The following is a 51,235-nucleotide window of genomic DNA, read 5'->3' on the forward strand; positions in this document are numbered from 1 at the left end:
CGATGGCGCTGAACGTGCCCGCCAACCGTTTGCGTCACAAGGCGCCGCGCGATTCGGGCGGCAGCTTCGGCGTGAAGCAGGCGGTATTTCCGTACGTGGTGCTGATGTGCCTCGCTTCGCGCAAGGCGGGCGCGCCGGTGAAATGGGTCGAGGACCGGCTCGAACATCTGAGCGCGGCGACCTCCGCGACTGCGCGTGTCTCGACGCTCGAAGCCGCCGTGGAAAGCGACGGCCGCATCACGGCGCTCTCCTACGATCAACTCGAAGATTGCGGCGGTTATCTGCGCGCGCCGGAACCGGCCACGTTCTATCGCATGCACGGCTGCCTGACCGGCGCATACGCCATCGACAACCTGCTGGTGCGCAACCGCGTCGTGCTGACCAACAAGACGCCGACGGGTCTGGTGCGCGGCTTCGGCGGTCCGCAGGTGTACTTCGCGCTCGAACGGCTGATGCAGCGCATCGCGCTCGAACTGAACCTCGATGTGCTCGACGTGTACCGCCGCAATTTCGTCGCCGCCGATGCGTTCCCGTATCGCGCCGCGGCGGGCGCGCTGCTCGACTCGGGCATCTATCCGGAAGCGCTGCGCCGCGCGCTGAGCGAAGGCGGGTATGACGAACTGCTTGCGCGTCGCACGGCGGCACGCAAGGAAGGGCGGCTGTACGGGATCGGCTTCGCGGCGATCGTCGAGCCGTCGGTGTCGAACATGGGCTACATCACGACTGTGATGCCCGCCGAGGCGCGCAAGAAAGCCGGGCCGAAGAGCGGCGCGATCGCGAGCGCGACCGTAAGCGTCGATCTGCTCGGCGGCGTGGTGGTGACGATTGCATCGACGCCCGCGGGCCAGGGGCATATGACGGTGTGCGCGCAAGTGGTCGCGGACGTGCTCGGCGTGTCGCCGGATGACGTCATTGTCAATGTCGAATTCGATACGCACAAGGACGCGTGGTCGGTGGCGGCGGGTAATTATTCCAGCCGCTTCGCCGGCGCGGTGGCGGGCACGGTGCATCTCGCGGCCGTGCGCGTGCGCGACAAGATCGCGCGCATCGTGTCGAAGCAGATGGGCTGCGCGCCCGACGACATCCGTTTTGAAGAAGGCAGGATCTTTGCAAAGGGCGCCGAGGATCGCGCGCAGCCGTTCGGCCGCGTCGCCGCCAATGCGCCGCATTGGGCGCCCGCGCTGTTGCCCGAAGGCGAAGAGCCCGGCTTGCGCGAGACGGTGTTCTGGAATCCGCCGAACATGGCCGCGCCGGATGAGAACGATCGCGTCAACACATCGGCCGCCTACGGTTTTGCTTTCGACATGTGCGGCGTCGAAGTGGATCACGCCACCGGCCGCGTGCGGATCGACCGCTACGTCACCGCGCACGATGCCGGCACGCTGCTGAACCCGGCGCTCGCCGACGGCCAGATTCGCGGCGCGTTCGCGCAAGGACTCGGCGCGGCGTTGATGGAGGAATTCCGCTACGGCGCGGACGGCAGCTTCCAGTCCGGCACGCTCGCCGACTATCTGATGCCGACCACCTGCGAGGTGCCCGATCCGGTGATCGTGCATCTGGAAACGCCGTCGCCGTTCACGCCGCTCGGCGCAAAAGGACTCGGCGAGGGCAACAACATGAGTACGCCGCCGTGCATCGCGAATGCGGTGGCGGACGCGCTCGGCGTCGACGATATCCGTTTGCCGCTGACGCCTTCGAAGGTCATGGCACTGATCGGCATCGACGATCCGGAGCCGTCGCGACCCGAGTTGCGTGAAGCGCCCGCCGCCAAACCGGCGACGCCGGGCGGCGGCAAGGCGCTCACCGCTCAGGGCAGCGTCGATTTGCCGGCGTCGCCGGAAGCGATTTTTGCCGTGCTGCTCGATCCGAACGCGCTCGCCAAAGTGATACCCGGTTGCCATGCGCTCGAAGCCGAAGGCACGAACCAGTATCGCGCGGACGTGACGGTCGGCGTCGGCATGATCAAGGCGCGTTTCGAAGCGAAGATCGGCTTGTCGGAGATCGACGCGCCGCGTCGGCTGCGTCTGGCGGGCGCGGGCATGTCGTCGCTCGGCAGCGCACGCGGCAGCGGCCTCGTCGAACTGACGCCGATCGAAACCGGCACGCGTCTTTCCTACGACTACGAAGCGCAAGTATCGGGCAAGGTCGCGGCAGTGGGCGGACGCATGCTCGAAGGCGCGGCCAAGGTCGTGTTGCGCCAACTGTTCGAATCGCTCGGCCGTCAGGCGGCGGGCAAACCAGTTCACACCGGCGGCTCATGGCTTTCGCGCCTGCTGGGCCGTTTCAGGAGACAGCCATGAAGCCCGCGCCGTTCGATTATCTGCGCGCCATGACGACGCAGCATGCGCTCGACGCCCTCGCGCAACACGGCGAGGACGCCCGCGTGCTGGCCGGCGGCCAATCGCTGATGGCGGTTCTGAACATGCGGCTCGCGCAGCCGCGCATGTTGATCGATATCTCGCGCACCGATGAGCTGAACTCGGTGCGTGTCGATCACAAGGCCGGCTTGCTGGCGGTGGGCGCGGCGGCGACGCAAGGCAGCGTCGAGTGGCGCGAATCGCTGCGCGACGAAGTGCCGTTGCTGGCGATGGCGTTCCCGCATATCTCGCACTTTCAGATCCGCAATCGCGGCACGGTGTGCGGCTCGATAGCGCATGCCGACCCGAGCGCGGAACTGCCGCTGGTACTCGCCGCGCTCGGCGGCGACGTGATGCTGCGCTCGAAAAAGAAACACCGCGTGGTGCCTGCCGGCGAGTTTTTCCAGGGCATGTTGATGACCGCGCGCGAGCCGGACGAACTGGTCGAAGCCGTGCGCTTTCCGCTGAAGCGGCCGGGCGAGCGCTATGGCTTTACGGAGTTCTCCGCGCGCCACGGCGACTTCGCGATGGCCGCGTGCGCGGCTGTCGTGACGAGCGATTCGATCCGCCTCGCGGTGGGTGGCGTCGCGGACCGGCCGGTGGTCGAGCAATGGCCGCGTCTGCGTGACGAGGATCTGCGCAGCGCACTGAACGATTTGAGCTGGAAACTGGGCGCACAGGACGACGCGCATATCAGCGCGGCGTATCGCCGGCATCTGGTCCGGCAACTGGGATGGCGCGTGATCGAGGAGGCGAAGTGAGCAACACATCGAACGGCAACGTCGTGCACGTGGTGCGGCAGGGCGAACGGCAATGCGTCACGCTGACGCTCAACGGCCGTGAACGCAGCGGCTATTGCGAGCCGCGCGAGCTGCTGTCGGATTTCATCCGTCACGAACTGGGCGCGACCGGCACGCACGTCGGCTGCGAGCACGGCGTGTGCGGCGCATGCACGGTACACGTGGACGGCGTGGCGGGACGCTCGTGCCTGATGCTGGCGGTGCAGGCCGATGGCCGCCGCATCGACACGGTGGAGGGACTCGCGCCCGACCTGAAGCTCGGCGATTTGCAGCAGGCGTTTCAGCGTCATCACGCGTTGCAGTGCGGTTTCTGTACGGCCGGGATACTGATGTCGTGCGCGGACTATCTGCAGCGCGTGCCCGATCCGAGCGAAGCCCAGGTGCGCGACATGCTCTCGGGCCATCTGTGCCGCTGTACGGGCTATACGCCGATCGTCGCCGCGGTGCTCGACGTGGCGGCACGGCGCCGGCAAGGCAACACGGCTAGCGAAACCGTGGAGGCCGCTCATGCTTGACCTCGGCCGAACTTTTTTGCAGAGCGTGGAACGCAGTCCCAACGCGCTCGCTCTCGTCGACGGTGAACTGGCGCTGACGTACGCGCAGTGGCATGGCCTCATCGTGAAGGTGGCCGAAGGTCTGCGCGGTCTGGGTCTCGCGCATGGCGACCGCTTGCTGGTGGTACTGCAAAACCGCTGGGAAATGGCGACCCTGCATTGGGCCTGCCAATTCGCGGGCGTGGTGATCGTGCCGCTGAACTGGCGCGCGAAACCCGATGAACTCGAGTACTGCGTAACCAATGCCGGTGTGAAGGCCATCGTGTACGAACCGGTCTGCGCCGATGCCGTGGCGCAAAGTCCCGCCGCGCAGCGCTTGCCGCGCATTGGTCTCGACGACGTGCAAGGCTGCACCGCGAGCTTCGACACACTGCTGGCGCAGGCCGCGCCGGACACGTCGAACGACGCGCAAACGCGCGCGGATGCCAACGACTACTCGCTGATCCTCTACACCTCGGGCACCACCGGCAAGGCCAAAGGCGTGCCGCGCCGTCATCGCCATGAACGCGCCGCGGCGCTCGCGCATGTCGCGCAGAACCAGTACGGCCACGGCGAACGCACGCTCGGCGTGATGCCGCTTTATCACACCATGGGCGTGCGCTCGCTGCTCTCCATGGCGCTCGTGGATGGCCTGTTCGTCTGCGTGCGCCGCTGGAATGCGCGCTTCGCGCTCGCTGCGATCGAGCAACACAAGCTCACCTGCCTCTATCTGGTGCCGACGCTGTACCACGATCTGCTGGCCGATCCGGCTTTCGCGTCGACGGATACATCGACGGTGAGCAAGCTCGGTTTCGCCGGCGCGCCGATGAACGACGGTCTGCTCAAGCGCCTCTCAGCGGCGTTCGAACCGGACCTATTCGTCAATCACTACGGCTCGTCCGAGGTCTACACCTTCAGCATCGATCAGGACGCCACACGCAAGCCGGGCAGTGCGGGGCGCGCGGGCATCAATACGCGCTTGCGCGTCGTCAGGCTCGACGCCCTCACGCCCGAGGACCTGGCGCAAGCGGGCGAGGAAGGCCAGATCATCGCCGACCTGCTCGGCGACGAAGCCTTCGAAGGTTACTGGAATCGCCCGGATGCGAACGCCAAATCGTTGCGTGAGGGCTGGTACTTCACGGGCGACACGGGTTTCTTCGACGCCGACGGCGACCTGTACGTCTCCGGCCGCGTCGACGACATGATCATCAGCGGCGGCGAGAACATCTCGCCGGTCGATATCGAGTCGGTGCTGTCGCTGCATCCCGCGGTCGACGAAGTCGCGGTGGCCGGCGTGAAGGACGAGCGCTGGGGACAGCGCGTGGTCGCCTTCGTGAAACGCCGCGAGTACGTCGACGCCGACGCGCTCGACGCGCACTGTCGCACGTCCGACCTCGTCAACTTCAAGCGTCCGCGCGAATACGTATTCGTGGACGACATACCGAAGTCGCCGGTCGGCAAGATTCTGCGCCGCAAGCTGTCCGCGGGCGAGTACGAGCCCGACACCCGCGGCGAAGCTATTGCATCTCACACACAAACTACCAAGGAGTAAACCCATGACCGAATTGACTCACCGCGGCCAGAGCCTGCTGCAGGATCTCGACGGCTTTTCCATCGAGATCGACGCGGAGCGCGAGCGTGCCGACATCGTCCTGCACCGGCCGCCGTTCAACGTGATTTCGATGCATGCGCGCGATCAGTTGCGCGCCGCCTTCGAGGCACTCGACGACGACCCGCGTGTGCGCGTGATCGTCGTGCGCGCCAAGGGGGAACACTTTTCGAGTGGCGGCGACATCAAGGGCTTTCTGGAAGCATCGCCGGAAACCGTGTCGAAGCTCGCCTGGAATATCGCGGCGCCCGCGCGTTGTTCGAAGCCGGTGATCGCGGCCAATCGCGGCTTCTGTTTCGGCGTGGGTTTCGAACTGTCGCTCGCGTGCGATTTCCGCATTGCCACCGACACCAGTTTCTACGCGCTGCCGGAACAGAAACTCGGGCAGATTCCGGGCTCCGGCGGCTCGGCGCGGTTGCAGCAGATGGTCGGCATCGGCCGCACCAAGGACATTGTGATGCGCTCGCGCCGCATTCCGGGCAAGCAGGCTTACGAGTGGGGCATCGCGGTCGAATGCGTGGCCGACTCGGAACTCGAGGCGACGACCGACGCGCTGGTGGATGAACTGCGCGCGTTCTCACCGCTCGCGCAACGCACCGCGAAGAAGCTGCTCAACGATACCGAGGACGCGCCGCTGTCGATCGCGATCGAACTCGAAGGTCACTGCTATAGCCGGTTGCGCGCCTCGGATGATTTCCGCGAAGGCGTGGAGGCGTTTCACGGTAAGCGCAAGCCGGTGTTTCGCGGCAGTTGAGGGGAACGTTGGGCAGCGGTGCAGGGGAAGACGGCTTTGCATGGGATCGGAGCAAGCGCTAAAGCGCTAACTCCGGTCGACAGCTTTGCATGGGACCGGAGTAAGCGCTAAAGCGCTAACTCCGGTCGACAAAGGAGACAGGTGCATGGAACGCTTCGATTACGTGATCGTCGGCGGCGGATCGGCAGGGTGCGTGCTCGCGCATCGTCTGTCGGCAGTCGCGTCGCTGCGCGTCGCGCTGATCGAAGCAGGCGCGGATACGCCGCCCGGCAAGGTGCCCGCGGCGATTCTCGACAGCTATCCGATGCCGGTTTTCTGCGGCGACAAATACATCTGGCCGGAATTGAAGGCAAGCGCCACGCGCACCGCCGCGCCTCGCGTCTACGAGCAGGGCCGGGTGATGGGCGGCGGGTCGAGCATCAACGTGCAGTCAGCCAATCGCGGCCTGCCGCGCGACTACGACGACTGGGCCGCCAACGGTGCGAGCGGCTGGGCATGGCAGGACGTACTGCCGTATTTCCGCAAACTCGAACGCGATGTAGATTTTCCGGCCGGTGAGTTGCACGGCAGAGATGGCCCGGTGCCGATCCGCCGCGTTCTGCCGGCGTATTGGCCGGCGTTCTGCGACGCCTTCGCCGACGGCATGCGAAAAAATGGTTTCGCGGCCTTGCAGGATCAGAACGCCGAGTTCGGCGACGGCTATTTTCCCGGCGCGTTTTCGAATCTCGACGACCGGCGCGTATCGACCGCAACGGCCTATCTGGACGAAGCGACGCGTCAGCGCCGCAATCTGCGCATCTATGCGGACTTGCGCGTCGAGTCGATCCTCATGGAAGGGCGTGTCGCGCGCGGCGTGGTCGCGGTAGAGCGCAGCGGCGCGCGCATCCGTTTCGACGCCAACGAAGTCATAGTGAGCGCGGGCGCGTTGCAATCTCCCGCGTTGCTGCTGCGCGCCGGCATCGGCGCGAAGGCGGAACTGGACGCGCTCGGCATCGAGTGCAGAGTCGATCTGCCGGGCGTGGGACGCAATCTCCAGGATCATCCGTCGCTCACGTTCTGTCATTTTCTCGAACGGCGTTTTCGCATGCCGCTCTCGCGCCGTCGCGCGAGCATGACGGCCGCGCGCTTTACCTCGGGCATAGCGGGCTGCGACGAGTCCGATCTGTATCTGTCGAGTGCGACGCGCGCCGCCTGGCATGCGCTCGGCAACCGGCTCGGCTTGTTTTTCCTCTGGTGCAACCGGCCTTATTCGCGCGGCCGCGTGCAACTCGTGTCCGCCGATCCAGCGGTGGCGCCGCGCGTCGATCTGAATCTGCTCGACGATCCGCGCGATCTCGCGCGCCTCGTCCACGGCGTGCGGATACTCGCGAAGATCGTCGCGGCGTCGGGTCTCGGCGACAACCCGCGCGACTTTTTTCCGGCTACGTTTTCACCGCGTGTGAAAGCGCTGAGCCGCGTCGGCAAGGGCAATGCGGCGCTGACGTCGCTGCTCGGCATGCTGCTCGATACGCCCGCGCCGTTGCGGCGGCTGCTGATCGAGCGTTTCTTCACGCGAGGCCAGCGCATGTCCGCGCTGCTGGCCGAGCCGGGCGCGCTCGAAGACTTTATCCGCGCGAATGTGTTCGGCGTCTGGCACGCCAGCGGTACTTGCCGGATGGGCGACGCGCACGACGCCACGGCGGTAACCGACACTTCGGGCCGTGTGCACGGCGCGCACGGCCTGCGGGTCGTCGACGCCTCGCTGATGCCGCGCCTGCCCTCGGCGAATACGAATATCCCGACCATCATGATGGCCGAAAAGATTGCCGACGCGATGCTCGCGCGGCGCGAGGCCAATGCTGGATCGAAGACGGCGCCGCTCACCGCGGCCTCGCCATAAGGTTTCTTAACACCACCAAGAGCACGCGCAAGAGAACGTGCCTACAAACGGGGACGATCGAGAGACGGCCCCGCTGATAGTCAAGGAGATGACGATGTCTGTAGCAGCGCAAAATGGCGCCGCCTTGCCCGCGGTAGACCAGCGGCAAGTGATGGGTGCGGTAATGGCCTCGTGCCTCGGCTGGGCACTGGATCTGTTCGATCTGTTCGTATTGCTATTCGTCGCGCCGGTGGTCGGGCGGCTGTTCTTTCCGTCCGAGCATGCGATGCTCTCGCTCGCTGCGGTGTATGCGTCGTTTGCCGTGACATTGCTGATGCGCCCGCTGGGTTCGGCATGGTTCGGCTCCTACGCGGACCGCCACGGACGCAAGGGCGCGATGATCATCGCGGTGGTCGGCGTGGGGCTTTCCACGGCCGCGTTCGGCCTGCTGCCGACCGTCGCGCAGGTGGGTCTCGTCGCGCCGATCCTGTTCCTCGTGCTGCGGCTCGTGCAGGGCGTGTTCGTGGGCGGCGTGGTGGCATCGACGCATACCATCGGCACCGAATCGGTCGCGCCGAAATACCGCGGCGCGGTGTCGGGGCTGATCGGCGGCGGCGGAGCGGGGCTCGGCGCGTTGCTCGCCTCGCTCACGTATCTCGCGATGTCGGCGCTATTCCCCGGCGCGGCGTTCGAGGTGTGGGGCTGGCGCTGCATGTTTTTCACCGGCATCATCAGTTCGGTGCTCGGACTGTTCGTTTTCAGCAGTCTCGAAGAGTCGCCGCTGTGGAAAAAGCTCGCCGCAGAAAAGGCCGCCAAGGCCGCGGCACAGAAGCACGACGCGCCGGTCGAAATCGTGCGCTCACCCGTGCGCACGCTGTTTTCCCGCGACTATCGGTCGATTCTGTTCGTCAACCTGTTGCTGACTATCGGCGGCGGCAGTGGCTATTACCTGACCTCCGGCTATCTGCCCACCTTCCTCAAGGTGGTCAGCCACGCGCCGAACGGCGCCGCGGCGGCGATCCTGCTGATCTGCAGCGTGGCGGTGGTGATCGCGTCGGTGGCGGCGGGGCATCTGAGCACTTTCATCGGCCGCAAGTCCACTTTCATCTGGCTCGGCCTTATCCGGCTCTTCGCGTTGCCCGCACTGTTCCTGCTGCTGCCCACGGCGCAAAGCGTCACCATGATCGGCGTGTATGCGGTGATTCTCAGCGCGCTCGGCAGCGCGGGCTATGCGCCGATCCTGATCTTCCTGAACGAACGGTTCCCGACCGCGATTCGAGCGACCGGCACCGGGCTTTCATGGAACATCGGCTTTGCCATTGGCGGGATGATGCCGACCGCCGTCTCGCTGGTGGCGAAAGACGCGAGCGAGTTGCCGATGACGCTGGCGATCTTCGTCGGGGCGATCAGCGTGATTTTCCTGATCGGCGCGTTCGTCGTGCCGGAAACGCGCGGGCGGCTCGAACAGGCCGCGGCGCGCGAGCCGGTTTAGCTCGGGGACGGGTCGGCGGGCGCGCCCGTCGTCACGCGCCGGATCTCTTCGCCGATGATCTCGATCAGCGCGTGCGCCGCGGGCCCGATCGGCCGTTTCGGATGGCTCACGCGGATGATGTGCCGCACGATCGGCGGCGACGTGATGGTGCGCGCGCACAGCACCCCCTCGTCGACTTTGCGCTGAACCACCACGCGCGGCAGGATTGTCGCGACGCTGCTCTGTTCGACGAACTGCACGATGGTGTTCAGCAGGTCGATCTCGAACTTCGGCTTGATGACCACGTCTTCGGCCAGCAGCGCTGCGTCCAGTACGCCGCGCAGGCCGTTGCGGCGGGTCGGCAGCACCAGCTCGATGCCGGCCAGTTGCGCGGGATCGACGGCCGGCGGCAGGTCGGGGCCGAGCGCGGCGCTCGTCACCAGCACCATCTCCTCGTCGACCAGCGGCACCACGTCGAGCGTGAGGCGCCCGCGCGGCTTGTTGATGATGGCTGCATCCAGCCGGCCCGCTTCGACCGCGTCGATCAACTGCGCGCTGAACCCGTCGGCGACCGACACTTCGACTTGCGGGAACATCGCGTTGAACCTGGCGAGCGACTCCGGCAGCACGCTTTCCGCCTCGGACGACACCATGCCGAGCGACACTCGCCCCGTCACGATCGCGTCCTGGCGGCTCAACTGGTCGCGCGCCCGCTCGATATCGCGCATGATCGGCGTGTACAGGCGGTACATCTGGCGCGCCGCGTCGGTCGGCGTCATGCCGTGCGGGCCGCGTTCGAAGAGTTTCTGGCGCAATTCGGTTTCGAGCTTCGAAATCTGCATGCTGAGCGCGGGCTGGACGATATTGAGCCGCTTCGCCGCGCGCGTGACGGAGCCGTCTTCGAACAGCGTGATGAAATACTGGATTTGCTTGAGGTCCATGAAACGCGGGAGCGGGTCGGAAACCGATGTAAAAAACGCGGGGAAACAGGGCGGGAAGGACCGGAAGCTCCGAGTTTAACCGTGCCGCGCCGCGCCTGCTTGCAAGCCCGCGGGGAAGCCCGCGCGGCGCGGCGTGCGCGTCGTCACGAACCTGTTTCCTTACACTGCTACAATCTCGTCTTTCTCGATCGACTGTGCGCTATGGGTTTCGAACAACTCGCTGAACTGAAGAAGCAATTGGCCGCGGCTCGCCGCGAGGCTGCGCCTGCCGCGAAGTCCGGCGCCAGGCCTGCTTCGAAGGACGCGTCCAAGCCGGCCAAGGACGCTTCCAAGCCCGCTGCCAAGGACGCCGCCAAGCCGGGCGCGAGGCCTGCCCGCAAGCCCGCGCCGCCGCACCGTGCCGCGCCCGCAGCCGCATCCGACGCCAAACCGGCGGTGGAAGCGAAGCCGGTGGACCCGGTGGTGAAATCGATCGGGCGGCTGCAGAAACGCTTCCCCATTGCTTTCCCCAAGAATCCGGCGCCCAAGCTGCCGCTCAAGGTCGGTATTTTCGAAGACCTCGTGGTGCATGCCAAGGAACTGTCGTTGAGCGAAGCCGAGTTGCGCGACGCCATCAAGACCTGGTGCCGTGGCAGCCGCTATTGGAAATGTCTCGTGGAAGGCGCGGCGCGCGTCGATCTGACGGGCGCCGAGGCGGGCAAGGTCACGGCGCAGGAAGCCGCCGGTGCGCAGCGTCTGCAGGCGCATCGCGCGGGCAGGAGCGCGGCGAAGGCGGCAGCCGCCGCGGCGAACGCAAATGCGGCCGGCGAGGCAGGCACGGAAGCGGGCGCTCAAGCCGCTGCCGAAACGCCGAATGCGCCAGCCGACACAGCCAGTGCGCCGGCCGAAGCCGCTGCGGGCTCGCAAGCCGGCGAAGCAGGCAATCCGCAGGCCGATTCGACGGCTACGCCGGTCGCCCACGAAGCGGCCGCCGAGCCGTCCGACTCGCCGGCCATCCGCGAAGCGTAAAACCCGCCACCCCGCCTAGGGGTGGCTGCCTTGCCGCGACGCAGCCGCCAGCCGGCTGCGCACGAAGCCGACGTGTTCGCGCAGTACATAGAACGCGTCGGCGTAAGCGAGCGGCATGCGCAGCCGATTCAACGAATCCTCGATCTGATCCAGTTCCACGAAGAGCCGCTTGCGCTCCTCGTCGGTCGAACCGATGAGCGCGCCGCGTTCAATCGCAATCAGCGAACCATAGTAGCGATAGATGCGCGAGCGCACCCGCCAGCGATACAGCGCCGGAATCAGGCGCATGGCCGGGAACAGCAGCACGGCCATCGGCAGCAGCAGAACCAGCGTACGGTCGCCGATGCTCGCCAGCCAGAACGGCAGCGTGCGGTACAAAAAGCTCTTGCCGGTCTTGTAGTAGCGCTGCGCGTCCTCGCTAATCTGATATTCACGCGCGACCGGACTCGGAAATTCTCCCGCCCGCTGCAACAGCCCCGGCATGCCGTGCACTTCCTGCGCCGCTTCGATCAGCAGATCGGAAATGGCCGGATGCAGCGTGGTGCGCGCCACCAGTTCGCCGGTCGGGCTGATCAGATGCACCGTTTCCGGCGGAATCCGGCGCTTCAGATCCAGCACGCCGGCCGGCAGATCGATCTGGTCCAGATAGGGAAAAAGACGCGTATAGGCGCCCGCTTCGTCGAAGTTCATCACCGACACGCCGGGCACCTTGAGCAGGCGCAGCATCAGGCCGCGCGTGGCCGAGTCGCCGTTCAGGATCGCCGCGTCCACATTGCCGGCCACCAGTTGGGTGGCGGCCTGCAGGCCGTCGCTCGGCACCAGCGTGGTGTCGCCGCCCGGCTCGATGCCGTTCGCTTCCAGCAGTTTCAGCGCGAGCAGGCGCGTGCCGCTGCCTTCGCGACCCACCGCGATGCGCTTGCCTTCCAGTTCAGAAAGCTGGCTCAAGCCCGTGCCGCGATAGAACACCACCACCGGAATATAAAAAACGCTGCCGAGCGACATCAGCGACGAGGTGTCGAGCCCGTCGGCCACGCCGCCTTGCACGAGCGCGACGTCGACGTGCTGCTTCGGGTCCAGCAGCCGTTGCAGATTCTGCACGGAGCCGTCGGACTCCAGCACGTTCAGCTTGATGCCGTTGCGGGCGAGAATTTTCCGGTACTGCTCGGCGGCGATGAAAAACGAGCTGTCGCGCGGGCCGGCGCTCAAGGTGATCGTCTTGGGCGGCGCCGGATCGATCAGCCAGACGACCAGCGTCACTGTCAAAATGATGGCCGCCGCCACGACGGCATAGAGCAGGGTATGGTCGCGCCACTCGGCATGCGGTTCTTCGCCGGGAAACTGCGGGGGACGCGGGCGCTGCGCTTTCATGGACACTCCATGCCGGGAGCCGGGATGATCGCATTGTCCACTGTCCGCGGCGGCCTTGCCGTCGGCAGTTTGCTCTATTGACCGTGGCATAATCCGCGACAGCTTCCCCATTGTGTCGCTGGGCGCATCGTGAGTCGTTTCTATCGGAACATCGGCAGTTGGCTGGGATTGTTCGCGATCCTGATGGCCACGCTCGCGCCGACGATCTCGCACACGCTCGCCGCTCGCGCCGATGAAGACGCCATGTCGGACGAGCATTGCGATATGCCGTCGATGGCGTCCATGGGGTCGATGGACTCCATGCGAAAGGACATGCCGGACGCGTCGTCGGTCGTGTCGGGCACGTCCGGTCAGGCCGCCGGCAAAGACTCCGGCCACACCGACCACACCGGCCACACCGCCATGTCCGACGGCGACGCCTGCGGTTATTGCAGCCTGCTCGCCCACATGCCGGCCGTGCCGAGCGTCGAGGCACTGTTCGTCGTTGCCGTCCGCGCTCTGCAGCACACCGTCGCGACCCGCTTCGAAAGCGTGCGCCGCGTCGAGCCCCTCACGTTCGCTCAACCTCGCGCCCCTCCGTTCGCATCCTGATTCGAGTCACCACGGCGCGATGCATCGACTGCATCGCGGCTGCCGCCGCACGTCCCTGTCGACTGTGCGCGCCGGCATTGTCACGACCCATGAAACAGGATGAATCATGCTTATCCCCTCGACGCCCCGCGCGCAGCCGCCGCGCTCGGCGGCGCTGCTCGCCACCATTGCCGCCATTGCCGGCGCCTTGCTGTGCGCGCCAACGCTCGCCGGCGCCCACGCCATTGCGGGCAACCGGGTTTTCCCAGCGACGCTGGCCGTCGACGACCCCGGCGTCGGCGACGAAGCCAACCTCCAGTTCGGCCATCAACGCGTGCCTGGCGAGAACGGCGACCAGAGCATCAACACCTTCGACTTCGAGTACGACAAGCTGATCACGTCGCGGCTCGCGGTGTCCGTCGACGGCACGTATGCGATGCAGAACAACCCGCGGGCGCGCGGCTTCGACAACTTCGGCGTCGGCTTGAAGTACCTGCTGTATGTCAGCGACGCGCACGAGTTCATGACCTCGATCGGCGTGAATGTCGAACTCGGCGGCACGGGCAGCCGCGCGATCGCGGATAACTTCTCGACCATCTCGCCCACCGTCTACGTCGGCAAGGGCATGGGCGATCTGCCCGATTCGCTCGCGTATCTGCGGCCGATCGCGATCACGGGCGAAGCGGGGCCGGCGCTGACCACCGGCGCGGGACAGCCGAACGCATTCAACTACGGGTTCACCGTGCAGTACAGCTTGCCGTATTTGCAGCAGCACGTGCGCGATGTCGGCCTGCCGCAACCGTTCGCCAATCTGATTCCGCTGGTGGAAATTCCATTGTCGCGCAGCCAGGGGCAGACGACCGGCACGGTCAATCCGGGCTTCATCTGGATCAACCGTTATGGACAGTTCGGCGTGGAGGCGCAAATCCCGATCAATCGCGCGAGCGGCTCGCATGTGGGCATCCTGGTCCAGGCGCATATCTTCTTCGACGATGTCGCGCCGACCACGATCGGCAAACCGCTGTTTCAGTAACGCAGGAGAGTGATGATGAATGACACGATGAAACATCCACGCTCGGGTGGCACGCGTGCCGTGGCGAAACTGGCGACGCTGTTCGCCGGCCTTGCATTGGCAAGCGCGGCTTTCGCGCATGTGTTCCCGCAGAAGCAGGAGCCGGGCGCGGGCGCAACGGTGACGTCACCCGCGCAGGTGCGCGTGATGTTCGACGGACCGCTCGAAGCGGCGTTCAGTTCGCTGACGGTGACCGACGCGAGCGGCAAGCAGGTCAACACGGAGAAGGCCACGGTCGACGAGCATCAGCGGGCCTTGATCACCGTGCCGTTGCCGGCGCTCGCGGCCGGTCACTACACGGTGCACTGGGTGGCCGTGGCGTCGGACGGACATCGCACCCATGGCGACTATGCGTTCAATGTGAAGTAGCTGAAGCGGTGATGCGCTGCGTCATCCATCGGGCGATGGCGCAGCGCGGTCTTGCGCGCGAAACGTCGCCGAAATCCGCGACCGGAGCGGTTGATGCAAGTGGCACTCCGCTTCGATCTGCTGCTTCGATTGCGCGCTCTGACTGCCACGCACACCACCTGTGCGTGATCAATGCGATGCCACGCGTTTGATGCGATGGAAGTTGCGATCGAAGTAGATCAGCCCGTCGCCATCGCTGCGCACGCTGATGCGTGTGGTCTTCACGAACATCACCGAGTGCGAGCCGACTTCCTTCAGGTCGACGATCTCGCCTTGCAGACTCGCCAGTGCGTCGCGCAGGACCGGCACGCCGTGCGAGCCTTCATCCCAGATCGGCCAGCCGAAGCGTTCTTCCATCGGCACCTGGGTCATGCCCGCGAAGTGGCGCGCGAGCAGTTCGTGCTCGCCGGGCAGCACGTTGACGCAAACCTGCCGGTTGCTCTGGAAGGTCGCATGCATCGCGCTCGACCGGTTCAGGCAGACGAGCAGTGTGGGGGGCGTATCCGTGACGGAGCACACGGCGCTCGCGGTCACGCCGCAACGTCCGTGCGGGCCGGCTGTCGTGATGACGTTCACGGCGGCACTGAGGTGCGCCATGGCTTGACGGAATTGCTGTTTGACGTCGATAAGAGCGTCGGCGTCGGGCATCGCGTGTTGGGTCGGCGTCATCGTTTGGATTCCTCGGGCAGGTGTCGAGTGATTGGATTCAAGCGTACTCAATCGCTATGCAGAAAAAAATCCGCGCGAGCGGCAGGCGGGCAGGCGTGTTTCCTGGTGCATCTAAAGCTTTCCCCAATGTGAGCTTGAGCGCTGGACGCATGCACCGCGATTAACGAGTCTTTCAGGGTAACTATCGCTTTGCAGCGCTTTTACCGCTGGTTATGATGGACCGGGTATTACGCTTCGAATCGCATCCACAACGACCACCATGTCCCAGCCCTCGCCATCCGCCACGCCCCTCGCACCGATCGTCTATATCGTCGATGACGACAGCGGCATGCGCACGTCGCTCGCGTGGCTGCTGGAATCGGTTGGCGTGAAGTCGGCGGGTTTCGCCAATGCGAGCGAGTTTCTCGGCGCATTCAATGCGGACGTGCCCGCCTGTCTCGTGCTCGACGTGCGCATGCCGGAGCAAAGCGGCTTCGACGTGCAAGCGGAATTGAATCGCCAGGGCGTCACGTTGCCGATTATTTTCGTGAGCGGCCACGGCGATATTCCGATGTCGGTGCGCGCGCTGCAAAATGGCGCGATCGATTTTGTCGAGAAACCGTATAACTCGCAGCAGATGCTCGACCGCGTGCAACGCGCATTGAAACTCGCGGCGCTTCGTCATGCGGCCGGCCAGAAGCAGCGCGAGTTGCGCAAGCGGATCGAGTCGCTGACCGCGCGTGAAAAAGAAGTGCTGCGTGGCGTGATCGACGGCAAAGGTAGCAAGCGCATCGCCAGCGATCTGTCGATCAGCGTGAAGACCGTCGACGTGCATCGCGCGAGCATCAAGGACAAGCTCGGCGCGGCGTCGATCGCGATGCTGGTGCGCGAGGTGATGGCGGTGTGGGATCAGGACGCGAGCGTGGGTGCCATTCCGCGTTGATGCATGCCGCGGTGGCGTTCGCGCGCAACCGCAACTGCATCAGCATCAGCATCAGCGCATGAAGAGTCCGCCGTTCACATCCCAGCACGCGCCATTCGCGAAGTAGGCATGTTCCGCGGCGAGCATCACGGCGACATCGGCGACATAGTCCGCGGAGCCCAGACGTCCCGCTGGAATGTTCGCGATCACCGCCTTCAGCTTGTCGGGCGCCACGCTCTCATGCACGATCGGCAGATCCATCGGTCCAGGCGAAATGGCGTTGACGGTCACGCCCGCCGCGCCGAGATCGCGCGCGAAGACCTTGGTGAGCGTGATTACACCGCCTTTCGCGGCCGCATAATGCGCGCCGGTTGCGGAGCCGCCGTTCTGTCCCGCGAGCGACGCGATATTGACGATACGACCCGCGCCCACGTCGGCGAAGTGCCGGCCGAACACCTGGCAGCCGAACAGCACGCTGCGCAAGTTGACGTTGATGACCTGATCGAATTGCTCGGCCGTTATATCCATCACGGAGACGACTTTGGAGGCCCCCGCGTTGTTTACCAACGCGTCGATACGCCCCCAGCGCTGCAGGATCGCGTCGCGCGCCGTAGTGAAGGCGGCTTTCGCGGTGACGTCGAGATTCAGCGCAAACGCAGTGGAACCGTCGGCGCTGAGATCACGCGCGAGCGCTTGCGCGGCATCGAACGCGATATCACCGATGGCGACCGCGTACCCCGCCGCGTGAAAGCGCGTGGCGATCGCGGCGCCCAGACCGCGCGCGGCGCCGGTGACAAGAACGACTCTCTTCTGCATTGCATCCACTCCACTTCGAAATAACGGCCGCTGTTCGAACCCGAGGCATCGCCCAAGCGAATCAAGCGGCGAGGGCGGCTTCGAAACGCGCCGCGATCGCGCACACCTGCTCGTCCTGGCCCTTGCGTCCGACGATCTGCAAACCTGCCTTGAGCGACGAGCCGCGGATCGGCAACGGCAAACTCAGCGCGGGATGGCCGCTCAGATTGAACGGCCGGATCAGCGACGACATGGCGATCACCGACGTGCCGCTGCGCGCCTGTTCAAGTGTGATTGGCAGAGCGGGCAGTGTGGGCAGAATCAGCACGTCGACGTTGTCGAGCGCGTAGTCGACCGCTGCGGTGAAGTCGCGGCGCACCTGTTCCGCCGCGTCGAGTTGCGCGGCGGTGGTGTTGGCCGCGGCGCGCAGGCGCGCGTCGAGATCCGCGCCGAGTTTGCCGCTTGCCACCAGATGGCCGAACGCGCGCGAGGTCTCGACGTTGATCACGGCGACGCCCGCGTCGAAGGCGGCGGCGAGACCTGCAAGCGTCAGCGTATGCGCGACACAACCCGCCTTGTCGGCCGCGCGCGTCACGGCGTCGAGGATTTCGGCCGTGGCCTCGGTCTCCACGATGCCGACCTTGCAAGCGCCTTGCCACGCGTGCGCGGCATTCGTATCGAAGTTAGCGGTGATGGCCTGCATCGCGGCAACGAGCGTGCGCATGTCGCGTGCAAACGGCCCGACACAATCTAAGGTGGACTCTCGCGGCGCCACGCCGAGCCGCGACACGCGCCCGAAGGTGGGCTTCAATCCGATCACGCCGCAGCATGCGGCGGGTCCGCGAATCGAGCCGCCGGTGTCGGTGCCGAGCGCGGCGTCGGCGAGTTTCAGACCGACTGCCGCCGCCGATCCGCTCGACGATCCGCCCGGGATACGCGCAGCGTCCTGCGGATTCTGCGGCGTGCCGGTGTAGTCGTTGATACCGGTCATGCCGAACGCCAGCTCATGCATGTTCGCCTTGCCGACAATGTGCCAGCCGGCGGAAAGCAAACGTTCGACGACTTCCGCATGCCGTTGCGCGGGCGGCGTATCGGCGAGCGCACGGCTCGCGGCGGTGGTGGCGTAACCGGCGATATCGATCGTGTCCTTGATCGCGATGCTCGGACCGGTGCCGCCTAACGACAGCGTCTGGATAAACTCGTTCATGGGTGCGGTTTCCTTGCATTGACTTGCCACGGCGCGTCGAACAGGCGCTCCGTGCGAAAGTGCGTGATGAGCCAGTTACGGCCGTTATCGGCAGGCGCGAAATCCACTTCGAGGCGCGCCGAGATCAGTTCGGCCGGCGCATCGACATAGCCCGAGGCCTGCAGCATGATCCAGCGGCCTTTCGCGCTCGCCTCCTGAACGTCGATGGTTTCCGACGTGAGGAAGTGCACGTTCACCGAGAAATGCGGTGAGGGCGGCAGGTAGCGTGTGAGCATCGCGAGAATTTCAGCGTGGCCAGTCAGGCGGCCAAACTTGCTCGCGTACTGTGGGCCGATGCCCTCCCAGATCGCGTCGGCGCGGAAGAGAGCGGCGAGCGTCTCGCCTTCGAGCACGCCGGACGGCACGTCGCATAGCGCCATATAGCGCGCCATTGTGCGGCGCACGGCCGATTCGGCTTCGAGCGCGGCAAGCCGTTCGGTCAAGGTGGCAAGCGTATCCTGGTTCGCGTTCATCGCATTGCGCTCCGTTACGCTCAAGCGGCATTGGCGTGTTGCGGCGGCACTTGCAGCGCGCGTCCGACCCGCGCTTCGATCTTGCCGTAGCGCCACAGGTTGTATTCACCCACCGGCGTGGTGCGATACAGATTGCACACGGCGACAGTCGTGTCGAAATCGCGCACGTCGGCCATGATGTAGAAGGTCCACGGCGAGTTGTCGGCATGGCCCACGGTGAGGCGGTCGTCGTCCATGATGCCGAGCACCTTGACGCCTTCCATCGACTCGATCGCGGCCAGCATCTTGCCGTAAGCCTGCCAGACTTCACCGATCTGTTCACGCGGCAGGTCGAAGAAATTCTGCGTGACGCCGCAGCAGAACAGAACACGCAGTGGCAGCGTTGAGGTATCGGACACGAGATGTTGCTCCTTGCAATCCTGGTTGTGCGGATAGTGATGGATCAGAAAATGGCTTACAGGTAGCCCGGAATCGGCGGCACGCCGACGAACACCGCGCCCGCGCCGTCATAGTTGCCTTCGCCGAGAAACGCGTGCTGGGTCACGACCATCGAATCGCGCATCAGGCGTTGCAACGGATGCGAGCGATAAATCGCCATCGTGCCGCCGAGCCGGTAAGCGCGTTGCACGACGTCGGCGCCTTCGCGGGCGATCTGCGTCGCCGAAAGACGCAGCAGGCTCACCTGATCCGCGGTGACGGGATTGCCGGCGAGGATCGATTGCCAGACCTGGTGAGTGGTGTCGTAGAAGAATGCGCGCGCCGAGCGCAATTGGGCCTCGGCTTTGGCGAGTTCGATGCGGTAGTACGCACGGTCGGCGAGTTGCGGCGCGCCTGTGGTTGTCTTGCGGCCGCCGGCCATGTGGTTGGCGACGTCGAGCGCGGCGCGGGCGAGGCCGAGGTTGACGACGGCGAGCACCTGCGCGGCGTAGGCGATGGTTGGGTAGCGATACAGCGGCTCGTCCACGCACGGTTCGCCGCCACGCACGAAGGTCCAGTCGTCCGCGACGAACTGGTCGGTGACGCGCAGGTCGTGACTGCCGGTGCCCTGCATCCCGACCACCTCCCAGTTCTCGACGATTTCCACCTGATGCGCACGGAACACGGCCGTGCGCGGTTTGCCGCCCGCACTAGGAGCACCGACACCAATGCCCACGCCGAGCCAGTCCGCGCCTTTGCAGCCGCTCGCGAATTTCCACGTGCCGTTCACACGCCAGCCGCCTTCAGCGGGCTGCGCAGGCTGCACCGGGAAGAGGCCGCCCGCGAACACCTGATCAGGACCGTCGGCATAGATTTCTGCTTGCGTATGCAACGGCAGCGCCGCCAGATAGACGTTGGCCGAGCCGAAGCTCGCGACCCAGGCCGCCGAACCGTCCGCGATCGCAATGCGCTCGATCATGTCGAGAAACAGGGCGGGCGCCAGCGCGTCGCCGCCGAACCGCCTCGGCGTGGCCGCGCGATACACACCCGCACGCTTGAGCTTCGCGATCACGTCACGCGGCACATGCGAAAGGCGATCAAATTCGTCGCGGCGCGCGGCGATCTCGGCGATTACTTCGTCGAGCGGCAGGCGGGCGGTATTCGACGTATTCGATGTATTCGACTGTTCGGCAGCAACGGCGGCGGTGGCGGACATGGTGGGGCTTCTCCTTGATTCGTTATTGACTGAAACGCATGACGTTGGGCCCGAAACGACGAGCCGCGCAGATTCAGACCAGTCTAGAAATGCAAAAAGAACGCTTCAATTGGGACGCGGGGCGCAGTTTTAGGTAATGCTCCGGGGTCGTCTAAAGAAATCTTCAGACGCGCACCACGCGCACTGGTGTTATGTTTCCGTCCATACGTAATCGAACCTGTATGCCGTACTCCCCGATGAATTTCCCCGCCGAAGAAGACTTCCACCGCCTGCTCGACGCGCTCACGCTGTGCGTGCTGCTGCACGACGCCGAAACCAAGGCGATCGTGTGGGCCAATCGCGCGGCCTGCGAGGCGCTTGGCTTCACGCTCGCCGAATTGCTGCCGCTCAAGGCGAAGGACATGACGCGGCCGGTTCCGAAATACCGCCGCGAGATCGGCGTCGGCGCGATGGACCGTTCGATTACCGAAGGCCCGCAGGTCTACGAGTGGTGTTACCGCCCGCGCACCGGTGCCGACATGTTGTCCGAGGCGATCGCCACTTACGTGCCGCTGCGCGAGCGCACGGTGGTGATGGTGCAGTTCCGCGACATCAGCGTCGAAGACACGCTCAAGCAAACGCTGCGCCGTTACGAATCGCGGTTGCGCGAATTCATGCAGGATCTTGGTGAAGGCGTAGCGGTGCTGACGCCCGCGGGCGAAGTGGAATTCGTCAGCGAATCCGGCCGCCGCGTGCTCGGCCTGGAAGAGGGCGCGCCGATGGGCGCCGTGCTCGACTATTGCAGCGAGCCGGACCGCGAGCGTCTGCTGGAACAGCTCGCGAACGCGCCGCGGATTCAGCCGTCGGCGCCGCAGCGTTACCGCATCACGCGGCGCGACGGCACGCCGCGCTGGCTGCGTATTACGTGCCGCCGTATCGAGATCGAAAACGACCTGAATGGAAGGCTGCTGCACTTTCGCGACGTGACGGACGAAGTCGCCGTGGAAGACGCGCGACGCAACGAAGCGCGTTTGCTCGAATATGCGGGACGTTACAACGCGATGGGGGAAATGGCGACCGCCATTGCTCATGAGCTGAGCCAGCCGCTTGCCGCCGTGCGCAACTTCATCGAAGGCGCAATCCGGCGGCTCGCGCAACCCGCTGCGATCGACGAAGCCGTATGGGGTTTGCGCAGCGCCGATCGTCAGGCTGAGCATGCTGCATTGATCATCAAGAGTGTGCGCGATTACATCGTCAAGCGCGAGCCGAGCGAGACGCATGCGGATCTGCGTGAGGTACTGGCCGACGTTGCGTACTTTATCGAGTTGCGCGCGCGCGAGGCGGGCGTGACGCTCACGATCGAGCAGGCGACGCAGCCGCTGCCCGTATACGTTGAGCGTGTATTGATCGGCCAGGTGGTATTGAATCTGGCCTTCAACGCGATTGAAGCGCTTGGAGAGGGGACAAACAAAAGCGTAACCCCGGAGAGCCGTGAGCTTCGCCTCGTCACGCACCTGCGCGGCAAATATGCGATTGCCCAGGTCATCGACAACGGCCCAGGCGTTCCCGCCGATGCTCACGGCCGTCTGTTCGACGGCTTCTCTTCGTCGAAAGCGGGCGGCAACGGCATCGGACTTTCGCTGTGCAAGAACATCGTCACGCGACACGGTGGCGAAATCTGGGCCAAACCGGCGCGGCACGGCGGGCTCGAATGCAGCTTCTCGCTGCCGCTCGCCGCCGCGCCGGCCGGTTGAGTGCAACAGATCAATCATGCGTGGTGCTGGTGTTGCGCGGAATCGTCACGAGCGTGAGCGCGGTAATCACGCCGAAGCCGATCAGCATCAGCGCGACCGGCCACGGCGCGCGCACTTGCGCATACAGCGCGGTCGCCACGAGCGGCGCGAGCCCGCCGGAAAACACCGAAGCGATTTCGTGGCCGAGCGCCATGCCCGAGTAACGCACCTCAGTGGGGAACAGTTCGCCCATCAACGCGGGTTGTGTGCCGATCATGGCCGCGTGGCAGAAGGGCAGGCCGAGCACCAGCGAGAGGAACACCAGCATCGGTTGATGCGTGTCGATCAGCCAGAAGGCGGGAAACGCGATCACCACCAGCCCGAGCGCGCCGATCATGTATACGGGCCGCCGTCCGATCACATCCGATAGACGCCCCCACAATACGATCGTCACGAGTTCGAGCAGCATGGCGGCCATCACGCCGCCGAGCATCACCGAAACCGGCACGCCGATCGTCTTGCCGTACACCAGCACGAACGACAGAAAGATATACGTTCCGCCGTTTTCGGCGACGCGCAGACCCATCGCTTGCAAGACCTGCTTCGGATGATTGCGCAGCACCGTCAGCACAGGCATGTGCTTCGGTTTGGCGGCGGTGAAGTCGCGGCTCTCCGGCAAGCGCCGGCGAATGTACACGCCGACGCCGAAGATCAGCACGCTGGCCAGAAACGGCACACGCCAGCCCCACGACATGAAGCTTTCCACCGGCAGGCGCTGCACCAGATAGAACGCGGCCGCCGACAACACGAAGCCACCCGCCACACCCAATTGGCTGAACGCCGCATAGTAGCCGCGACGATTGGCCGGCGCGCTCTCGCTGATCAGCAGCACGCCGCCGCCCCATTCGCCGCCTGACGCAATGCCCTGTACGACTCGCAAACACACGAGCGCAGCGGGCGCAAGAAAGCCGACTTGCGAGAATGTGGGCAACAGGCCGATGCCGAAGGTGGCCACGCCCATCATCATCAGCGTGATGACGAGCGCGCGCTTGCGGCCATGCCGGTCGCCGATATGGCCGAACACGACACCGCCCAGCGGCCGCGCGAGGAAACCGATCGCGAAGCCCGCGAAAGCGGCCAGCGTGCCGAGTAGCGGATCGCCGTGCAGCGGGAAGAACAATGGTCCGAAGATCAGCGCGGCGGCCGTGCCGTACAGAAAAAAGTCGTACCACTCGAGCGCATTGCCGAGCACGGAGGCGACAATGATCCGCCGCAAGGTTTGCGAGGTGGCCGGTGCCGTGGTTGCAGGTGGTGATCCGGCCGTGGGAGAAAGCGTGTCGTTTTGCATCTGCGTGCCCGTTGGTTCGCGTCGACTAAAAGGAAGAGCGCTAGCGCCCCAGTGATTTCGCGGTCTGCCCGCCGATGCCGAAATTGGTATTCGGAATGTCCTTGATCATCACGCGGGCGGCGTCGAGCGGCGTGTCGAGCACGTCCGCGCCGGTCCGGCTGAGCCCGGAGATCAGTGCTTCCTTCTGCGCGGGCGTGCGGCCCGCGATCAGGATCGCCACGATGGTCAGCAGCGGCGCCCGACCATTCGCGTTGCTCACGCCGCCCGAACCGAAATCGTGCGACGGCAGTTCACTCAGCAGAATCCGCACCGATTCAGCGGGCGCGCCGATTGCCTTCACGGTCGCCTGAGTGAGGCCCGCGATCAACTGCGCCTTGCGCGCGGGCCAGTGTCCATCCGGCAAATAAACTTCTAGTGTAGGCATGGCTGCACTCACGGTTTTTGAAGACCAGAAGACCAGAAGATCAGAGCAGAAAACCGATCGCGCTCAACGCTTCGGTCGAATCGATCAGACGGATCACCTTCTGCACGATGCGCGGCTCGCCGCTCGTGAAACTGATGCGATGCGTGAGGTCCGCCGCGAACAGCGTCGACTTGCCGCGTTTATAAGCGACGATGACCTGTGCCGAATTCACCGTGACTTCATCGCTGGCGTCGCTCGTGAGCGTGAAGCGCGACACGGTGCGAACGGTGCGGGCAGCGTCGGTGGCCGATGCCGAATAGCCGGACGTCATGCGTTGCACGCGTTTTTCGCGCATGTCCTGATCGTCGTACGCGTAGTTCAGCGTGGCGGCGAAGTCGGTGGTGTCGTGCTCGATCGGCACCACGTAGAAGCCGGCCGGGTCCCACAGCGTGAGCCACTCGCGATAGTCCTTGCGGTCCAGCAACTCGGCTTCGCGCCAGATGAGTTCGATTGCGCCGGCAAAAGTCTTCTGCGAAAACAGCGTGTTCCTGTCGTCCATCATGCCTGCTCCATCATCGTGCGCCATTGCGCGTACGCTTCGCGCATGCCGGTTTCGTCGGTGGCGTGCGCGGTCTTTTCGCCGTTCGGCGCGGTGCTCTCGCGATTCAGGCCTCGGTTGACGAGAATCGGCAGATCGGGGCCGGCATGCGAGCCGCGTTGCACGCGCTCCCATGCTTCGGCGTCGTCCGGGCTGCCGAAACCGAACGGGCCCTGGAAGTGTTCGTGAATGCGCAGGCGCACGCGGTTCGCTTCTTCGGGGCCGCCGTCCATGGCGAGCGCGACGTGACGGATCTCGGTCTCGTTCGCGGAAATGGGCCGCAGTACGCGGAAAAACGCCATCGACAACGCGAGGTTCGGAAACAGATTCAGGTTGAAGCCGACGCCCATCAGCGAGCGCACGATGCGGCGCACTTCCTCCGGCGTGTGGTCCTTCGCGAGCGAGGCGGCGAGTTCTTCGAAGCGCTCGGGAATCGGCGCACCGTCGTCCTTGTCGAGATCGACGATTTCGGGCACCAGCACGGCGAGGCTGTGACCGTTGCCGAGCGAGCGGCAAAAGGCCTGGTCGCTCGTCATGAAGCTGGTGATCGCGGCGGCGGTTTCGTCGTCGATCGATTTCATCCACGATTTGTGGACCACGGGGAAGTGATACAGGTCGGTGGTGTTCTCGAGCTGGATCTTCCAGTTGCCGTTAAAGCGGAAGCGGTGTTCGCCGTTGGCCTTGATCGGATAGCCCGCGCCTTGCTTCATGAACAGATCGATCCACGGCCTGGCGCCGCCGAGGAAATCTTCCAGCGGCTCGATCTCCTGATTGAAGCTCGCGAAGATCAGGCCTTGATAGATGCCCACGCGCAGACTGGCGAGCGGCAGTTCGGTCTTGTCGATCACGCCTTCGTAACCGTCGCCGTACGGCAGCGCGCGCAAGGCGCCGTCGAGGCCGTAGGTCCAGCTGTGATACGGGCACGTGAAGCCTTTCGCGTTGCCTTTGTGCTGTTCGCAGACGGTCGCGCCGCGATGACGGCAACGGTTCTGCAAGACGTTGACCGCGCCGCTCTTGTCGCGCACCACGATCACCGGCTGGCGGCCGATCGTGGTGGTGCGGAAGTCGCCCGGATTCGGCAGCTCGCTTTCGTGCGCGACCCAGATCCACGTCTTGTAGAAAATGCGCTCGAGTTCCGCTTCGAAGACAGCCGGGTCGTAGTACAGCGAAGGGGCCACGCGGTCGGACTGCGCGCGCTGATACAACGCGCCCGTATCGACGGTCTGATATGAGGATTCGCTCATGGCTCGTGTAGGTGGGGTGGTCGATGAAGGCAAGTTTCGTTGACTACTTGATATGCGTCAAATTGATCTAAAATGAAATATGAAATCAATCGCATGGATATCTCGATGAACTCGTTGGATCACGTCGACCTCAATTTGCTGCGCGTTTTTCAGGCGATCGTCGAAGAGCGCAGCCTGACTCGTGCGGGCGAGCGGCTGGCGCTCTCGCAGCCGGCCATCAGCTATTCGCTGGGGCGTTTGCGCACGCTGTTCGACGATCCGCTCTTCATCCGCACGCGCGCCGGCATGCAGCCCACACCCATCGCGCTGGAACTGTCGACCATCGTGTCCCGCGCGCTCGACACCGTGCGCGAAGCGCTGCGTTACGCGGAGCATTTCGACCCGGCGGTGAGCACGCGGACCTTCCGGCTGTCGCTATCAGATGCGGGCGAACTGGCCTATCTGCCGCCGATCTGCGAGGCGTTGCATCGGCAGGCGCCGCGTGTGAAGCTGCGTATCGAGCCGCTGCCGGTCGAGGAAATGGAAGATGCACTGCGCGCGAGCCGGCTCGATTTCGCCATCGGCAATCTGCCCACGCTGACCGCGCGCACGCGGCATCAGGCGCTGTTCGAAGAGACGTACGTGTGTATGACGAGGAAGCGGCGCGGCTTGCCGCGCACGAAAGAGCTGAGCCTGAAGGCGTTTCTGGATGCGTCGCACGTGCAGATCACGTCGGTCGAACACAGCCACCACGCGCTCGACGACGAATTCCGCGCGCAAGGCGTCGGGCGTCATATCGCGCTGGAACTACCGCATTTCGTGGCGTTGCCGAGTGTATTGGCCGTCACCGATCTGTTCGCTACGCTCCCGCGCCGCCTCGCGCATATTTTCAATCGCGACGGCGGTTTTCAGATCTATGATTTGCCCGTGACCTTACCGATTGCGGCGGTCACGATGCATTGGCACGAGCATTTCGATCAGGACGAGGGCAACGTGTGGCTGCGCAATCTGATGGCGGATATCGTGAGGCGCTTCGACGAGAAGTGAAGGCCAGGCTCTCAGTACTTCAGACCTTTTTGAACAGGTCTCGCGCGATCGAACACAGCAGCGTGGTGGTCGGCGATTCGTCCTGCAAGCGGCGGCTCATGATGATCGGCGACGCGACGTTGGCCGCCGGAATCGGCCGGTACACCACACCGTGCGCGCGCAAACCTTCCACGCTTTCCGGCACGAGGCACACGCCCACTTGCGCCGCCACCAGGCCCAACGCGGTCTGCAATTCGCGCACTTCATGAATCGCCTTCGGCTCCAACGCATGATCGTGCATGGCCGATAGCTGCTGATCGGCGTAGCTCGGCCGCGGCGTGCTCGGGTAGACGATCAAGGTTTCCTGCGCCAGCGCCGCCAGCGTCAGCGGCTTCTTTTGTCGGGCGAGCGGATGGTCTTGCGGCAATGCGGCGATCATTCTTTCTTCCAGAAGCACCTCGCGCGCGAGTTGCGCGTCGTCGAAACGCAGGCGGCCGAAGCCCACATCGATGCGCCCGCCCTTGAGCGCCCCGAGTTGTTCGATGGTGAACATTTCGATCAGCGACAGCTCGATATGGGGCGCGGCCTCGCGAAACGCGCGGATCACCGCGGGGAGCGCGCCATACAGAGTCGACGGCACGAAGCCGATCACCACGCGCTCAGCCAGTTGCGCGAGACGGCGCGTGAGCGGCGCGAGTTCGTCCGCTTCGTCGATGAGACGCCTGGCTTGCGCATAGAAAATCCGCCCGGCTTCGGTCAACCGCAGCGGCCGCGAGCCGCGCTCGAACAGCGCCAGGCCGACGCTTTCCTCGATCTGCTGGATCTGGCGGCTGAGCGGCGGCTGCGTCATGTGCAGACGTTGAGCCGCCCGCGTGATGTTCATTTCTTCGGCGACCGCGATGAAATAGCGGAGTTGGCGAAGTTCCATGCATACCCCTACGGTATGGAAGTAGTCGGAATCGGTGTTGGACTGCTTCGCGGGTTGTTTCTACTATTGGGGCTCCCGGTTCAGCAGTTCAGGAGAGCAACGAATGATAGCAACACCCGTGAAGATCGAGAGCGTGGAGACGATTCTCGTCGACGTACCGACGATCCGTCCGCACCGCCTCTCGGTCGCAACGATGAACTGCCAGACGCTGGTGCTGGTGCGCATCCGTTGCGCCGACGGGTTGGTCGGCGTGGGCGAGGGCACCACGATCGGCGGCCTCGCGTACGGCGAGGAAAGCCCGGAAAGTATCAAGGTCAATATCGACACCTATTTCGCGCCATTGCTCAAAGGCATGGACGCGACCCGTCCAGGCGCCGCGATGGCGAAACTGCGCGAATTGTTTCAGGGCAACCGCTTTGCGAAGTCCGCGCTGGAAACGGCGTTGTTCGATGCGCAGGCACAGCGCCTCGGCGTGCCGCTGTCGGAACTGTTCGGCGGCCGTGTGCGCGATTCCGTGGACGTGGCGTGGACGCTCGCGAGCGGCGACACGCAACGCGATATCGACGAAGCAGAGCAGGTGTACGAGACGAAGCGCCATCGCGTGTTCAAGCTGAAGATCGGCACGCGCGCCGTGGCCGAGGACGTGGCGCATGTCGTCGCGATCCAGAAAGCGGTGGAAGGACGCGGCGAAGTGCGCGTCGACGTGAACCAGGCGTGGAGCGAATCCGACGCGATCTGGGCCGCGCGGCGCTTTGCCGATGCGGGCGTGACGCTGATCGAGCAACCCATCGCGGCGGAGAATCGCGCGGGCCTCAAGCGTCTGACCGATTTCGCTCTCGTGCCGGTCATGGCCGACGAAGCGCTGCACGGGCCGGCCGATGCATTTGCGGTGGCCAGCGCGCGCGGCGCCAATGTGTTCGCCGTGAAGATCGCGCAATCAGGCGGCCTGGTGGGCGCCGCGCACGTGGCGGCCATTGCGTCGGCCGCGAACATCGATCTGTACGGCGGCACGATGCTCGAAGGCGCGGTCGGCACGATCGCTTCCGCGCAACTCTTCAGCACCTTTGGCGAGTTGAAGTGGGGCACGGAACTGTTCGGCCCCTTGCTGCTGACCGAGGAGATTCTCACCGAACCGCTGCGCTACGAGAATTTCGCGCTGCATTTGCCGCAAGGTCCGGGTCTCGGCATCACGCTCGACTGGGACAAGATCGACCACCTGCGACGCGATACGCGCAAAGGCGCCAGCGTCAGCACGAACTGAAGCATTGAAGCACTGAAGGCTCATCCGTTAGCCATCCAGAACATCAATCGAAGGAGATACCCCATGAACAAGCAAGCTATCGACGCGCTGCTCAATAAGATCAACGACAGCGCCACCAGCGAAGGCAATCCGCGCACCAGGCAGATCGTCAACCGGATCGTGCAGGATCTGTTCTATACGATCGAAGATCTCGACGTGCAGCCCGCCGAATTCTGGACCGCGCTGAATTATCTCGGCGACGCCGGCAAGAGCGGCGAACTCGGTTTGCTGGCCGCGGGTCTGGGTTTCGAGCATTTTCTCGATCTGCGTCTGGATGAAGCGGAGGCGAAGGCCGGCATCGAAGGCGGCACGCCGCGCACGATTGAAGGCCCGTTGTACGTGGCCGGTGCGCCGGTCTCCGACGGGCACGCGCGACTGGACGACGGCACCGATCCGGGCCAGACGCTGATCATGCGCGGCCGCGTGCTCGGCGAAGACGGCAAGCCGCTCGCTCACGCGCTCGTCGAAGTGTGGCACGCGAACCATCTGGGCAACTACTCGTACTTCGACAAATCGCAACCGGCCTTCAATCTGCGCCGCTCGATCCGTACCGACGCCGAAGGCAAATACAGCTTCCGCAGCGTCGTGCCGGTCGGCTATAGCGTGCCGCCGCAAGGGCAGACCCAACTGTTGCTCGATCAGCTCGGCCGGCATGGGCATCGTCCGGCGCATATTCACTTCTTCGTATCCGCGCCTGGATTCCGCAAGCTGACCACGCAGATCAACATCGACGGCGATCCGTATCTGTGGGACGACTTCGCCTTCGCCACGCGCGACGGTCTCGTGCCGGCGGTCAAGCAGGCTGAGGGCGCCGAAGGCAAACCGTATGGCGTGGACGGCAATTTCGCGCTGATCGATTTCGACTTCACGCTGTTCAAGGAGCGCGACAACCTGCCGGACGCTGAAGTGGAGCGTCTGCGCGCTGAAGCCTGATGCCGCTTTTGCAGGGCTGAAGCGGGGCGTTTGAGAGAAAAGGCCCGCACGTATCGCACGAATCTGTCGGCCCTGGTTGCGCGGCGCGATTGGCCGGGCCGCCAGGGCTTTTAAGTCACCGATCAGAGAGGAGAGCAAGCATGCTGTTTCACGTTGAGATGACCGTCCACCTTCCGGCCGATATGGATGCGGAACGCGCCGCGCGCCTGAAGGCCGATGAGAAAGCGATGTCGCAAAGGCTGCAACAGGAGGGCGTGTGGCGGCACCTGTGGCGCATTGCCGGCCGCTACGCGAATATCAGCGTGTTCGACGTGCAGAGCCCCGCGCATCTGCACGACGTGCTGAGCCAGTTGCCGCTGTTTCCGTATATGGATGTCGAAGTGCGCGCGCTGTGCCGGCATGCGTCGTCGATTCGCGACGACGACCGGTAATAGAAGGCGTTTGAGAAAGGTGCTGTCAATGCAGCACCTTGTTGATGCTTTAAAGATCCAGCACCAGCACCGGCGACGTAGCACGTGAAATGCAGCAGCAGATCACCTTGCCGCTCGCGCGTTCCGCTTTGCTCAGGCAATGGTCGCGATGCTCGGGCGTGCCGCTGACCACGTCGACCATGCACGTGCCGCACACCCCTTCGCCGCACGACGTATCCACCTCGATGCCGATCGACGCCAGTGCCGCGACAATGGTGGTGTCCTTGTCCACGCGCACGGTCGCGCCGCTGCTCGCGATCCGCACGTCGAAGGTATCGAGCGCGGCCGATTCGGCGCTCGTAGTTGACGGCGGCTCAGCAGCGAAGCGTTCGAGATGGATCGCTTCGGAGGCAAGGCGCGATTCGCCGATCGCCACCACGCGTTCCATGAAAGGTGCCGGCCCGCAGGTATAAACGTGCGTGCCTTCGCGCGCGTCCGCGAGACAATCGCCGAGCACCGCATCGAGTTGCTCGCGAGCGACGCCGAAGTGAAGCTTCACATAATCACTGAACGGCGCGCGTGAGAGCAGCGGCATAAACGCCGCGTGTTCCGCGCTGCGCGCGAAATAATGCAGCACGAAGCGCTGTTGTTGCTTGAGCAGACGATACGCCATGCTCAGCAGCGGTGTCACACCGATCCCCGCGGCGATCAGCACATGTTCCTCGGCGCCAGGCGCGAGTTGGAACAGATTGCGCGGCGCGCCGATGGTCAATTCGCTGCCGACCGCGACGTCCTCATGCAGCGAACGCGAGCCGCCGCGTGACGTGTCTTCACGCTTCACGGCGAACAGATGCGCGTCCCGCTGGTCCGGGTCGCCGCACAACGAATATTGCCGCGTGACGCCGGATGGTCCGGTCACGTCGATGTGCGCGCCGGGTTCGTAGTGATCGAACGGTTGCCCGTCCAGTCGCGAGACGCTGAACGAGCGCACGCCATGCGCTTCGTCGCGGACGCTATCGACACGCACGTTGAAGGTGGTTCTTTCCATGATCTTGCCGGCAAAAAGTGGCGGACGGCGCATGCATCGAACTGCATGCGGTTGTGCGTCAAGGATAAGAAACCGCGCTAAATCAAGCAAATCGATTAAAAATGGCAAGTTGGATAAACTGGACTGATAATAGTGCGGCGCGCGCATTCCAAACGGAACAGTCGGAACAAACGGCACATTCAGATTCCGGCCAGATGCCGCACTAGCGCCTTTTCCGGCCGCGCCATTGCGTTCAGATCGCGCATGCAGATCAGCAACTGGCGCGCGGCCCAGCTATCGGTCAGCTCGATCGTACGGATGCCGGGCGTGCCGCGATAGCGCTTCGCTGCGGTGGCCGGCACGATACCGAGGCCGGCGCCTTGTTCGACCATGCAGCAGATCGCGTCGAAGGTCCGTACGTGAGTGCGGAAGCTGAGCGGCTGGCCGGCCAGCAGCGCGCGCTCGCCGAGGTAGGCCTGCAATGCGCTGTCCGCGCTCAGCCCGATGAATTCCCGCTCCGCCACTTCCGCCAGCGTCGTGCGGCGCAGTGCGGCAAGCGGATCGTCGCGGCTCGCGATCAGCACGAGTTTGTCGATGGCGAAGGGGAAGGTCTGCAGCGCGCCGTGATCGACCGCATCGGAAATGATGCCGATTTCAGCCGTGCCGGTCAGCACCGCCTTGACCGTTTCGCTGCTTTGACGCTCCTTCAGGTCGATCTGCACGTTGGGATGATCGCGCAGAAACAGACCGATCGCGGAGGGCAGGAACTCGGTGATGGCCGCCGTGTTGGTCCACAGCCTGATGCACGCTTTGCGGCCTTCCTGATGCTCGCCCAGTTCACCCTGCATGCGTTCGATCTGCCCGAGCACGAGCCGCGCGTGATGCGCGAGCGTGTCGCCGGTCGGCGTGGTTTCGACACCGCGGCGGCCGCGTTCGAGCAACGGCATGCCGAGCGCGTCTTCCATGCCGCGCAGCCGCGCGCTTGCCGACGGCAGCGACATGTTCGTGCGCGCGGCGCCGTGGGTGATGCTGCCGGTTTCGAGGATGTGCAGAAACAGGCGAAGGTCGATGAGATCGAAGCGCATGGAAGACGGATCGTTATGGGGAAGCGGTGGGATTCAGCCAGGGTCGCAGCCTTAGCCGCAGCCTAAGTCACGCTAAGTATCTTACGCATTGTGGCCGGCCTTGCGGCGATTGAAAATTGCCGGCATCACTTCAATAACAGCCTTCCAATGATCTCTTCGTTTGCGACGCGTGCGGGCGTGGTCGCCGCGACTTTCGTGGTCGCCGGCTTCGTCAAGGGAGTGACCGGCATGGGACTGCCGACCGTCGCCATGGGCGTGCTCGGCACGCTGATGCTGCCGGCCCAGGCCGCCGCGATGCTGCTGTTGCCGTCCTTCGTGACGAATGTCTGGCAACTGTTCGCGGGGCCGAGCGTGCGGGCGCTGCTCAAACGCTTGTGGCCGATGCTGCTCGGCATTGTCGCCGGCACGGTCGCGGCCGCGTCGTTCATCGCGGGCGGGGGCGGCGAATGGGCCGTGGTCGGACTCGGCGCCGCGTTGACGCTGTACGCCGCAGCCGGTTTGCTGGCGTGGCGCGTGTCAGTGCCGGCGCGCCACGAGCGCTGGTTGTCGCCCGCGATCGGCGCGGTGACGGGCCTCGTCACCGGCGGCACTGGTGTGTTCGTCGTGCCGGCAGTACCGTATCTGCAAGGGCTGGCGTTGAAGAAAGAGGATCTGGTGCAGGCGCTCGGCTTGTCGTTCACGGTGTCGACCATCGCGCTGGCGATCGGCCTCACCAGAGAGCACGCGTTTGCCGCCGGCGATCTGGGCGAGTCGCTATTCGCCGTGGTGCCGGCGCTGTTCGGCATGTGGATCGGACAGCGCGTGCGCGGACGCATCGGCGCGGACACGTTCAGACGCTGGTTCTTTATCTGTCTGCTCGGGCTGGGTATTCAATTGATGGCACGAGCATTCGTTTAATCAGGCAATGGTGAAACGAGTGTGGAAGGAGCGATATCGTGTGGCACGTTATTCTGGATACGCTCGGCGCGCTGGCGGTGCTGGCCAGCGTGGCCGCGCAAATCATGCTGCTGCTTAAGTGCTGAATTCATGGCGTAGTTGTCCGCGTCATCGGCATTGGTGAACGCGGCGTTCCCCGTTGAAGCTGAGCCAATGCGCGTTCATCGAACTCGCGCTTGAAGAGCGTGCGGTTGATTCGGGCGGCCTTCGCGCTATTCGCGTCACCTGTCTTCCGATTGTTCGGCTCAACCGACGTATCTATTCGCCTTCAGCCGCTTTATCCGCGCGGCTGACGTGCCTACATTGTCACCAGTGTCAGCGCCAGTGCATTTCCACCGCAACCCGCGAATCTTCGCGATAGCGTCGGCGCCAATCCCATCTACAGGAATCGATCATGAGCAAACTCACAGGTAAGGTTGCAGTCGTAACCGGTGCATCGAAAGGTATCGGCGCGGCAATTGCCAAGGCTTTGGCCGCGCAAGGCGCTTCAGTGGTGGTGAACTATGCGTCGAGCAAGTCCGGCGCGGACAGCGTGGTCGAGGCGATCACCGCTGCCGGCGGCAAGGCCGTGGCCGTTGCGGGCGATGTGTCGAAAGCGGCGGACGCGCAAGGCATTATCGATACGGCCGTGGAAACGTATGGCCGTCTCGACATTCTCGTCAACAACTCCGGCGTGTACGAATTCGCGGCGATCGAAGAGATCACCGAAGAGCATTTTCATAAGCACTTCAACGTGAACGTGCTGGGTCTGCTGTTGACCACGCAGGCCGCGGTCAAGCACCTCGGCGAGGGTGCGAGCATCGTCAATATCAGTTCAGTGGTGAGCCGCATCACGCCGCCGGGCAGCGCGGTCTATACCGCTACCAAGGGCGCAGTCGACGGTATCACCGGCGTGCTTGCACGTGAGCTTGGCCCGCGCAAGATTCGCGTCAATTCGGTGAATCCGGGCATGGTCGCAACCGAAGGCACGCACGCCGGCGGCATCGTCGGCTCCGACCTGGAAACGTGGGCGTTAAGCACGACGCCGCTCGGCCGTATCGGCCAGCCGGACGATATCGCCGATGTGGTCGCCTTCCTCGCTTCCGACGACGCGCGCTGGCTGACCGGTGAAAGCCTGATTGCTAGTGGTGGCTCGCGTTAAGCGGTTCGATGTGAAGGGATCAAGCGTGGCCGCAGAGCGCCACGCCATATTGCAGCACGAGGAAGAAAAGCCGCCCGCAGGCATCGCCTGCCGGGCGGCTTGTCCTCTCATTCAGCCGGAGCAGCGTGAACTGGCTTATCGTTTCACGCCGCTGGCGCGCTTGTGGCCGCAGCCGGTTTCACCAGGTCCACCGCGAACAACGCGTCCAGCAGATTCGACCCCGGCCGCTCGGCGAGCCGCGTCAGCGATTCGGTCATCTGCACCCGGCAGTCCTGCAGTGGAATCATCCTGATCCGCCGCGATTCGTTGAATTCCGCGCGCGCGATGACCCCAACCCCCATGCCTTGCGCGACTGCTTCTTCGAGCGCTTCGCGGCCGTCCACGTACATCACCGGTTCCACTTGCAGCGATTCGCGCACCAGTTCGATCTCCAGCAACTGCTGCGTGACGGATTGCGACTCGCGGAAGATCATCGGCTGCTGCACCAGTTCGGCGTAGCTTAGCTTGCGTTTCTTCGCCACCGGATAGCTCGCCGGCACCATCGCGACCAGCGGATCGCGCCGCAATACGCGCGCCTCCAGCCGGCTGTGCACTTGCGGCGCGGCAGTAATGGCCGCGTCGACGGCGCTGGAGAGCACGCGCTGCATGCAATCCGCGGCGTTCGCAATAGACAGCGTCACGACGATGCCCGGATGCAGCTTGCGAAACGCGCTGATCAGCGCGACCGCCAGGTCGGGCGCGTCCGCGGCCAGCGACAGCGAGCCGGATTCCAGCCCGCCCGCCGATTCGAGCAATTGCCGCGCGTCACGCTCGCAACTGAGCATCTGCCGCGTCACGCTGAAAAGGCGCAGGCCGAGTTCGGTGGTCTCGACGCCGCGCGGCCCGCGCTCGAACAGTTTGACGCCGTAATCCTGCTCGAGCCGCCGCACGTGATCCGACACGGCCGGCTGCGTGAGCGAGAGTGCCTGCGCCGCTTTGGAGAACCCGCCATGTTCCGCGACCGCATGAAATGCCCGCAATTGCGCGTATTGCACGTGTGCCTCCCTGAGCTATAAGTTATTGCGATACCTACATCAATTATATCGATTTTACCGATACCGCGCGTTTCTGTACTGTGTGCGTACCGAACCAGCGATATCGGAGATTCCGACATGAACAGCGTGATCGACCGTTCCCCAGCCGTGAACGCCGCAGGACCTTCCGCAGTAACGTGCGCGGCGCCGGCCAAAGGCGAGCCGTATCTGTTGACGCCCGGCCCGCTCACCACGGCGTTCTCGACCAAGGAAGCGATGCTGCGGGACTGGGGTTCGTGGGACGGCGATTTCCGCGCCATGACGGCGCTGCTGCGCAGCAGCCTGCTGGAGATTGCCGGAGACACAGCGGGAGAATACGACTGCGTGCCGCTGCAAGGCAGCGGCAGCTATTGCGTCGAAGCGATGCTCGGCAGTCTGATTCCGCGCGACGGCCACGCGCTCGTGCTGGCCAACGGCGCGTACGGCAAGCGCATCGCGACCACGCTCGGTTATCTCGGCCGCGCCTTTACGCTGCTCGACAAAGGCGACTACCTGCCGCCGCGCGGCGCGGAAGTGGAGCGCATGCTGGACGCCGAGCCACGCATCACGCACGTGGTCGCCGTGCATTGCGAAACCAGCTCGGGGATTCTGAACCCGCTCGCGGAAATCGCCGCCGCCACCGCGAAGAAGGGCCGCAAGCTGCTGATCGATTCGATGAGCGCCTTCGGCGCGGTGCCGCTCGACGTGCGCGAGATTGCCTGCGAGGCCTTCGTGTCGTCAGCGAATAAATGTATCGAGGGCGTGCCGGGCTTCGGATTCGTGATCGCCCGCAAGGGCGCGTTGCAGGAAGCGAAGGGACGCAGTCACTCGCTCGCGCTCGACGTCCATGATCAATGGGACGTGATGAACCGCACCGGCCAGTGGCGTTTCACGCCGCCCACGCACACCGTGGCCGCGTTTATCGAGGCGCTGCGGTTGCACAAGATGGAAGGCGGCCAGCCCGGACGGCTCGCGCGCTACGCGAATAATCGCGACGTGCTGGTGGCCGGCATGCACGACCTTGGCTTCGAGCCGCTGTTGAATGCGCGCTGGCGCTCGCCGATCATCGTGACGTTCTTCTCGCCGGCGCATGCGTCGTTCAAATTCGAGCGCTTCTACGAATTGATGAAGCAGCAGGGTTTCATCATCTATCCGGGCAAATTGACGGTGGCGGACAGCTTCCGGATCGGCTGCATCGGTCAGGTGGACGAGCACGTGATGCGCCGCGTCGTGGCGGCGTGCGGCAACGCGCTCGAATCGATGGGCGTCGAACAGGCCGCCCCGCCGGCGGCTGCGCTCGAAGAGCGCAAGAGATTGGCCGACGCGGCCTGAAGCACACAGCTCGGGCACATCGCGCGAGCTTTGGGAATTCCATGGGATCGAAGTAAATGAAACACGTAAAAGCAGTGATTTTCGATTGGGCCGGCACAGTGGTCGATTACGGTTCACTGGCCCCGATGGGCGCCTTCGTCGAGACCTTCGAACAGTTCGGCGTGCCGATCACGATCGATGAAGCGCGCGGTCCGATGGGCATGGCCAAGCGTCCGCATATCGCGGCGCTGATGGCGTTGCCGCGCGTCGCGCAGGCTTGGGCCGACAAGTACGGCCACGCGCCGGGCGAAGCGGATATCGACGCCGTGTACGACGTGTTCGTACCGAAGAACATCGCCGTGGCGGCGAGCTACAGCTCGGTGATTCCGGGCGTGGCTGACGTGGCGAGCGCGCTGCGCAGCGACGACATCCGGATCGGCACGACCACCGGCTATACGCGCGAGATCATGGCCGAAATCGTGCCGGGCGCGGCCGCGCAGGGGTTCTCGCCGGACAGCATCGTGTGCACCGGCGATACGCCGGAAGGCCGGCCGTCGCCGTACATGATCTACAAGACGTTGCCGGAACTGGGCGTGTGGCGCGCGAAGGATGCGATCAAGGTGGACGACACCGAAGTCGGCATCGAAGAGGGCATCAACGGCGGCACGTGGGCGGTCGGCGTCGCGGTGAGCGGCAACGCGTTCGGCATGGCCGAAGACGACGTCAAGGCGCTGGCGCCCGATGAGTTCGCATGGCGTCGCAAGGCGGCAATCGAGAAGCTGCAGGCGGCGGGCGCGCACTATGTGATCGACAGCGTCGCGGATCTGATGCCGGTGGTGTATGACATCGAGGCGCGTTTGGCGCGAGGCGAGCGGCCTTGACGAGGTGAGGGCGCGAGAAGCCTCTCTATTCCGGCACAATCACTCGAAGAACCCCACCGCCAGATCGATAAACTCGCGGATCTTGCGCGGTACGAACTCCCGGCTCGGATACACGAGCGACACCGCCACGTCACCGTTGAGCACGGCGTGATCTTCAAGGATCCGCACCAGCGTGCCCGCGCGCAATTCGTCGTCGACCATCTCGAGCGGCAGTAGCGCGATGCCCATCGCGCCGAGCGCTGCCTGTTTCTGCATGATCATGCTGTTGACGGTGAACGACGCATCGAGCGCGATGCTGTCTTCGCCGCCTTCGCCGTTGTCGAACACCCAGGTCTGCGGGCTCGTGTCGAGCGGTGCGGTGATTACGCGGTGCCGCGTAAGATCGGCAGGCGTTTTTGGATGGCCGGCCTGCGCGAGGTAAGCCGCCGACGCCACCGGCACCGCGTGCGAGTTGATCAGCCGGCGCACCACCAGCGACTCCGAGCGGATCATATGCTCGGTCACGATCCCCACGTCGAAGCCGCCTTCGAGCAGATCGACGCGTTTCTCCGTCAACGTGACGCGCAGATTCACACGCGGAAACTTCGCCTGATACTCGGCGAACAGCGGCGTGAGGCGAAATAACGAAAAGCTGCCCAGCGCGACGATGCGCAGATCGCCGGCGACTTCTTTCGACGCGGTGGTTGCGCGCGATTCCACTTCTTCGAGTTCGGTCATCAGGAGGCGGCAGCCGTCGGCATATTCGGCGCCGGTTTCGGTCAGCACGACCTTACGCGTGGTGCGCTGGAACAGGCGAATGCCGAGGTGCTTTTCAAGGCTCGACACGTGGCGCGTGACCACCGAGGTCGAGACGCCGAGTTGCTCGGCGGCCTGCGCGAAGCTGCCCGCGTCGGCGACCTTGACGAACGCCTGCATGGCCTGAAAGAGATTGATCATGTGAATGCGAAATACGCGCGGCGAGAGCGGGTGCAAATGTCTGTTGAAAAGGACGCGCTGCCCGTTTCTTGAGCAGACGCAAGCGGTGTGAGACCGGCGGGTGAATTGTACGTCCTGGCGCCAAGCGTCGATCCGCGCCGCCATGCCTGGCTTTGCGCGCCGACAAGCTTCGCGGCTGCTCAAGTTTCACGTGATTGTGCCGTTGACACGAGCTAATCACATTCTGGAACCCAGCCGTGCAACTCGCCTTCAGTAACGACCGTCTGTCCAGCCGCATGCAGTTCGATTCGTCCTGCGCCGGTGAACCCGAGGTGGAGTCGTCGGTCATTGAATGGCTGTTGCACGACGATCAGGTGATGCGCGAATGCTTCACCCACGCGGCGGAAATTCTCAAGAGCGTGACCGGCGCGGCGATCACCGCGATCACGCTGCTCGATGAGGAATACCAGCATTACCGCGCCGAGGTCGGCATGGCGATGCCGCTCGTCACGCGAGCCCGCTCGCTCGCCGACTATGCGGTGCGCGACGAGGAGTTGTTCGTCATCGAGGATGCGCACGACGACACGCGTTTCGGCGAATGCATGCTGGTGCAGCGGCATCCGTTCGTGCGTTTCTACGCGGCGATCGCGCTGCGCGCGCCCAATGGCGAGATCGTCGGCGCCTTGTGCGCGATGGACCCTGCGCCCGGCCGCCTCGACGCGGGGCAGCGCGGCGTGTTCTACCACCTGCGCGCGATGATCGAGAACGATCTGAAGATGCGCACGGCCACCGCGATCGATCCGCTGACGCAGTTGTACAACCGTCGTTTCCTGCTGGAGAGCGTCACGCGCCGCTGGAAGGAGGCGCGGGACGGCGACGTGATGGGTTCGGTCGTGGTCGACGTGGACTGGTTCAAGCAATACAACGATACCTACGGCCACCAGGCCGGCGATCAATGCCTGCGCAAAGTGGCCTCGGTGATGCAGGCCGCGGCCGACGGCGAACGCATCATTGTGGGGCGCATGGGCGGTGAGGAGTTCGGCCTGCTGGTGCTGCACGCGGAGCGCGCGGCGCTCGAAGACACACTCGCCACGCTTCGCCAGGGCGTGGAGGATCTGGCGATCGAGCATCGCGCGTCGCCGCTCGGCAGGGTGACCGTGAGCGTGGGCGCGTCGTTGACGCGCATCAGCGAGGCGTCACGGCCGGCGCATCGCGACGGTTTCGCGAGCGCGGATCGCGCGCTGTATCGATCGAAACATAGCGGTCGAAACCGGGTGACGATGGCGTAACGCGCCTGCGCGTTCAGGCGGTCTCAAGCTCCCCGCAGAGCCGGCTCACCCAGTCGGCGAACACGCGGAGTTTGGCGCTGTAACGGCGGCTCGGCGGATAGACGAGATAAACCTGCAGCGGCTCCGGCCGCCAGTCCGTCAGAATCGGCACGAGCTCGCCGCGCTGCACGGCCGGCCCCACCATGAAATCCAGCGTATGAACGATGCCGAGTCCCGCCAGCGCCGTGGCCAGATGAGCATTGCTTTCGCTCACCATCACCGTATTGCGAACCTTGTCGAGCACGATGCGCTCGCCGTCCTTCAGGAAATGCAAGGGCTGCGCGAGTCCGCTGCTCGCTGAAAAATAGCCGGCCACCGCGTGCCGATCATCAACGATCTGGCGCGGATGCACAGGCGTGCCACGTTCGGCCAGGTACGCCGGGCTCGCACACGTGGTCCAGCGCAGCGTGCCGATGGCGTGCGTGACCAGATTGGGATCGTCTCCCGTGCTGCGAATCGCGCAGTCGATGTTCTCCGCGATCAGATCGGCGGTCCGGTCCGTCACGCTCAGACGCACCTGAATGTCCGGATAGCGCGCGCAAAATTCGGGCAGCGCGGGAATCAGAATGCCGCTCGCGGTCGAGCCGCCGCTGTCGACCCGCAGCACGCCGCGCGGATTCGCGTGGTCGCGGCCCAAGGTCGCTTCGATATCGTCGAGTTCACTTAGCAAATGCCGCGTACGCTCGTAATACGCCGCGCCGTCCGTCGTGACGCTGACGCTGCGCGTGCTGCGTTCGAGCAGTTTCACGCCCAGATGATCTTCCAGCGACTTCACCCACTTGCTGACCGTTGCGTTCGGCATCTGCAGCGACTGCGCCGCCCGGCCGAAGCCGCCGGTTTCCACCACCCGCGCAAAGATGCGGATGGCCTGCAAATGATCCATAACGACTCCATTTCCCGATGATTATCCACGCATGTGGATAAAGAAGTCACAGAATACCTATTTATCTCTATTCGCGCATGGAATAAGCTCGTCGTCATGGTCAACCGACCTCACAAACCCAGGAGCAAATCATGAACACGTCCACACTCAATAACGTCAATCCCCGCAAACACGCCGGCAAGATCGTGCTGGTGACGGGCGGCAGCAGCGGCATCGGCTTCGCCGCCGCCACGCGTTTCGCTCAGGAAGGCGCGACTGTTTACATCACCGGCCGGCGTCAGGCCGAACTCGACGACGCCGTGGCGCGCATCGGCCACGGCGCCATTGCGATTCGCGCGGACGTTTCTTCAGCCGACGACCTCGACCGGATGTTCAGCACGGTGCAGGCCGCCCATGACCGGCTCGACATTCTGTTCGCGAATGCGGGCGGCGGCGAGTTCTCGCCGCTCGGCGCGATCACCGAGGCGCAGTTCGACAAGTACTTCGGCATCAACGTCAAAGGCACGCTGTTCACGGTGCAGAAAGCCTTGCCGTTGATGCGTCCCGGCAGCGCGATCGTCATTACCGGTTCGATCGCCGGGAACAAGGGCATGCCGGCCTTCGGCGTATATGCGGCGACCAAGGCCGCGCTGCGCTCGTTCGCGCGTACGTGGGCGACCGATCTCAAAGGCCGTGGAATTCGCGTCAACGTGGTAGCGCCCGGCGTGGTGGTGACGCCGGCCTACAAGTCCGAACTGGGCATGAGCGACGAGCAGATCGCCGCTTTCACCCAGCAGGCCAGCGAAACGACGCCGCTTGGTCGCGTGGGCGAACCGGACGAGATCGCCAAGGCCGTCTCGTTCCTGGCTTCCGACGACGCGAGCTACATCACGGGGATCGAAATGGCTGTCGACGGCGGCATGGCGCAGGTGTAGCACTACCAGGCAATCGTCGGGTCCTCACGTGAAAAGGCCGGATTTTCCGGCCTTTTTTGCATGTGAAGCGCCAAAGGCCACGACGCATGCAGCAAAACATTCCGATTGTCATCGAGCGAATGGATTGAGTTTCTCAGGCGCGCGTCCGCGTGAGCTTTTATCCGCTACGCATAAGGTTCTCTTAAGCTTCAACTGTTCAGATAGAAGGAGATGGTTGCGTCAGAGCGGAGCGTGAGAGCGCTTCGCCTCGCCGGCGGAAGGAGCCGCTGGTTGCACGCGCAACGAAAAATAACCGAGAAAGACAACGATGCGTAACGGACGAAAATCCGCTCGAGAGGCAGACAAGGCGCTGTGCAGATCCACCTACATGATGGAGTTGGCGCGCGGCAGTTCGTATATTGCCAGCACGTTGACACCGATCACGCAACGAACCGCCATTGCTGAAGTGCTGAACGGATTTCGCGAGCAGCACGGCGCCGACACCGCGCTCATCTTCCGTGATCTGCTGGCCGAGAGCCTCAAGAATCGCAAAGACGCGCTTGCGGCGGAAGCGGTGCTGAATTTCGAGCTGCACTAGTCGCGCGAGCCTCCGCTCCCGATCAGCTTCAGTCCCACCGGCAGCGACTCGCCGAACACGCGGCCTTCGTCGGCGTTATCGAGCTCGACGCTCTCGCTCACCATGGTGATCCACGCGCGCGGCGCGTTGGCCGCTTCGAGGCGGCGCACTACCGCAAGACGCAGGTCTTCGGGCAGGTCGCGCGAGCGGTCGCCGGTCAGGCGGGCGATCTGCACGGCGGCGAACGCGGCGGGATCGACCTTCTTCCAGTCGAGCGCGAGGATCGCGTTGAGCCATGCGCCGGCAGTCTGCGGCGGAACGACGCTGTGCGCACTGCCGTAGAACGGCCGCCGCGCACCGATACGGCCGACCGCCCACCAGCTTTGATGATTTTCAGCAGGCTTCTTCAGACGCGTCAGCACCGATTCGCCAAGCTCGATCTTGCGCTCCACCGGAATCCGTTCGAGCGATGCGCTCAGCCGAACCATGTCGGTGAAGCCGGTTTTCGCCACGTCGAACGGCAGCTTGTGGCGCGATTGCGCGGCGCCTTGCAGATAGGCCATGGCGTCGAGCACGCGCAGTTGCGCGCTTTCGTCGAGGCCGCCGGCGGCGCGCCGCCAGAGCGTCCACCATTCCGACCAGACTTGGCTTTCGTTGACGTACTGGATGCCGTCGTCGAACAGCGACCAGAGTTGTTCGACGCGCCATTCGTCGAGTGGATAGCCGAAGCCCGGCCGCACGCAATAGCCGGCCAGATTCAGCCAGAGGCGTTCGTGATCCGCCGAGCGGCGCCGGCGGCGCGCGCGTTCCCACAGCGCGCCGAACAGTTCGCGCAGCAATGCGCTGTTCCAGCTTTCGCGCGAGCCCAGCAGTTGTTCGAGTTGCGAGCGCAGGCGTTTGACTTCTTTTGGATCGACTTTCTGCGCGCGGGAGCCGAAGCAGCGGTCGATGTGGTCGATCGCCTGGTCGAGCGCCGGATGGCGAGCCGGTGCGGCGTCGTCTGCCAGGTTTGTTTGCGCGTCTTCACGGCGCAACTGGAATTCGAGCAGCCAGCGCTGCGCGGGATTGTCGAGTTCAATGCAATGGACGTCGAGCGTGCCCACTTCGGTGAGCGACGTCGCGATCCGCACCGCGGTCTCGCGCGCGCTCTTCGCGCCGCGCGGCTGCACGATGGTCGCGAGTGGCGGCAGGCGGACAAAATCGCCGCCGGCCAGATCGATCAGTTCGCCGGGTCGATACGCCGTATCCGCGCTCGACGAGACAAGGTGAAACCGCACCGGATGCCCGAGACGCAGCGCGAAGGTGCGATCCGCGATCAGAATCTCGTGGCCTTCTTCCGTGCCGCGCGGCAGCAGGCAGATGCCGCGTTGTACGGGCTCGCCATTGGTTTTGCCGTCGCCGGCTTCGTCGAGCACGAGGAAGTAGCTGCGCGGCGAGCCGCCGCCGATTTTCGGCGCGTTGCCCGAGCGCGCGAGCGAATAGGCGACCGCGCCGCGCGCCACGGCCACGTCGGGATTGTCGTTGTGCAGCACGTTGAGCGCTGCGCCGCGCCACGTGCCCAAGGTGCTGGCCAGACGCTGCGTAAGCGCCTCGGCGCGGAACACGCCGCCGTTCAGCAGCAACGTGTCGGGCACTGGCAGCGTTGCTTCGTCCGGTGAACCGGAGGACTCGACGATGCCCAGCGCCTTGCGCGATTGCGCCGCGAAGCGGCTCAGAAACGCTGCGATATGACGCGTGACGGCGGCATCGGTCGCATAGGGCAGGCCGAATTCGACGATCGCGCCACGCGGCCGCCCAGGCCGTTCATGCGACGCCACCGCCGGAAAGAACCCGTCGACGATGATCCGCTCGACCTCGTCGCGCGTGACTTGCGCCGTGCGCGCGCCGCCGATCAGCTTCGAGCCCGCGCCGAGCATTGTGATCGACGTGGAGTCGGGCGCCTGCGCGCCGAGCAGCTGTTCCTTGGCGTTGCGGCAACGCTCGACCAGTTGCGACAGGCTCGCCGCCGACAAACGCGCGCGCTCGCCCGACTGGTTCGAGCCGCCCGGCAGCCGCGCTTCCACCAGATGCGCGAGCGCCAGGTCCATGTTGTCGCCGCCGAGCATCAGATGATTGCCCACGCCGATGCGCGTGAGTTGCGGCTCGCCGTCGCGCAGGCCGACTTCGATCAGCGTGAGGTCGGTGGTGCCGCCGCCCACGTCGCAGATCAGCACGAGACGGGTGTCCGCGAGTTCGCTTGCCAGCTGCTCTCGATGATGAAACAGCCAGTCATAAAACGCCGCTTGCGGCTCCTCCAGCAGCCTCAAAGCAGGCAAGCCGGCCATGCGGGCGGCTTCCACGGTCAGCGCTCGCGCGCCTTCGTCGAACGATGCCGGCACTGTCAGCACTACATCCTGGTGTTCGAGCGGCGCGTCTGGAAAACGCTGGTTCCAGGCCGCGCGCACATGCGCCAGATAGCTCGCGCTGGCTTCGACCGGCGAGACTTTGCGGACGTCGTCGGCGGCGCCCCACGGCAGGATCGGCGCGGTGCGATCCACCGACGCATGCGAGAGCCAGCTCTTCGCGCTCGACACCAGCCGGCCGGGCACCTGAGCGCCCAGCACGCGAGCGAGCCGGCCGATCACGACCGGCTGCGCGTCCTGCTGTGTATCTTTGCGCGCGCCGCTCTGATCCGCACCGGACCACGGCAATTGCAGATCGCCGGCGTTCAGTTCGCCTTGCGCCGCCTGATAGCGCACCGAGGGCAGAAGCGGCCGCGCGGCCACTTCGCCGGGGCTCACCAGTTGCTCGATCTCGAAGACGCGGATCAGCGGCGACCCACCCGGCGATCCCGCCTCCGCATAGGCGAGCACCGTGTTGCTGGTGCCGAGATCGATACCGACGCTATACCGCTTCATCTCATTCACGCATTCGCGTTGCCGCGCACGTCGAACTCGACTTTCCAGCGCTCGTCGGTGCCGCGCGGCACGGCTTCGAGTTCGAGCGTGCCCGCTTCGGTGACGCGCGCGCGCAGCTTCACCGGCACGACTTCACCGGCGTTGCGGCCTGAGGCGGGCAGCGTCGCCTGAATCTCTTCGAGTTCCTGCAATTCCTCGGGGCCCCAGAAGTCGAGCAGCGTGCCGACCTGATCCTGCCGACGCACCGACGACCCGAAGAAGCGGAAGTGCACCGGCTCGCCGACCACGAGGCCGAATTCCTGCGCGGGCAGTTCGGCCTCGGTGCCTTCCTCCATGCCGAAGGGCGCCACACACAGCGCCTGGATCGGCGGTTCGAGGCCGGGCACGGCGGGCATCGCCGATTCGATCGCGATGTAATACGCGCGCGCCGTGCCGCCGCGAATCCGCACGCCGCGGCCGCGTCGCACATAGCCGTAATAGGCCGCGCCGCGTGCGACGGCGAGATCGAGATCGGCGCCTTCGAGCAGCCGTGCCGGCGCCGCGCCTTCGGCGGCGAGCCAGTTGTTCAGCGTGCCCATGATGCGTTCGACCAGCAGCGGCGACTTGAACACGCCGCCGTTGAACAGCACCGCCGTCGGATGCAGGAAGCTCGCGTTCTCCGCAGCCGCAATGCCGCTCGTTCCCGCCAGTTCAGCGAGCGCGCCCAGCTGGCGGCCGAGGAACGCCGCCAGATGCCGCGTGATGCCGGCGTCCTGCGCATACGGCAGGCCGAGCTGCGTGAGACCGGCGCGCGCGCGGCTCACCGGACGCGCGGCGCTGTCCACCTGCGGGAAGAAGCCTTCGAGAATCGTCTGGGTCAATTCGGCGCGCGTGAGTTCGGTGCGGATCGAGCCGCCGATCAGCTTCGAGCCGCGGCTGGGCACGACGAGCGGCACGGTATCGGTGGCCGGATCGCTGAGCAGCGTTTCCTTGGCCGAGCGGCACGCGTAGGTGAGGGCGCGCAACTGCCACGCGTCGGCCTGGGTGCCGGCTGCCGCCAGCTTGCGCGCGACCACGTGCGCGAGCGCGAGGTCCATGTTGTCGCCGCCGAGCAGAATGTGTTCGCCGACCGCCACGCGATGCAGCTCGAGATTGCCTTCGCGCTCGATCACGGCGATCAGCGAGAGGTCGGTCGTGCCGCCGCCCACATCGACCACGAGGATGATGTCGCCGATCTTCACCTGCTTGCGCCAGTCGCCGCCGCTCTTCTGGATCCAGCTATACAGCGCGGCCTGCGGTTCTTCGAGCAGCGTCATGCGGCCGAAGCCTGCCGCCTCGGCGGCTTCGGCGGTCAGTTCGCGCGCGGCCGGGTCGAACGATGCCGGGATCGTCACCGTGATGTCCTGTTCGCCGAACGGTGCGTCGGGATGCGCGTGGTCCCAGGCTTCGCGCAAGTGCGTCAGATAACGCACCGAGCTTTCGAGCGGCGAGACGCGCGCGACTTCGGGCGGCGCGTCGTTGGGCAGAATCGCCGCGCGCCGGTCCACGCCCGGATGGCACAACCAGCTCTTCGCACTCGACACGAGCCGGATCGGCGTGGCTGCGCCGCGACTGCGGGCGAATTCGCCGACCGCGAATTCGCGCTGGCCGGTCCACGGCAGATACAGGTCGCCCGAGGCGAGTTCGTCAGGGTGCGGCAGATACAGGAACGAGGGCAGCAGATCGAGGTTGTCGATCGCGCCGGGGCCCGTGAGCTGCGCGATCGGCAGCACGCCTTGCGAGGTCTTTTCGCCGTCGCTGGCGCTGGTGTCCACATAGGACAGCGCGCAGTGCGTGGTGCCCAGATCGATGCCGATGGCGTAGCGTGACTGGCGTGCGTCGCTCATAGCTCCACCTCGGCCGGTGCGATCACTTTCGCGTTGTGGCTGTCCGTGAGCTTCGGCAGACGCACTTCGTCGACGCGCCAGCCGCGATGGCTGATGCTGCCGTTGAACGGCGCCTTGCCGACGACATTGCCGGTCAGGCGAATCGAAGCCGCGTCGAAACCTTCGGCCAGCGTGACGCGGCTGCCTTCGGCTTCGTCGCGCACCGGGCGGATCGTGAAGTGCTCGCGCAGCGTCGCGCGGCAACCGTCGTGCACGAGGCGCGCGGCCGCGCCGATATCGGCGTCGCTATAGTTCTTGATGTCTTCCTCGACGAAATCGATGAAGCGCGCGTCGCGTTGCAGCAGGCCGAGCAGTTGCAAGGCGGCGTCGGGGCTTGCTTCCTTCAGCACGGGCGCGGGTTGCGGCGCGGGTGCGGCTGCGGGCGCCGGCGTGGGCGCGGTGTTTGCCTCAACGCCGTCACGCAGACGCAGGACTCCGGCGGCGAATTCGCCATCGCCGAGGATGCGGAAGAACGTGCCCACGGCCAGGGAAATCCTGCCGAGGAAGGATGGATTCGAATCGGTCATAAATGCTCCTGAGGTGCTCTGTTAAAGGACGAGCTGTCCTGGCTGCGCCGCACGCGGCCGGCCGCCGGAGCCCCATTGAGCTTGAGCGGGCGGTCGTCGTGCGAGATTGCGAAGGCCGTCGGCGTGCATGCCGCCGGCGTCTGATTTACCGGGCTGCGCGGCGCGGTCGGCGCGCGCAAAACCCGTATTTTGCCTTGCGGCGAGCCCGAAGCGGGCAAAGGCGGCCATTCTAGCGGGCAATGCGGCGAGATTGGCGGCTTGTCACGGGCGTGTGATGAGCATTTCCGTGCGGCTCGTTCGCGCGATGTTCACGTAGGGTTCACGCAGGGTTCACGCCTTGTGCGGGCCGAATTCGGCCACCACCTGGTCGATGAACGCGCGCAGTTTCGGCGTGACGCGGCTGGCGGGAAATACCAGATGCATCGGCCGCGCGGTCGCTTCGTAGCCGGTCAGCAGGCGCACGAGGCGGCCCGCCGCGAGTTCGTCTTTCACGGCCACTTCGGGAGCGAGCATCACGCCGCCGCCGTTGAGCGCGGCGGCCAGCAGCGCCTTCACGTCGTTGACCTCGAAGCGGCCGGCAATCGGCACCGCCTGTTCGCCCTGGGCATCGGCGAAACGCCATTCGGTGGCGGCCGGCATGCTCGTGTAGACGAAGCTCAGACACTCGTGTGCGGTCAGGTCCCGCGGCGTGCGTGGTTCGCCGCGTTCCGCCAGATAGCCGGGCGATGCGCACGCCACCAACCGGTACGGCATCAACGGCCGCGCGATCAGCGACGAATCCGACAGCGCGCCGAGGCGGACCGCCGCCTCGTAACCCTCGTCGATCAGATCGACAAAGCGGTCCGTCAATGTCAACTCGACCCGCACCTCGGGATGCGCTTTCAGATAGCGCGTGATCAGCGGCGCAAGACAGCAGGCGCCGAACGTGACGGGCGCGGTAATGCGCAGGCGTCCGCGCGGCGACGCCGACAGTTCCTGAGCGACCGACTCCGCCGCCGCCGCGTCGGCGAGCAGCGCCTTGCAGCGCTCATAGAAGATCTGGCCGATTTCGGTGAGGCTCTGGCGGCGCGTGGTGCGGTTCAGCAGCCGGGCGCCGACACGCTCTTCGAGCGTGCTCACGTGCTTGCCGGCCATCTGCGACGAGATGCCGAACGCGAGCGCCGCCGCGGCGAACGAGCCGCTGTCGGCGGTTTTGACGAAGATTGCCATGCTGGTCAGTCGATCCATGGTTTCCCCACTCCTGCTTTCGACAGTCGTCGAATTTCACGTGTTTATCCCATTCAAGTTTTGAATCATAGTGGTTCTCACCGGCGAGCGTGGCTCGTCGGAGCGATCCTCGGACATGCATGGAGTGTGAAACATGAAGATAGGCATTCTCGGCGCGGGCTTTATCGGCCGCGCGATGGCGACGCTGGCGAAGCAGAACGTTCACGAAGTGATGATCAGCAATTCGCGCGATCCGCGGACCTTGATCAGCACCGCTGCCGCGCTCGGCTGCGCGGTGGGGACGGCGCAGGAGGCGGCGAGGTTCGGCGAAGTGGTCGTGGTCGCCGTGCCGTTCAGCAGCATCGACGCGTTGCCGGCTGCGGCGCTCGACGGCAAGATCGTGATCGACACTTGCAATCATTATCCCGAGCGCGATGGCCAGATCGAGGCGCTCGCCAGCCACGCCACGACCACCAGCCAATTGCTCGCGGCTGCGTTGCCCGGCGCTCGCGTGGTGAAAGCCTTCAACGCGATTCTGGCGAGGGACCTCGAAACCGACGGCTCGGCACCGCATACGCCGAAGCGTCGCGCGCTGCCGTTCGCCGGTGACGACGAATCGGCCAAACGCGTCGTAAGCGAACTGCTGGATCAGTTCGGTTTCGATCCCGTCGATGCCGGCGCGCTGGCGGACAGTTGGCGCTTTGAGCGCGCGAAGCCCGTGTATTGCATTGCGCTCGATCGAGCCGGCATGCTGGAAGGATTAGCCGCGGCACAGCGGGATGTGGAGATGGCGCATGGGTCGTGGCGGCATTGAGTGACGGGCGAATACCGCCACATTCGAGCCGACGGCACATGGGTCGGCCGCCATCGTCAGCTGTGTAAGTGCAGCGCGCTTCGAAAACGGTCCCGCGAGACGATGAGATGCACCGGGCCATGCCGCTCTTTGCGCGAGCGAGCGAGGAAGAATTCGCGGCGCACCAGGCCGCGAGTTTTGTCCGGCCATGAGGCCGGACAAAGCAAGCTGTTCACCTTCAACGGACTCGGACCCCGATCCGCCGGGCACCGTCTCCCGAAAGTCGCTTAAACCTTGACGACGGAGGCCTGATAGATTTCGTCGACGGCCTTCTCGAGCGCCGCGTCGAACTCGCTGTCGCTCATCGATTGCTTGAGCTCGTTGATCAATGCCCTCGAAAAGCTGGCGATCATGCCGTGATTCGAAGCGAGCCGTTTGCACGCGTCGGCTCGCGTGTAGCCGCCGGACAGCGCCACCACCCGTGCGACACGCGGGTGCTCGATCAGCGGACGATAGAAGTCGGCCGCATCGGGTATGGTCAGCTTGAGCATCACGCGGCGGCTAGCCGGCAACGCGTCGAGACCTTTGGTCAGTTCGGCGAGGAGGGTGGCTTCCGCGCCGGGCTTGTCGGGACTCTTGATCGAAATCTCGGGTTCGAGGATCGGCAGGAGGCCGTGCGCATCGATCTGCGCCGCCAGTTCGAACTGTTGCTTGACGATCGCGGCGATCCCGCTTTGCGAATTCAGATTGATGACCGATCGCATCTTGGTGCCGCAGATGCCGAGCTTCACCGCCCGCGCGAGCAGATCGTCGAGGCCAGGAATCGGCTTCATCAACTGGACACCGTCCGCTTCGGCTTGCAGGCCCTTGTCGACCTTCAGGAAGGGCACGACGCCGCGGTCTTCCCACAGAAAGCGCGGAACGGGCTTGCCCTGAGCCTGTCCGTCCATGGTCGCCTCGAACAGGATGGCGCCGATGATTTTGTCCCCCGTAAAGGCGGGCGCCGTGATGATACGCACGCGCATCTCGTGTATCAGTTTGAACATTTCGGCGTCACCGTTGTAGGCGCTCTCCGGAATGCCGTATAGCCGCAGTGCGCCAGGGGTCGATCCGCCGCTCTGGTCCAGGGCGGCAAAAAATCCCTGCTTTTCACAAACTTGCGCCAGCATCTTCTCATCAGCCACGATCGTCTCCCTCTCTTTCACAGTGGAATATCGAACCAGCACGTCCGGTCGCGACGCGTCGAGTTGCATACGTTCAGTGTCACGATGTTAATGCAAATGTCGGATTTGGCGAAAAAACGGTGGCCGGCGCGGCTAGTCGCCTGGCGCGGGCATTCTTTGGGTACGGCGTTCAGGCGCCGCGCGAGGGTATCGGTGGATTGGCGCGAACGGGACTACGTGCTCGTTGCGATCGCGACAGGTGCAGTCAACGAGCACTGTCCTGCCTGGCATACGTCGACTCCCATCCACCACCCAGCACCTTGCACAGCGTGATGAGGTTCGCGTCGGCTTCGGCCCTGCTTTGCTCCA

49 protein-coding genes (1 of these 49 running past the window's edge) are annotated in these 51,235 nt (G+C 64.8%); 25 read left to right on the forward strand and 24 right to left on the reverse strand.

The genetic code is table 11. The features are described 5' to 3' along the window. The 7 genes from B0G73_RS27605 to B0G73_RS27635 form a co-directional block, all read left to right on the forward strand. Positions 1 to 2,300: the 3' portion of a molybdopterin cofactor-binding domain-containing protein gene (locus B0G73_RS27605; RefSeq protein WP_106284346.1), read on the forward strand. It extends 739 nt beyond the left edge of the window; only the last 2,300 of its 3,039 coding nucleotides appear in the window; its start codon lies off the left edge, out of view; its stop codon occupies positions 2,298 to 2,300. After that, positions 2,297 to 3,118, forward strand: coding sequence for a xanthine dehydrogenase family protein subunit M (locus tag B0G73_RS27610; protein ID WP_106284347.1), 822 nt, complete (start codon positions 2,297 to 2,299; stop codon positions 3,116 to 3,118). Before B0G73_RS27605 ends, B0G73_RS27610 begins: the two co-directional genes overlap by 4 nt. Continuing rightward, entirely contained in the window at positions 3,091 to 3,672 is a 582-nt protein-coding gene (locus B0G73_RS27615; RefSeq protein WP_106284348.1) for a (2Fe-2S)-binding protein, read from the forward strand. The genes B0G73_RS27610 and B0G73_RS27615 overlap by 28 nt, the downstream gene beginning before the upstream one ends. Then, a complete protein-coding gene (locus B0G73_RS27620) occupies positions 3,665 to 5,242 on the forward strand; it encodes an AMP-binding protein (protein WP_106284349.1) in 1,578 nt (525 codons plus the stop codon). Before B0G73_RS27615 ends, B0G73_RS27620 begins: the two co-directional genes overlap by 8 nt. Positions 5,243 to 5,246: 4 nt before the next feature. Then, a complete protein-coding gene (locus tag B0G73_RS27625; RefSeq protein ID WP_106284350.1) occupies positions 5,247 to 6,053 on the forward strand; it encodes an enoyl-CoA hydratase/isomerase family protein in 807 nt (268 codons plus the stop codon). Between the two features lie 145 nt (positions 6,054 to 6,198). Beyond that, positions 6,199 to 7,932, forward strand: a complete 1,734-nt coding sequence (locus tag B0G73_RS27630) for a GMC family oxidoreductase (RefSeq protein WP_106284351.1) — start codon at positions 6,199 to 6,201, stop codon at positions 7,930 to 7,932. A 94-nt stretch (positions 7,933 to 8,026) separates the two neighbouring features. Beyond that, on the forward strand, positions 8,027 to 9,403 hold the full coding sequence (locus B0G73_RS27635) for an MFS transporter (RefSeq protein ID WP_106284396.1): 1,377 nt from the start codon (positions 8,027 to 8,029) through the stop codon (positions 9,401 to 9,403). Here the strand turns inward: B0G73_RS27635 and B0G73_RS27640 are convergent. Beyond that, complete coding sequence (locus tag B0G73_RS27640) at positions 9,400 to 10,323, reverse strand: LysR family transcriptional regulator (RefSeq protein ID WP_106284352.1); 924 nt, start codon at positions 10,321 to 10,323, stop codon at positions 9,400 to 9,402. The genes B0G73_RS27635 and B0G73_RS27640 overlap by 4 nt on opposite strands. Before the next feature lie 201 nt (positions 10,324 to 10,524). On the opposite strand from B0G73_RS27640, the gene B0G73_RS27645 reads away from it, so the two are divergent. After that, on the forward strand, positions 10,525 to 11,331 hold the full coding sequence (locus B0G73_RS27645; RefSeq protein WP_106284353.1) for a ProQ/FinO family protein: 807 nt from the start codon (positions 10,525 to 10,527) through the stop codon (positions 11,329 to 11,331). A 15-nt stretch (positions 11,332 to 11,346) separates the two neighbouring features. On the opposite strand, the gene B0G73_RS27650 is transcribed toward B0G73_RS27645, so the two are convergent. Continuing rightward, positions 11,347 to 12,699: a TAXI family TRAP transporter solute-binding subunit gene (locus B0G73_RS27650; RefSeq protein ID WP_106284354.1), complete on the reverse strand. Its 1,353-nt coding sequence runs from the start codon at positions 12,697 to 12,699 to the stop codon at positions 11,347 to 11,349. 129 nt (positions 12,700 to 12,828) lie between these two features. On the opposite strand from B0G73_RS27650, the gene B0G73_RS27655 reads away from it, so the two are divergent. The 3 genes from B0G73_RS27655 to B0G73_RS27665 all read left to right on the forward strand — a co-directional run bounded on the left by B0G73_RS27655 (position 12,829) and on the right by B0G73_RS27665 (position 14,710). After that, the gene (locus tag B0G73_RS27655) at positions 12,829 to 13,290 is read left to right on the forward strand and encodes a DUF2946 domain-containing protein (protein WP_106284355.1); all 462 of its coding nucleotides are present in this window, start codon (positions 12,829 to 12,831) and stop codon (positions 13,288 to 13,290) included. A gap of 106 nt (positions 13,291 to 13,396) precedes the next feature. Next, complete coding sequence (locus B0G73_RS27660; protein WP_106284356.1) at positions 13,397 to 14,302, forward strand: hypothetical protein; 906 nt, start codon at positions 13,397 to 13,399, stop codon at positions 14,300 to 14,302. A 15-nt stretch (positions 14,303 to 14,317) separates the two neighbouring features. After that, positions 14,318 to 14,710 carry a copper resistance protein CopC gene (locus tag B0G73_RS27665; protein ID WP_106284397.1) on the forward strand — a complete coding sequence of 131 codons (393 nt, stop codon included), beginning with the start codon at positions 14,318 to 14,320 and terminating at the stop codon, positions 14,708 to 14,710. Between the two features lie 168 nt (positions 14,711 to 14,878). Here B0G73_RS27665 and hpaC read toward each other — a convergent pair whose 3' ends face one another. Continuing rightward, positions 14,879 to 15,418, reverse strand: coding sequence for a 4-hydroxyphenylacetate 3-monooxygenase, reductase component (hpaC, locus tag B0G73_RS27670; protein ID WP_106284357.1), 540 nt, complete (start codon positions 15,416 to 15,418; stop codon positions 14,879 to 14,881). Between the two features lie 259 nt (positions 15,419 to 15,677). Here hpaC and B0G73_RS27675 point away from each other — a divergent pair, with 259 nt between their 5' ends. Next, positions 15,678 to 16,340 carry a response regulator transcription factor gene (locus B0G73_RS27675; RefSeq protein WP_106284358.1) on the forward strand — a complete coding sequence of 221 codons (663 nt, stop codon included), beginning with the start codon at positions 15,678 to 15,680 and terminating at the stop codon, positions 16,338 to 16,340. A 51-nt stretch (positions 16,341 to 16,391) separates the two neighbouring features. Here the strand turns inward: B0G73_RS27675 and B0G73_RS27680 are convergent, their stop codons facing one another. From B0G73_RS27680 to B0G73_RS27700, 5 genes are all read right to left on the reverse strand, one after another. Further along, a complete protein-coding gene (locus B0G73_RS27680) occupies positions 16,392 to 17,135 on the reverse strand; it encodes an SDR family NAD(P)-dependent oxidoreductase (RefSeq protein WP_106284359.1) in 744 nt (247 codons plus the stop codon). A 61-nt stretch (positions 17,136 to 17,196) separates the two neighbouring features. Next, a complete protein-coding gene (locus tag B0G73_RS27685) occupies positions 17,197 to 18,321 on the reverse strand; it encodes an amidase (protein WP_106284360.1) in 1,125 nt (374 codons plus the stop codon). Continuing rightward, positions 18,318 to 18,833 (reverse strand): nuclear transport factor 2 family protein, encoded by a 516-nt coding sequence (locus B0G73_RS27690; RefSeq protein WP_106284361.1) that lies wholly within the window; start codon positions 18,831 to 18,833, stop codon positions 18,318 to 18,320. Before B0G73_RS27690 ends, B0G73_RS27685 begins: the two co-directional genes overlap by 4 nt. A gap of 20 nt (positions 18,834 to 18,853) precedes the next feature. Beyond that, positions 18,854 to 19,231 (reverse strand): hypothetical protein, encoded by a 378-nt coding sequence (locus tag B0G73_RS27695; protein ID WP_106284362.1) that lies wholly within the window; start codon positions 19,229 to 19,231, stop codon positions 18,854 to 18,856. Between the two features lie 56 nt (positions 19,232 to 19,287). Next, on the reverse strand, positions 19,288 to 20,466 hold the full coding sequence (locus B0G73_RS27700; protein WP_106284363.1) for an acyl-CoA dehydrogenase family protein: 1,179 nt from the start codon (positions 20,464 to 20,466) through the stop codon (positions 19,288 to 19,290). Between the two features lie 236 nt (positions 20,467 to 20,702). On the opposite strand from B0G73_RS27700, the gene B0G73_RS27705 reads away from it, so the two are divergent. Continuing rightward, the gene (locus tag B0G73_RS27705; protein ID WP_106284364.1) at positions 20,703 to 22,199 is read left to right on the forward strand and encodes an ATP-binding protein; all 1,497 of its coding nucleotides are present in this window, start codon (positions 20,703 to 20,705) and stop codon (positions 22,197 to 22,199) included. 10 nt (positions 22,200 to 22,209) lie between these two features. Here B0G73_RS27705 and B0G73_RS27710 read toward each other — a convergent pair whose 3' ends face one another. From B0G73_RS27710 to B0G73_RS27725, 4 genes are read right to left on the reverse strand one after another with little or no spacing between them, the layout of a single operon-like run. Further along, the gene (locus B0G73_RS27710) at positions 22,210 to 23,526 is read right to left on the reverse strand and encodes an MFS transporter (RefSeq protein ID WP_106284365.1); all 1,317 of its coding nucleotides are present in this window, start codon (positions 23,524 to 23,526) and stop codon (positions 22,210 to 22,212) included. Positions 23,527 to 23,566: 40 nt separating this feature from the next. After that, complete coding sequence (locus tag B0G73_RS27715) at positions 23,567 to 23,950, reverse strand: tautomerase family protein (RefSeq protein WP_106284366.1); 384 nt, start codon at positions 23,948 to 23,950, stop codon at positions 23,567 to 23,569. Positions 23,951 to 23,990: 40 nt separating this feature from the next. After that, complete coding sequence (locus B0G73_RS27720; RefSeq protein ID WP_106284367.1) at positions 23,991 to 24,491, reverse strand: aromatic-ring-hydroxylating dioxygenase subunit beta; 501 nt, start codon at positions 24,489 to 24,491, stop codon at positions 23,991 to 23,993. Beyond that, entirely contained in the window at positions 24,488 to 25,771 is a 1,284-nt protein-coding gene (locus B0G73_RS27725) for a Rieske 2Fe-2S domain-containing protein (protein ID WP_106284368.1), read from the reverse strand. The genes B0G73_RS27720 and B0G73_RS27725 overlap by 4 nt, the downstream gene beginning before the upstream one ends. Before the next feature lie 105 nt (positions 25,772 to 25,876). Here B0G73_RS27725 and B0G73_RS27730 point away from each other — a divergent pair, with 105 nt between their 5' ends. Beyond that, on the forward strand, positions 25,877 to 26,797 hold the full coding sequence (locus tag B0G73_RS27730; RefSeq protein WP_106284398.1) for a LysR family transcriptional regulator: 921 nt from the start codon (positions 25,877 to 25,879) through the stop codon (positions 26,795 to 26,797). A 19-nt stretch (positions 26,798 to 26,816) separates the two neighbouring features. Here B0G73_RS27730 and B0G73_RS27735 read toward each other — a convergent pair whose 3' ends face one another. Then, positions 26,817 to 27,704 (reverse strand): LysR family transcriptional regulator, encoded by an 888-nt coding sequence (locus tag B0G73_RS27735; protein ID WP_106284369.1) that lies wholly within the window; start codon positions 27,702 to 27,704, stop codon positions 26,817 to 26,819. Between the two features lie 103 nt (positions 27,705 to 27,807). Between B0G73_RS27735 and B0G73_RS27740 the strand changes: the two genes are divergently transcribed. The 3 genes from B0G73_RS27740 (at position 27,808) to catC (ending at position 30,368) form a co-directional block, all read left to right on the forward strand. Continuing rightward, positions 27,808 to 28,965, forward strand: a complete 1,158-nt coding sequence (locus B0G73_RS27740; RefSeq protein WP_106284370.1) for a muconate/chloromuconate family cycloisomerase — start codon at positions 27,808 to 27,810, stop codon at positions 28,963 to 28,965. Positions 28,966 to 29,028: 63 nt separating this feature from the next. Further along, on the forward strand, positions 29,029 to 29,937 hold the full coding sequence (gene catA, locus B0G73_RS27745; RefSeq protein ID WP_106284371.1) for a catechol 1,2-dioxygenase: 909 nt from the start codon (positions 29,029 to 29,031) through the stop codon (positions 29,935 to 29,937). Between the two features lie 140 nt (positions 29,938 to 30,077). Beyond that, positions 30,078 to 30,368, forward strand: coding sequence for a muconolactone Delta-isomerase (gene catC / locus B0G73_RS27750; protein WP_106284372.1), 291 nt, complete (start codon positions 30,078 to 30,080; stop codon positions 30,366 to 30,368). 49 nt (positions 30,369 to 30,417) lie between these two features. On the opposite strand, the gene B0G73_RS27755 is transcribed toward catC, so the two are convergent. After that, a complete protein-coding gene (locus tag B0G73_RS27755; protein ID WP_106284399.1) occupies positions 30,418 to 31,395 on the reverse strand; it encodes a PDR/VanB family oxidoreductase in 978 nt (325 codons plus the stop codon). A 179-nt stretch (positions 31,396 to 31,574) separates the two neighbouring features. Then, positions 31,575 to 32,459: a LysR family transcriptional regulator gene (locus tag B0G73_RS27760; RefSeq protein ID WP_106284373.1), complete on the reverse strand. Its 885-nt coding sequence runs from the start codon at positions 32,457 to 32,459 to the stop codon at positions 31,575 to 31,577. Between the two features lie 147 nt (positions 32,460 to 32,606). On the opposite strand from B0G73_RS27760, the gene B0G73_RS27765 reads away from it, so the two are divergent. Then, positions 32,607 to 33,356: a sulfite exporter TauE/SafE family protein gene (locus tag B0G73_RS27765; RefSeq protein ID WP_106284374.1), complete on the forward strand. Its 750-nt coding sequence runs from the start codon at positions 32,607 to 32,609 to the stop codon at positions 33,354 to 33,356. On the opposite strand, the gene B0G73_RS41415 is transcribed toward B0G73_RS27765, so the two are convergent. Continuing rightward, positions 33,353 to 33,487, reverse strand: a complete 135-nt coding sequence (locus B0G73_RS41415; RefSeq protein ID WP_258193538.1) for a hypothetical protein — start codon at positions 33,485 to 33,487, stop codon at positions 33,353 to 33,355. The two genes, B0G73_RS27765 and B0G73_RS41415, sit on opposite strands and share 4 nt — an antisense overlap. 302 nt (positions 33,488 to 33,789) lie before the next feature. On the opposite strand from B0G73_RS41415, the gene B0G73_RS27770 reads away from it, so the two are divergent. Beyond that, positions 33,790 to 34,536, forward strand: a complete 747-nt coding sequence (locus B0G73_RS27770; RefSeq protein WP_106284375.1) for a glucose 1-dehydrogenase — start codon at positions 33,790 to 33,792, stop codon at positions 34,534 to 34,536. A gap of 143 nt (positions 34,537 to 34,679) precedes the next feature. Here the strand turns inward: B0G73_RS27770 and B0G73_RS27775 are convergent, their stop codons facing one another. Further along, the gene (locus B0G73_RS27775; RefSeq protein WP_106284376.1) at positions 34,680 to 35,570 is read right to left on the reverse strand and encodes a LysR substrate-binding domain-containing protein; all 891 of its coding nucleotides are present in this window, start codon (positions 35,568 to 35,570) and stop codon (positions 34,680 to 34,682) included. Positions 35,571 to 35,687: 117 nt separating this feature from the next. Between B0G73_RS27775 and B0G73_RS27780 the strand changes: the two genes are divergently transcribed. Together B0G73_RS27780 and phnX are read left to right on the forward strand one after the other, a co-directional pair. Further along, entirely contained in the window at positions 35,688 to 36,920 is a 1,233-nt protein-coding gene (locus B0G73_RS27780) for a 2-aminoethylphosphonate--pyruvate transaminase (protein WP_106284377.1), read from the forward strand. A gap of 56 nt (positions 36,921 to 36,976) precedes the next feature. After that, entirely contained in the window at positions 36,977 to 37,780 is an 804-nt protein-coding gene (gene phnX, locus B0G73_RS27785; RefSeq protein ID WP_106284378.1) for a phosphonoacetaldehyde hydrolase, read from the forward strand. Between the two features lie 39 nt (positions 37,781 to 37,819). Here phnX and B0G73_RS27790 read toward each other — a convergent pair whose 3' ends face one another. Then, the gene (locus tag B0G73_RS27790; protein ID WP_106284379.1) at positions 37,820 to 38,716 is read right to left on the reverse strand and encodes a LysR family transcriptional regulator; all 897 of its coding nucleotides are present in this window, start codon (positions 38,714 to 38,716) and stop codon (positions 37,820 to 37,822) included. A 236-nt stretch (positions 38,717 to 38,952) separates the two neighbouring features. Between B0G73_RS27790 and B0G73_RS27795 the strand changes: the two genes are divergently transcribed. Next, positions 38,953 to 39,984 carry a sensor domain-containing diguanylate cyclase gene (locus B0G73_RS27795; protein WP_258193540.1) on the forward strand — a complete coding sequence of 344 codons (1,032 nt, stop codon included), beginning with the start codon at positions 38,953 to 38,955 and terminating at the stop codon, positions 39,982 to 39,984. Between the two features lie 13 nt (positions 39,985 to 39,997). Here the strand turns inward: B0G73_RS27795 and B0G73_RS27800 are convergent, their stop codons facing one another. Then, complete coding sequence (locus B0G73_RS27800; RefSeq protein WP_106284380.1) at positions 39,998 to 40,906, reverse strand: LysR family transcriptional regulator; 909 nt, start codon at positions 40,904 to 40,906, stop codon at positions 39,998 to 40,000. 131 nt (positions 40,907 to 41,037) lie between these two features. Here B0G73_RS27800 and B0G73_RS27805 point away from each other — a divergent pair, with 131 nt between their 5' ends. Next, entirely contained in the window at positions 41,038 to 41,820 is a 783-nt protein-coding gene (locus B0G73_RS27805) for a glucose 1-dehydrogenase (protein ID WP_106284381.1), read from the forward strand. A gap of 307 nt (positions 41,821 to 42,127) precedes the next feature. After that, positions 42,128 to 42,397 (forward strand): hypothetical protein, encoded by a 270-nt coding sequence (locus B0G73_RS27810; protein WP_258193545.1) that lies wholly within the window; start codon positions 42,128 to 42,130, stop codon positions 42,395 to 42,397. Here B0G73_RS27810 and B0G73_RS27815 read toward each other — a convergent pair. The 4 genes from B0G73_RS27815 to B0G73_RS27830 form a co-directional block, all read right to left on the reverse strand. Continuing rightward, positions 42,394 to 45,273 carry an Hsp70 family protein gene (locus B0G73_RS27815; protein ID WP_106284383.1) on the reverse strand — a complete coding sequence of 960 codons (2,880 nt, stop codon included), beginning with the start codon at positions 45,271 to 45,273 and terminating at the stop codon, positions 42,394 to 42,396. The genes B0G73_RS27810 and B0G73_RS27815 overlap by 4 nt on opposite strands. 5 nt (positions 45,274 to 45,278) lie before the next feature. Further along, positions 45,279 to 47,138 carry an Hsp70 family protein gene (locus B0G73_RS27820; RefSeq protein WP_106284384.1) on the reverse strand — a complete coding sequence of 620 codons (1,860 nt, stop codon included), beginning with the start codon at positions 47,136 to 47,138 and terminating at the stop codon, positions 45,279 to 45,281. Further along, positions 47,135 to 47,704 carry a DUF2760 domain-containing protein gene (locus tag B0G73_RS27825; protein WP_106284385.1) on the reverse strand — a complete coding sequence of 190 codons (570 nt, stop codon included), beginning with the start codon at positions 47,702 to 47,704 and terminating at the stop codon, positions 47,135 to 47,137. The genes B0G73_RS27820 and B0G73_RS27825 overlap by 4 nt, the downstream gene beginning before the upstream one ends. A gap of 330 nt (positions 47,705 to 48,034) precedes the next feature. Next, entirely contained in the window at positions 48,035 to 48,931 is an 897-nt protein-coding gene (locus B0G73_RS27830; protein WP_106284386.1) for a LysR family transcriptional regulator, read from the reverse strand. Between the two features lie 133 nt (positions 48,932 to 49,064). On the opposite strand from B0G73_RS27830, the gene B0G73_RS27835 reads away from it, so the two are divergent. Next, entirely contained in the window at positions 49,065 to 49,724 is a 660-nt protein-coding gene (locus B0G73_RS27835; protein ID WP_106284387.1) for an NADPH-dependent F420 reductase, read from the forward strand. 266 nt (positions 49,725 to 49,990) lie between these two features. Here B0G73_RS27835 and B0G73_RS27840 read toward each other — a convergent pair whose 3' ends face one another. Next, on the reverse strand, positions 49,991 to 50,872 hold the full coding sequence (locus tag B0G73_RS27840; protein ID WP_374957038.1) for a fructose bisphosphate aldolase: 882 nt from the start codon (positions 50,870 to 50,872) through the stop codon (positions 49,991 to 49,993). Positions 50,873 to 51,235 lie beyond the last annotated feature (363 nt).

Origin of the sequence: Paraburkholderia sp. BL25I1N1 (assembly GCF_003002025.1) — a bacterium.
In the GTDB taxonomy this organism is placed as follows: Bacteria; Pseudomonadota; Gammaproteobacteria; order Burkholderiales; family Burkholderiaceae; genus Paraburkholderia.

Bases quoted from the DNA above. Each gene is read 5' to 3' on its own strand.
- B0G73_RS27770 (WP_106284375.1), top strand. From the start codon at position 33,790: ATGAGCAAACTCACAGGTAAGGTTGCAGTCGTAACCGGTGCATCGAAA.
- B0G73_RS27800 (WP_106284380.1), bottom strand. From the start codon at position 40,906: ATGGATCATTTGCAGGCCATCCGCATCTTTGCGCGGGTGGTGGAAACC.
- B0G73_RS27610 (WP_106284347.1), top strand. From the start codon at position 2,297: ATGAAGCCCGCGCCGTTCGATTATCTGCGCGCCATGACGACGCAGCAT.
- B0G73_RS27790 (WP_106284379.1), bottom strand. From the start codon at position 38,716: ATGATCAATCTCTTTCAGGCCATGCAGGCGTTCGTCAAGGTCGCCGAC.
- B0G73_RS27840 (WP_374957038.1), bottom strand. From the start codon at position 50,872: ATGCTGGCGCAAGTTTGTGAAAAGCAGGGATTTTTTGCCGCCCTGGAC.
- B0G73_RS27765 (WP_106284374.1), top strand. From the start codon at position 32,607: ATGATCTCTTCGTTTGCGACGCGTGCGGGCGTGGTCGCCGCGACTTTC.
- B0G73_RS27705 (WP_106284364.1), top strand. From the start codon at position 20,703: ATGAATTTCCCCGCCGAAGAAGACTTCCACCGCCTGCTCGACGCGCTC.
- B0G73_RS27685 (WP_106284360.1), bottom strand. From the start codon at position 18,321: ATGAACGAGTTTATCCAGACGCTGTCGTTAGGCGGCACCGGTCCGAGC.
- B0G73_RS27755 (WP_106284399.1), bottom strand. From the start codon at position 31,395: ATGGAAAGAACCACCTTCAACGTGCGTGTCGATAGCGTCCGCGACGAA.
- B0G73_RS27735 (WP_106284369.1), bottom strand. From the start codon at position 27,704: ATGGAACTTCGCCAACTCCGCTATTTCATCGCGGTCGCCGAAGAAATG.
- B0G73_RS27620 (WP_106284349.1), top strand. From the start codon at position 3,665: ATGCTTGACCTCGGCCGAACTTTTTTGCAGAGCGTGGAACGCAGTCCC.
- B0G73_RS27780 (WP_106284377.1), top strand. From the start codon at position 35,688: ATGAACAGCGTGATCGACCGTTCCCCAGCCGTGAACGCCGCAGGACCT.
- B0G73_RS27715 (WP_106284366.1), bottom strand. From the start codon at position 23,950: ATGCCTACACTAGAAGTTTATTTGCCGGATGGACACTGGCCCGCGCGC.
- B0G73_RS27740 (WP_106284370.1), top strand. From the start codon at position 27,808: ATGATAGCAACACCCGTGAAGATCGAGAGCGTGGAGACGATTCTCGTC.
- B0G73_RS27660 (WP_106284356.1), top strand. From the start codon at position 13,397: ATGCTTATCCCCTCGACGCCCCGCGCGCAGCCGCCGCGCTCGGCGGCG.
- B0G73_RS27635 (WP_106284396.1), top strand. From the start codon at position 8,027: ATGTCTGTAGCAGCGCAAAATGGCGCCGCCTTGCCCGCGGTAGACCAG.
- B0G73_RS27640 (WP_106284352.1), bottom strand. From the start codon at position 10,323: ATGGACCTCAAGCAAATCCAGTATTTCATCACGCTGTTCGAAGACGGC.
- catA (WP_106284371.1), top strand. From the start codon at position 29,029: ATGAACAAGCAAGCTATCGACGCGCTGCTCAATAAGATCAACGACAGC.
- hpaC (WP_106284357.1), bottom strand. From the start codon at position 15,418: ATGACGCCGACCCAACACGCGATGCCCGACGCCGACGCTCTTATCGAC.
- B0G73_RS27690 (WP_106284361.1), bottom strand. From the start codon at position 18,833: ATGAACGCGAACCAGGATACGCTTGCCACCTTGACCGAACGGCTTGCC.
- B0G73_RS27710 (WP_106284365.1), bottom strand. From the start codon at position 23,526: ATGCAAAACGACACGCTTTCTCCCACGGCCGGATCACCACCTGCAACC.
- B0G73_RS27720 (WP_106284367.1), bottom strand. From the start codon at position 24,491: ATGATGGACGACAGGAACACGCTGTTTTCGCAGAAGACTTTTGCCGGC.
- B0G73_RS41415 (WP_258193538.1), bottom strand. From the start codon at position 33,487: ATGAATTCAGCACTTAAGCAGCAGCATGATTTGCGCGGCCACGCTGGC.
- B0G73_RS27835 (WP_106284387.1), top strand. From the start codon at position 49,065: ATGAAGATAGGCATTCTCGGCGCGGGCTTTATCGGCCGCGCGATGGCG.
- B0G73_RS27645 (WP_106284353.1), top strand. From the start codon at position 10,525: ATGGGTTTCGAACAACTCGCTGAACTGAAGAAGCAATTGGCCGCGGCT.
- B0G73_RS27650 (WP_106284354.1), bottom strand. From the start codon at position 12,699: ATGAAAGCGCAGCGCCCGCGTCCCCCGCAGTTTCCCGGCGAAGAACCG.
- B0G73_RS27830 (WP_106284386.1), bottom strand. From the start codon at position 48,931: ATGGATCGACTGACCAGCATGGCAATCTTCGTCAAAACCGCCGACAGC.
- B0G73_RS27810 (WP_258193545.1), top strand. From the start codon at position 42,128: ATGCGTAACGGACGAAAATCCGCTCGAGAGGCAGACAAGGCGCTGTGC.
- B0G73_RS27805 (WP_106284381.1), top strand. From the start codon at position 41,038: ATGAACACGTCCACACTCAATAACGTCAATCCCCGCAAACACGCCGGC.
- B0G73_RS27680 (WP_106284359.1), bottom strand. From the start codon at position 17,135: ATGCAGAAGAGAGTCGTTCTTGTCACCGGCGCCGCGCGCGGTCTGGGC.
- B0G73_RS27665 (WP_106284397.1), top strand. From the start codon at position 14,318: ATGAATGACACGATGAAACATCCACGCTCGGGTGGCACGCGTGCCGTG.
- B0G73_RS27760 (WP_106284373.1), bottom strand. From the start codon at position 32,459: ATGCGCTTCGATCTCATCGACCTTCGCCTGTTTCTGCACATCCTCGAA.
- B0G73_RS27815 (WP_106284383.1), bottom strand. From the start codon at position 45,273: ATGAAGCGGTATAGCGTCGGTATCGATCTCGGCACCAGCAACACGGTG.
- B0G73_RS27730 (WP_106284398.1), top strand. From the start codon at position 25,877: ATGAACTCGTTGGATCACGTCGACCTCAATTTGCTGCGCGTTTTTCAG.
- B0G73_RS27625 (WP_106284350.1), top strand. From the start codon at position 5,247: ATGACCGAATTGACTCACCGCGGCCAGAGCCTGCTGCAGGATCTCGAC.
- B0G73_RS27725 (WP_106284368.1), bottom strand. From the start codon at position 25,771: ATGAGCGAATCCTCATATCAGACCGTCGATACGGGCGCGTTGTATCAG.
- B0G73_RS27630 (WP_106284351.1), top strand. From the start codon at position 6,199: ATGGAACGCTTCGATTACGTGATCGTCGGCGGCGGATCGGCAGGGTGC.
- phnX (WP_106284378.1), top strand. From the start codon at position 36,977: ATGAAACACGTAAAAGCAGTGATTTTCGATTGGGCCGGCACAGTGGTC.
- B0G73_RS27700 (WP_106284363.1), bottom strand. From the start codon at position 20,466: ATGTCCGCCACCGCCGCCGTTGCTGCCGAACAGTCGAATACATCGAAT.
- B0G73_RS27675 (WP_106284358.1), top strand. From the start codon at position 15,678: ATGTCCCAGCCCTCGCCATCCGCCACGCCCCTCGCACCGATCGTCTAT.
- B0G73_RS27615 (WP_106284348.1), top strand. From the start codon at position 3,091: ATGGCGCGTGATCGAGGAGGCGAAGTGAGCAACACATCGAACGGCAAC.
- catC (WP_106284372.1), top strand. From the start codon at position 30,078: ATGCTGTTTCACGTTGAGATGACCGTCCACCTTCCGGCCGATATGGAT.
- B0G73_RS27825 (WP_106284385.1), bottom strand. From the start codon at position 47,704: ATGACCGATTCGAATCCATCCTTCCTCGGCAGGATTTCCCTGGCCGTG.
- B0G73_RS27820 (WP_106284384.1), bottom strand. From the start codon at position 47,138: ATGAGCGACGCACGCCAGTCACGCTACGCCATCGGCATCGATCTGGGC.